Origin of the sequence: Pseudactinotalea terrae (assembly GCF_009733845.1) — a bacterium.
Taxonomy (GTDB): domain Bacteria; phylum Actinomycetota; class Actinomycetes; order Actinomycetales; family Beutenbergiaceae; genus Pseudactinotalea; species Pseudactinotalea terrae.
Window position 1 is genome coordinate 685,499 of the sequence record NZ_WNXZ01000001.1, and the last position, 53,670, is coordinate 739,168.

Genomic DNA, 53,670 nt, shown 5'->3' on the forward strand with positions numbered 1-53,670 from the left:
AGGCTCACGCGCTCCCAGTCGATGAGTACGGGCGCTCCTGTGGAGTCGATCCGCCAGTTCTTCGGATTCGGATCGGCCGAGACGACGTTCACGGGATCGAACAGGTACTGGCATCGGTGGGACAGGGCTCTCAGGGCGTGCGCCAACGAGGCCGAGGCGTGGAGGTTCTTCACTGCAGCGGCAGTGAGCGTCTCGTCCCAGCTCGGGACATAACGATCCACGATCTGGGCAATCGGCCCAGGAGGGAACCCGTGCAACCTCCGCAGCACATCGATGACGCTGGGATCGGCGCCCCATCTCTCTCGCGGTAGCGCCGACGGCAGGTAGGTGAAGAGCAGCCACTGGTTCTCGTCGTCCAGCCTGACGAGGATGGCGTCGAGCGTCGGCACGCCGTGCGCATCGAGGTCGGCGTGCAGCGTGGTGGCCACCGCGATCTCACCGGCGGCGACCGGACCCTTCGCGACGAGGGTACGGCGGGGGCCACGGGCAGCGACGACCGTTCGACCCGAGAGCCCTCCCAGCACGGAGAGCTCCTCCACCCGGCCGACGTCGGCCTCGATCGCCGCGCGGACCTCGTGTGGGAGTTGTCGGGCGTGATGGTCGACGTCCATGCCTGTCATCTCCCCATTCTGCTGACGCCATGACCGGTTGGGTTCTCTGCGAAGCTGACTGAGCTGTGCTCGGGCCCCTCAGGGCCGGCGTTCCGATCGCGGACCGACCGCGCGCAGCGCCCCGAGGATGGCGACGAGGTCGACGACCTCCTGCAACCAGGCGCCCACCAGGGCAGGCAGGAAGCCGAAGGCAGCGACGAGCATCAGACCGACGCTGATGATGATGCCCAGCCAGATGCTCTGCAGCGCGATCCGCACCGTGTCCTTCCCCACGAGGACAGCGCGGGGGAGGGAGGACAGGCTGTCGTAGCGGTTCACGATGTCGGCAGACTCGCTCGCGGCGGTGGCACCCCGAGCACCCATCGCGAAACCGATATCGGCGGCGGCGAGCACCGGGGCGTCGTTGAGGCCGTCGCCGACCATGATGAGCGGGCGCGGCTGGACCTCGCTGACGATGCGCACCTTGTCCGAGGGGCGGCACTCGGCGTGCACCTCACCGATGCCGAGGCGGGCCGCGATCGGACTGGCCGTGGCCTCCACGTCTCCGGTGACCATCAGGGTGCGCTCGATCCCGAGCCCGCGCAGGTCCGCAAGCGCCTGCGCAGCGTCGGCACGCACCTGATCGCGCATCACGACAGCGCCGGCGAAGCGGTCGTCGACGGCCACGTAGATCGCCAGCTCGCCAGGCTCGAGGCTCGCGGGAGTCAGGGCGGGTGCGTACTCGCGGAGCCAGGACGGCTTGCCCACCCGGACCGTCGTCGTCGTACCGTCGGTCCCGACGGCCAGGGAAGCGGCGACGCCGTTGGTGGCTACCTCCTCGGCATGCATCGCCTCGAGCAGCGAGCAACCGCGCTCCTTGGCCGCCGCGACGACCGAGCTGGCGAGCACGTGCGAGGAGTACACCTCGGCGGAAGCAGCGAGCTGCAGCACCCGGTCCTCGCTGATGCCGCCCTCGGCCACGACCCGTTCGAGCACGGGTCGCCCGCTCGTGATCGTGCCGGTCTTGTCGAAGGCAGCGGAGCGTGCACGCGAGAGCTGCTCCAGGGTGCCCCCGCCCTTGACGATCAGCCCGAAGCGCGCTGCTCGGCTCATACCGCCGAGGAAGGCGACCGGTGCAGCGATCAGCAGCGGGCACGGGGTCGCGACCACCAGCACCTCGGCGAACCTGACCGCATCGCCGCTGACCGCCCATGCGATCCCGGCGATCGTGAGCGACAGCAGCGTGAACGGCACCGCGTAGCGGTCGGCGAGCCGCACGACCTTCGCCTTGCTGCCGGCTGCCTGCTCGACCAGCTGCACGATCTGCTGGTACTCGCTGTCCGACGCGAGCGCAGCAGCACGCATGGTCACGGCGGTGGCACCGTTGACAGCGCCGCTGGCCACCCGCTCGCCCGCCACGCGTTCGACCGGGAGGCTCTCACCGGTGAGCGAAGACTCGTCCAGCACGGCCTGGTCCGACACCAGGATCGCGTCCACAGGCACGAGTGCGCCGGGTCGCACGAGCAGCAGGTCGCCCACCTCGACCGCATCGACGGGCACCTCGGTGGTCACGGCTTCGAGGGTGGTACCGCTCGCGGCGCTGCCGAGCAGCAGGGTGGCCTGCTGCGGTGCCTTCCGCAGCAGCGCCGTGAGCTCACGCTTGGAACGGTTCTCCGCGTAGTCCTCGAGCGCCGCGCCGCCGGTGAGCATCAGGACCACCACGAGCGCGGCCCACGGCTCGCCGACCAGGACCGCCGCCGTGATCGCGGTGACGGCGAGGATGTCGAGGCCCGCACGGCCGTTGAGCAGCTGCCGGATCATGCCGACCGCCTCCCACGCGGCGATCGCGAGCGCGTACCCGCCGACGATCCACGGGGCCGTGCTCCTCGCCCCGGTGGCCAGCAGCAGGAGACCGAGTGCCGCGACCGCCACGGTCGCGAAGACCAGCGGATACGCCTGGAGAGCGGTGCGCACTCGTGCCATGTCTCAGACGATGACAGAACAAGGTCGACGGCGCACCGCAGGACAGCCTTGCCTGCCCGCCGTGCGCCGGCTCCGGCGACTACCTCGATGCCGCGCAGGATCGGGCTCAGTGAGCGGGTACGTGCCCAGGAGCGCGGTCGATGAACGTGGTGACCGATGCGATCCTGCCGTCGCCAGCGACGATGAGCACGTCCGTTCCCTCCGCGAACGGTTCGTCGCCCACCACCAGCTCCCACGAGACCCGAGCGCGGTCGTGGTGCAGGTCGGGCGCGCGGCTCGTGCGGAACGTGTACGAGCCGACGTTGCTCGTGAACTGCTCCGTGAAGTCGGCCAGCGCGTCGACGCCTGTCAGGACTCCTGCCGGCGCGACGTAGACGACGTCGGCGGCGAACGTCTCTGCGCCGTTGCGTCGCTGCGCGTCGGGAGTCGCGTTCCAGAACTCGACGTAGCGTGCGACGGACTCGTCCATCCGCACGTCGGTGGCTTCGGTCATGATGTCCTCCGATCCGCTGGGGCGGGGACGGTCCCGCCTCGACGAGCATGGCTCTGGCGCTCGGGGCTTGTCGATGACCTGCGAGGTCATGGGGGGCGGGAACAAACATGACAAGCCGCCCGTTGTACACGATGTCTGAGCCGCATGCTCTGGTTCCCTCTGGCAGAGGAGGTGCGGCGGCGAGTCCGGGCAGAAGCCGGAACAGGTCGACCAGTCACAAGGGTCGACGGCGCACGCGGGGCGCCCCACGAGACCACTCCCGCGCCGGTCGGCCGTGGTGAGCGATCCGCTCACCCGGTACCGAGGCGGCTCCCGAGGACCATGCCGATCCCGCCGGCGGCGAGGCCGAGCAGGAGCATCCCGACGGCGTGACTCACGGCCCGTCCGACCCGCCCTGCGAGCAGCAGCCGGGCCGCCTCGACGCTCGCCGTGCTGAAGGTCGAGTACCCGCCGAGGAAGCCGACACCGATCACGCCGACGGCTGCGCTGTCCGCCCGGCCGGTGACCCAGCCCGCCAGCATCCCGATCAGCAGGCAGGCGGTCGTGTTGACGACGAGCGTGCCCAGGGGAGTGGCGCTGCGGGTGCGGCGTTGCACGGCACCGTCGACGAGGAACCGCATCGCCGCCCCGAGCCCGCCGGCAAGCGCCACGAGGATCATCGTGAACCGCGCCGGCCCAGCGACCGGGAGGCCAGGATCCCGGCGACCGCGGCCGCGACCCCGATCACGACGCTGACCACCGCGTAGCCCAGGCCGAGCAGCGTCGCGCCCCCCGTCAGCAGCTGTGCGGTCTCGTGGATGAACGTGCTGTAGGTCGTGAACCCGCCGAGCACGCCCGTGCCGCAGAGCAGCCGGATCGCCCGTCGGCGGCCTTCGTCCGGGCCACCGCGCGCGAGCACCTCGAGCAGCGCACCCAGCACGAACGACCCGACGACGTTGATCGTCAAGGTTGTCCATGGCAGCGCACCGGGCGCGGCGGGCGCGGCCGCCTCCAGTGCCGCGCGGGCGGCGCTGCCGAGTGCACCGCCGACCGCGACCATCCCGGCGTGCCGCAGCATGACCGCTGGGCCGGGGCGGTGGCTCACCGAGCCCATGGAGCGCCGATGTCCTTCCAGTCCACCACGCTCAGCGGCACGGTCAGGACCGGGCGGTGCTGGTGGTGCGCCAGGTGGGCGGCCACCGATCCCTCGACGAACTCCTTCAGGCGCGCGCCGGCACCTGGTGCGCGCGTGCCGACGACGATCGCGGCGGCGTCGACCGCGCGGGCAAGGTGGGTCAGGGCACGGTCCGGCCGACCCGCGAGATAGACGAGGCGCCACGGCACGGAGCCGTCCACGAGCTCGCCGGCCCATCGGGTCAGCGCATCCGAGACGTCGCGCCACGTCTCGTCGTCGGAGTCCGGGTCGAGGGGTGCATGGCGGACGCTGCCGTCGGCGCTCTCGTCCACCACGTACCGCGAGGGGTCCGCGTAGCCGAGATGAAGCTCCGCGCCGGTCGCGACGGCGAGCAGCACGGCCGTGCGGACAACCAACGGATCCTGGCCAGGGATCACGCCGACGACCACCGGACGCCCGACGAACGGGACCAGCCGTTCCAGCGCCGGCTGCGGCACCGAGTGGCTCATGGTGCGCCATGCTATGCCCATGCATCACCAGGAGGAGACCCTCGCCGCGTACGTGCGCACGGTGGCCGCCGACGAGGAGAGCATCGCCGTCGTCGTCGTGGGCTCGCTCGCGAGGGGCACCGAGCGCCGGGACTCCGACGTCGACGTCTACCTGATCGTGACGGAGGCGGCCTTCGCTCGCGCGATCGAGCGCGAGCAGCTCAGCTATGTCGACACCGCCGTCTCGACATACGACGGCGGATACGTCGACATCAAGGTCGCCACGCTGGACTACTTGCGTCGGGCCGCGGACGAGGGTGACGACCCCGTGCGGGCGTCCTTCCTCGGCGCCCGGGTGGCATGGAGCAGGGAACCGGAGGTCGCCGACCTCGTGGCCGCGATCCCGGTCCTGCCCGATGCTGTCTGGGAGGACCGGTCGGCCTCCTTCATCGCCCAGATGCGGCTGTACGGCGGCTACTTCCTCAAGCAGGGAGAGCAGCTCGGCGACGAGTACCTGCTCCGCTGGGCCGCACTCCACACGGCCAGCTCCGCCGGCAGGGCGCTGCTCGCCCGTGCGCACGTGCTCTTCCCGGGCAACAAGTACCTCAGCGACCTGCTCGCCGGGCTGCCCGATCTTCCGAGCGGGTACCTGCAGCTCGCGGACCAGCTTCTCGCCGCACCCACGGCGGAGATCGGCGCGACGTTCCTCGCGCTGGTCGAGGCGCACCACCACTGGCCGATCAGTCGCGAGCAGACGCTCTCGCGGTTCGTCCGGGAGAACGAGCTCGCGTGGCTGACGCGCGTGCCGCCGCCCGAGTTCCGCTGAGCGTCACTGGAGCCGCGGGTCCTCGGTGGGGTCGAGGTACGGCCGAGGGCAGCTGCTCCCGACCGCCTCCGGCCGCAGCTCGAAGTGCCAGGGTTCGTTGACGTAGATCTGGCAGAGCCCGTACTCGGCTCCGAAGCGGGAGAGCCAGTCGACCGCGTCGTAGGGGCCGATGTCGACGGCGTTCCCCGTCACGTGCGGCGATGTCGCCGGCGTGGCCACCCAGCGGGCTGCTTCCTCCTCGGAGCCGTACGTGGCCACGGCGTCGGCCAGCAGCTGTTGCTGGTACTCCGGTGAGCGCCAGCCGCTCGTGACGGTGAGGGTGACGCCGCGCGCTCCCGCGGCCTCAGCGGCGTCCTGGAGCGCGTGCAGCAGCGCGGTCTCCAGGTTCGCGACCCCCGGGTACGCGGTCTCGGTGACCCCCACGCCCTCGGGAAGGACGCCGTCAGCGGCATCGATCACGCCATCGGAACTCGTGGTGCTGGCGGCGGTCGGCGGCTGCGGCGCCGCAGGCGAGCGCTCGTAGAGCACGAGGCCGACAGTGGCCGCGACGATGACCACCAGACCGATCGCGGTGCTCAGCAGGGGGCCTCGGGTCCGGGTGGGGGCGTTCACCCCACCAGGCTGGCCGCGGGCCGTCCTTCTGTCATCGGCCCGCGGTGCGATGCTGCTGGCGTGGTCTCCCACCGGGGGATCAGGTCGGGGTCAGACCAACGACCTACCGCAGCACCCTGCGTGCCGCCTCGCGAAGGGTGTCACCGACCTCCCGGAGCAGGGCGGAGGAACGCCGCCACTGCTGCCAGTAGAGCGGGACATCGACGACGGCGCGCTCACCCAGGCGGACCAGCTCACCGACGCGGACCTCTTCGCGGCACTCGATCTCGGGGATCATCCCCCAGCCCATGCCGAGCCTGATGGCTTCGGCGTACTCCGCCGAGGCCGGGATGTAGTGGCTCGGCGGATCGATGCGCGCGCGGGTGAGCTGCGTGAGACAGCGCCGCTGCAGACCGTCCTTGCGGTCGTACGTGACGGTGGGCGCCACCGACAGGGACGTGGCCTCGACCCCGCCCTCGAACCAGCGCCGGGCGTACCCGGGCGCACAGACCGCGAGGTAGCGCATCACGCCCAGCCGTTCCACCGAGCATCCGGGTACCGGTTCGGCCTCCGCCGTCACCGCTCCCGCGGCCGCGCCCTCCCGCAGGAGCGCGAGCGAGTGCGCCTCGTCCTCACGCAGCACCTCGAGGTGGACCAGGTCCACCAGTCCGGCGAGAGGCGGCAGCGCCCAGGTGTGCAGCGAGTCCGAGTTGACGACGATCGTCAGCGGCGCCGGCCCGATGGCCTCCGGCGCCAGCTCGGCTCGCAGGTCCGCGCTGAGCTGCTCGAGCTGCCGCGCGAACCGCAGCACCGCGAGCCCGGCGGCGGTCAGCTCCACGGGCCGGGTCCGGTGCAGCACCGGCCGCCCGAGCTCGGCCTCCAGGGCGCGCACCCGCTGGCTCACCGCCGACGGTGTGACCTGCAGCCGGCCGGCCGCAGCCTCGAACGTGCCGGACTCGGCGATCGCGGCGATCGTGCGTGCGGCAGCCACGTCGACGAGGGTCATGAAGATGATCTTATGGTGGATCAGGAACATGAGCTGGGTTGCAGACTCTGGTGGACGTACGGTGCGCGCGTGCTCCCTCTCCTGTCCGGCCTGGCTGCCGGCCTGTCGCTCATCGTCGCGATCGGCGCGCAGAACACGTTCGTGCTCCGGCAGGGCTTGGCGCGCAGCAACGTGGGCCTGGTGGTCCTCGTGTGCGCCGCCTCGGACGCGGTGCTGATCGCCGCGGGTGTGGCTGGGCTCGGAGCCCTCGTGACCCACGCTCCGGTCGCCCTCGAGATCGTCCGCTGGGGCGGCGCCGCCTTCCTCCTCGGCTACGGCGCGCGAGCGGCGATCAAGGCCTGGCGCGGCGAGTCGATGCCGGATCCGACCGAGCGCCGCGGCACGGCCGGCGCGGCCGTTCTGGCGACCGCGCTCGCACTCACGTGGCTCAACCCGCACGTGTACCTGGACACCGTGGTGCTGCTCGGTTCGATGGCTGCCACCCATGGAGCCGATCGCTGGTGGTTCGCGCTGGGGGCGATGACCGGATCCGTGCTCTGGTTCACCGCACTCGGCCTGGGCGCGCGGCTCCTCGTCCCCGTGTTCCGACGGCGGAGCTCGTGGCGCGTGCTCGACGGCGCCATCGCCGTGGTCATGGTCGTGCTCGCCGCGCAGCTGTTGCTGCGTCACTCCACGTAGACGTAGATCGTGTGGAGCCCGGTCGACCCGTCCGGGACCGGAGCGCTGGGTGCCGCGACCTGGTGCTCGCCGTTCGCGTCGGTGGCCCTCACGGTGAGGGTGTGCTTGCCGACGGGCGCCTCCCAGTGCCAGTACCACTGCCGCCACGAGTCGATCGAGGGTTCAGCCGCGAGCTCGGCACGCTGCCACGCGCCGTCGGCACCCACGCGTACCTCGACCCGCTCGATGCCGGTGCGCTGGGCCCAGGCGACCCCGGCAACCACGACCCGGCCCGCAGCGACGCGCGCAGAGGGTGCCGGCACGTCGATCCGTGAGGACATCTTGATCGGCCCCCGTGCCGACCAGCCGCGCGAGGTCCAGTAGCCGGCGTCGGCGGCGAACGTCGTCACCTTCAGCTCGACCAGCCACTTGGTCGCTGACACATATCCGTACAGGCCAGGCACCACCATCCGCACCGGGTAGCCGTGCTCGAGGGGGAGCGGCTCACCGTTCATGCCGACGGCGAGAAGCGCGGCCCGGTCGTCGGTCAGCGCCGCCAGCGGAGTGGAGGCGGTGAACCCGTCGCTGCTGGCCGAGAGCACCATGTCCGCCTCGGGCAGCGGCGCCGCGCGTGCCAACAGCTCCCGGATCGGCCATCCGGTCCAGACCGCGTTCCCGATCAGGTCGCCGCCGACGGTGTTGGACACGCAGGCGAGCGTCGTCAGCGACTCGACCATCGGCTGGGCGAGAAGCTCGGCGAAGTCGATCTCGATCTCGTTCTCGACCAGCCCGTGCACCCGGAGCCGCCACTGCGACGCGTCGAGCGCAGGCGGCACGAGCGCCGTGTCGATGCGATAGAAGTCCGTGCTCGGCGTGATGTACGGCGGCATGTCCTCGACATCGACCTCGGCATCAGCGGGCACCGTGACGGGGTCGTCGATCTCGGGCAGCACCACGTCGGAGCGCTCCGCCTCGCTCCGGTCCCGCCCTGTCAGCACCGAGCCCACCACGGCCACCAACGCCGCGATCACGGTCGTCGCACCGGCCCACCGCAGCACGGCCCGCCGGTCCGCGTCACTCTCGCTCGGCGCGTTCCGCCATCGGTGCAGGAGCACGCCCGCACCTGCCGCGACGCCGAGCACGCTGGGCAGCGCGTCGAGCGCGATCGCGCCCGGACGTAGCGCCACCACGGTCACCACAGCCGCCCCGAGCGCCGCGAAGGTCCCGATCGCCAGCCCGCGACGGCCGGAGCCGCCCTGGTGCTTCGGAGCGCCCAGCACCCCGATCACCCCGCACACGAGGGTGATCACGACGACCATGCCCGCGATCAGCACCTGCTTGTCACGCTGCCCGAACGCCGCGATCGCCCAGTCCTTCAGCCATGCGGGCGTGGCGTCGATGAACGCCGCGCCGATCGCGAGCAGCGGGGAGGGCACCGCACCGGCGAGCCCCGCACCGGTGAGGACCGCCGCGAGCAGGGTCGCCACCGCGACCGTGACCGCGCCTGCCGCGATCCCGGTGAGCGCTGCCGCGCCGCGTGACATCTGCTCAGTGTTCGGTGTGCACGCGCTCACCGCAACCATCGCGGCCACGTCGGACCGCACTGCGCCGACGTCGGGCCACGTCAGTGGGCGACCGGTGCGTCCTCGACCGCGTCGACGGACTCGGCGGGCTTGCGGATCAGCGCACCGATGGGCACCGCCAGCGCCGCGAGCACAGCACCGGCCAGGAACGCACCGGTGACACCCGTGGCCAGCGCCGTGGCCTCGGGAACGCCCTGCTCCTCGAGCGCCACCTGGCGGCTGACCATCAGCACCACGAACATCGCCGTGCCCGCGGCGCCCGCGAGCTGCTGCACGGTGCCGATCGTCGCTGAGCCGTGCGAGTACAGGTGCGGCTTCAAGGATCCGAGCGCCGAGGTGAACAGCGGCGTGAAGGTGAACGCCAGACCCACCGAGAGCAGCACGTGCCAGGCGAGCACGGTCCCCGAGGACGAGTTCTCGTCGAGCCGGGACATCAGGAACAGCGCTATCGCCACCGCGGTGCAGCCGGGCATGATCAGCGGCCGCGGCCCCCAGGCGTCGAACAGGCGGCCCACGAGAGGTCCGAGCAGACCCATGGTCAGGCCGCCTGGGACCAGCAGGAGCCCGGTCGCGAGACTCTCGAGGCCCAGAGCGTCCTGGAGGTACAGGGGCAGCAGGATGATCGTCCCGAACAAGGCCCCCATCAGCACCAGCATCAGCAGCACCGACAACGTGAAGGAGCGCGTGGTGAACGTGCGCAGGTCGAGCAGCGCGGCGTCGCGCCTCTGCAGCGAGCGCTGGCGGAGCACGAAGAACACGAGCGCCGCGACGCCGATCACGATCGGGACCCCGGGCGAGACCGCCGGCGGGTGGTAGACCGACTCACCGATCGAGGACAGCCCGAAGATCAGACCGCCGAACCCGAAGCCGGAGAGCGCGACCGATGGGAGGTCGAGCGCAAGGCGCCGCGGCTCCGAGACGTTGGGTACGCGCAGGATCCCGATCACCAGCATGGCCACGACCAAGGGCAGCACCACCCAGAACAACCCGCGCCAGTCCAGCACCGACAGGATCAGCCCGGAGACGGCGGGCCCGATCGCCGGTGCCACGGACATCACGATTGAGATGTTGCCCATCACGCGGCCACGACGCATCGGCGGGACCAGCTGCATCACGGTCGTCATCAGCAGCGGCATCATGATCGCTGTCCCGACCGCCTGCACCACCCGGCCGGCCACGAGCACGCTGAAGCTGGGGGCGAGCGCGCAGATCAGCGTGCCGATCGAGAACGAGATCATCGACGTGCAGTACACGGTGCGGGTCGAGAGCCGCTGCAGGAGGAAGCCCGTGACCGGGATCACCACGGCCATGGTGAGCATGAACGCCGTCGTGACCCACTGGGCGGTGGCGGCCTCGATACCGAGGCCGGTCATGATGTGACTGAGTGCCACCCCCATGATCGTCTCGTTGAGGATCAGGACGAAGGCGCTGGCGAGCAGGAGCGTGATCACCAGGCGGGTGCGAGGATCGAGACGCTGAGGGGCTGATGTTGCATCGGTAGGGGCAGGCGCAGTCACGAGGGACGAGCCTAGATCGGGATGCGCCGTCGTCCACCATGTAATACGCCCAGGGCGGAACGGGTCAGACGCCGGCTCGGGATCTACCGTCGAGGCGTGGATCTCGAGTGGCGTGTCACGGTGCTGCTGGCGGCGTTGGCCGTGGGCGGCATCGGCTGGCTGCTCCTGCAGCGCGGCCGTGGGGTGCTCAGGACTGCGACCGTCCGGGCCGCGCTGCCGACGGCGGTCGCACCCCATGCAGGGGAGCGGCTCACCATCGTCCAGGTCTCCAGCGAGCACTGCTCCTCGTGCGGGCTCGGGGCCCGCGTGTGGCGCAAGGCGGTCGCGGAACAGCCTGGCGTCACCTTCGCCGAGATCGACGCCGTCGATCACATGGACCTGGTCCGCGATCTCGGCATCCTGACCACCCCGACCGCGCTGCTCTACGACGGCGCGGGCGTGCTCCGCGGGCGCGTCACCGGCGCCCCGACCCCGAAGGCGGCTGCCGACGCCGTCGCCACTGCTGAGGTTGGAGTCTCGTCATGAGCGTCGACGACGCACGTCAGATCAACAAGGCTGGCATCGACCCACGCGGTCCTCGGATGGGTGCGGCGATCACCGCGGTCCTGCTGATCGCGGCGATCCTGCTCGGCCCAGGCGCCGGCACGATCGTGCTCGCCGTCGTCGTCGCGTCGTTCCTGCTCGGTGCCCTGCGAGGAGCGCAGGGGACCTGGCAGGGCCTGGTGTTCGCAGCGTTGATCAAGCCGCGCTTGTCACCGCCGGAGGAGCTCGAAGCGCCCGAGCCGCCCCAGTTCGCGCAGGTGGTCGGACTGGTGATCACCGGCCTCGGGCTCGGGCTGACGCTGCTGGGCGCGACCTGGGCGCTGACCGTGTTCGGCGTGCTGGCCCTGGTTGCTGCCACGCTCAACGCCCTCACCGGCTTCTGCCTCGGCTGCGAGATCTACCTGCTGCTGCGGCGGTGGGCGACCGCGCGGGCCTGACCGGCCTGCGCGATCACCGTGCCGACGATGCTCAGGCGAGCGCGGGCATGACCTCGCGCTCGAACAGCTCGATGCCGCCGCGGTCGAAAGCTGCCTCGGGGAAGTAGCAGATCGCGTAGGCGAGGCCCGCGTCCTTGACCTCGGACAGCCGCTCGACCACCTGCTCCGGCGTGCCGTACCCGACGTTGTTGCGCAGGCCCGCGACGATCTCGGCCGCGCGGTCGGCCCCCAGCACCGAGGCGACGCGCGCTTCGTGAGCGGCCAACCGGTCGGCCGCCTCGGCCTCGGTCGCCCCGATGACGATGTTGTAGTCGCTGGTCCGGGTGATCTCCTCGAACGGCCGCCCGACCCTCTCGCAATGGCCCCGCAGGATCTCGCTCTTGTGCGTGAAGCCCTCGATCGAGCCGTCGAAGTTCGTGTAGTCCGCGTACTGCGCGGCGATCCGCAGCGTCACCTTCTCACCGCCGCCGGCGATCCACAGCGGGATGCCACCCTGCTGGAGCGGCAGCGGCCGGACGATCGCGCCGTCGACCTGGTAGTGCCTGCCCTCGAGAGTGGCGACGCCCTCCGTCCAGGCCTGCCGCATGATCTGGACGCCCTCGTCCAGTCGGGCGAGACGCTCACCGGCGCGCGGGAAGCCGTAGCCGTACGCGCGCCACTCGTGCTCGTACCAGCCGCCACCGATGCCCATCTGGGTGCGACCGCCCGAGATCACGTCGACGGTGGCTGCCACCTTGGCGAGGTAGGCGGGGTTGCGGTAGCTCATGCAGGAGCACATCTGACCGAGCTTGACCCGCGAGGTCGTCGCCGCGAACGCGGCCATCAAGGTCCATGCCTCGTGCGTGGCCTCGTCGGTGGGTTCGGGGGTGGTGTGGAAGTGGTCGTAGACCCAGATGGAGTCCCAGTCGCCGCCGTCGGCGTGCCTGGCGATCTCCAGCATGCGGTTCCACTGCTCGGCGGGGTCGATGCCGACCAGGTCGAGGCGCCATCCCTGCGGTACGAAGAGTCCGAATCTCATGCGCACATCTTGCCGCCTGCGGCCCACGCCGGGAACCGCTGTCCACCCGGAGAGGTCTGCTGCGCCGTCAACCCGTCGTCAGTTCTCGCCGTCGTCTGGCCAGGCGCTGCCGGATCCAGAACGCCATCGCCACCAGCAGGAGCAGGAACACGATCACCAGGATGGGGACCAGGATCGCGAGCGCGGTCATCGTCAGGGCACCCACATCCTCGACCGTCGAGACCACCGGGGCTCCGAGACCTCCCGTGGACATATTGACGACGGCGCGCCCGCTCGCCTTGGTGAGGTGCGTCGACAGGGCGAGGACCAGGCCGATGATGAACGGCACCACCGCGGAGCTGGTGAAGAACGCGCCCGGATCGGTGATCGCCGGGGTCTCGGAGGAGGACCCGGCAGCGAACACGATGCCGCCGGCGGTGGGGCGCACGAGCGTCTGCACCACGTCGTTGACGTGGTCGACCGCGGGAACCTTGTCGGCGACCACGTCGAGCACCAGCAGCACGGCAAGGACGCCGATCACCCAGCCGTTCTCGAGCCACTGCCACTGTGCGGGCAGGTCCACCAGGTCGGTGTAGCGAGCGAGCAGGCCGACCGAGAGCATCGGGATGAAGGCGTTGAGTCCGGCGGACAGCGCCAGACCGGATCCCGTGAGAAGCTCGAGCATCGGACCTCCCCTGTTCGCCAGGCCGACCGGCCCTGACCTCGGGTCACATTCTGGCACCCGCGAGGGCAAGCACCGAGGAGATCACCTAGTCTTGCGCCGTGGGCGAGGCGCGGAGCGACGAGGTCGAGACCGCGCCCGACCGCGTCTGGACCATCCCGAACGCGATCTCGTTCCTGCGGCTGCTCATGGTCCCCGTGGTGCTCATCCTCATCCTCACGGGCAAAGACGTCGCGGCCGTCGTCGTGCTGGTCTGCTCGGGCGCGAGCGACTGGGTCGACGGCGTGATCGCCCGCAAGTTCAACCAGACCTCCCGCCTCGGACGCTTCCTGGACCCCTCGGCCGATCGCCTGTTCATCGCGGTGACGTTGATCGGGATGGCCGTCCGCGAGCTGATCCCGTGGTGGCTCGTGGTCGTGGTGTTCGCACGTGACGCCGTGGTCGGTGCGCTGCTGCCGTTCATGATGCGCCGCGGCTATCCGGGCTTCCCCGTGCACCTGGCCGGCAAGGCCGGCACCTTCGCCCTCATGTACGCGTTCCCGCTGCTGCTGCTGGCCAACGTCGACGGCGTTCTCGGCGACGTGGCGTGGGTGGTCGGTTGGGCCGCCGCCTTCTGGGGCGTGTTCCTGTACTGGTGCGCCTGCGCGCTGTACGTCGATCAGTTCCGGAAGGTCGTGTCGAACGACCTGGTCGCCTCAGGGTTGCGACGGTGACCGAGGCGGCCAACGCTTCGCGGGCGTCCGAGCCCCGCCCCGATGCCTCGATGACCCTCCTGCGGGAGGTGATGGAGCGACCGCTGGACGCGGGCTATGCCGAGGCTGCGGCGCGACGGGCAGCGGGGGAGGACCAGCCCACGAGCCGGGTGCAGCACGCTGCCCGCACCGCGCTCGTGCTGGTGCTCGCGGTGGCGATCGGGCTGGGCGGGGTGTGGGCAGCACGGGAGCTGCGCAGCCCGGCCCCGGGAATCAGCGCCAGGCAGGTGCTGATCGGGCAGATCCACGAGCGGTCGGAGACCACCGCCGAGCTCGTGGCCCAGAACACCGCGCTCCGCACAGAGATCCAAGACCTCCAGGAGCAGGCGTTCGGCGATGCCGCGGCTGCCGCGAACGACGCGGCGTCCGAGCTCGGGGTCTGGGCCGGTACCACGCCGGTGACCGGGCCCGGCGTCGTCCTGACGATGGAGGACTCCGACGCAGCACAGGCCGGCGAGCCCGACAGCGAACCGGGTCGCGTGCAGGACTTCGACCTGCAGGTCGTGGTCAACGCGTTGTGGGCGAGCGGAGCCGAGTCCATCGCCATCAACGGGGTCCGACTCACCGCCGCGACGGCCATCCGCTCCGCGGGTTCGACCGTACTGGTGGATCTGCAGCCGCTGCTCTCGCCCTACACGATCGAGGCGATCGGCGACCCGGACGAACTCCGCACCGCCTTCGCCCGTACCACCGGCGCGTCCCACCTCAGCGCGCTCAGCTCGCCGGAGTACGGGATCTCGAGCCAGCTGTCGGTGGCTGCGGAGCTGACGCTCCCGGCCGGCACGGCGTCCGCCCTGGAGCTCGCCGTGCGGAGCGAGGACTGAGTGCCGTGTCGTGCGACACTGACGGCGGTCAAGGCGCAGGAGGAGGCGCACGATGATTGCAGTGATCGGCCTCGTGATCGGGGTCGTGCTCGGGCTCGTGCTTCAGCCCAGCGTCCCGGCTGAGCTCCAGCCCTACCTCCCGATCGCGGTGGTGGCGGCGCTCGACGCGCTCTTCGGAGCAGTGCGCGCACGACTCGAGAAGAAGTTCGACGATCGAGTCTTCGTGACGTCCTTCCTGTTCAACGTCCTGGTCGCGGCGTTCATCGTCTTCCTCGGCGACCAGCTCGGCGTCGGAGCTCAGCTGACCACCGCCGTCGTGGTGGTGCTGGGGATCCGGATCTTCTCCAACGCGGCCTCGATCCGCAGGCATGTGCTCAAGGCATGAGCGCGCCCACGCCCGAGAGCGCGCCCGCCGAGAACCGGGGCCGCGGTATCCGCAGCCAGCTCCTCGTGGCGGGACTGTGCCTGCTGCTCGGGTTCGCGATCGTCACGCAGGTGCGCCAGACGCAGGGCGACGAGCTGGCAGGTGTGCGGCAGGACGACCTGATCCGGCTGGCCGCGGAGATCACGCAACGCAACGAGGTGCTCGAGCAGGAGGCTGCCGAGCTCCGTGAGGACCGTGCTGCGCTGCTGAGCGGTTCGGTCGACAGCCGCTCCGCCGAGGACTATCTCGAGGTGCAGCAGATCCTGGCCGGCACGGTTCCCGTCGAGGGGCCCGGGGTGGTCATGGACGTCACCGGGACATCGGACGTGACCGCCCAGGACCTGGTCCACGTGCTGGAGGAGCTGCGGAACGCCGGCGCCGAGGCAATCTCGCTGTCCGACGTGCGAATCGTCGCCTCGAGCCACTTCGTGCACACCGACGACGGGCTCGCGGTCGACGGGGTCCAGCTGGAGGACCAGCACCAGTGGCGCATCATCGGAGATGCGGCCAAGATCGCGGTCGCGCTGGACATCCCGGGCGGTGCGCTCGACGCCTACGCGAACCAGGGGGCGACCGTCGAGGTCGAGGAACGCCCCCTGGTGCAGATCACTGCGATCCGCACGGTCGAGGAACCCGAGTACGCGACCCCCAACCCTGGGGAGAACTGACTCCCTCTCACCCTCAACCGGAGGGTAAGGTTTCAGATCAAACCCGACCCCGCCCAACCACGAAGGCCCACCGATGACCTCCGAAGATCCCGACGCCTTCTCGCAGGGGCACACGACGGCGAGCTTCGATCGCATCGTCCCCGGCGAGCCGGAGCCCGGTCGCGCCGGTACCGACGCGAGCGATCGCGCCGCCATCGAGGCGTTGCCGCCCTCGTCGGCGCTGCTGATCGTCCAGCACGGCCCCAACGCGGGCGCGCGCTTCCTGCTCGACGCCGAGACGGTGACCGCCGGCCGCGACATCAAGGCCGACATCTTCCTCGACGACGTCACGGTCTCGCGCCGGCACGCCGAGTTCAAGTTCGCCGGCGGAGAGTTCGCGGTCCGCGATGTCGGGAGCCTGAACGGCACGTACGTCAACCGGGAGCGCATCGACTCCGCCACTCTCGTCGCCGGGGACGAGGTGCAGATCGGCAAGTACCGCCTGACGTTCCATCCCAGCCCCAACCGGGCGGCGGCGACACCGCCGGCAGAGCCGACGTCGTGACCGTCGCCGACGCTCACGGCCACGACGAGGCGGAGCGCTGGCCGTTCGGGGTGCCCCGTACCCCGACGATGAGCATCGGTTCGGCGCTCAGCGTGCTGCAGCAGGAGTTCCCTGCTGTCACGATCTCGAAGATCCGGTTCCTCGAGGACCAGGACATCGTGTGCCCGCACCGGACCCCCTCCGGCTATCGCACCTACAGCCAGGCCGACATCGAGCGGCTGCGGTTCGCGCTGGCGGCGCAGCGCGACTCCTACCTGCCGTGGGCCAAGATCCGGGAGCGGCTCGACGAGCTCGACAACGGCTCCGCAGGCGTACCTGCGCCGGGCGCGCGTGTGGTCACCGAAGATGGTGAGCTCTCCGCCACGGTGACGCGGAGCAGGCTCACGGCCGCGCAGCTAGCGGAGGCCGCTGGCGCCGAGGAGGCGCTGGTGGTCGAGCTCACCGAGGTCGGCGTCATCGGTACCGACGCCGGTAGCAAGTACCCGGCCGGAACGGTAGAGGTGGTGCGTGCGGTGCTGGAGCTGGCCGAGCATGGCGTGCAGGCCCGACACCTGCGGGCCCTGCGGTCCGCCGCCGATCGTCAGATCGATCTGGTGGAGGCGATCGTGGCGCCGGTGCGTTCGCATCGCTCCGGGCCCGGTTCGGCGGGATCTCGAGCCCGGGCGCACTCGCTCGCGACCGACGTGGCCGACTCGTTCGCGCGGCTGCACTCGGCCCTGCTACGCACAGGTGTCGATCGCATCGTCTGACCCGCTGGTCACGATCGCGCAACGGCCGGAGATCCACGTTCCGTTTCGACCATCGTGCACGGGTGCCGCGGCGTAGCGTGTCCACGTGCGCAAGATGGGCGTCCTCGGAGTCAGGGTGCGCGTCGCGGACCCCGAGCACGATGTCCTGGTCGTGCTGTCGGAGGCCGACGGCGAGCTCTCGCTACCGATCGTGATCGGCCCTCACGAGGGGGTCGCGATCGCGACGGCACAGGCGGGCGTGTCGTCGCCGCGCCCGGGACCGCACGACCTGCTGCTCACGTCCTTGCGCGCAGCCGGGGTGGGCCTGACCTCCGTGAGCATCACCGAGCTTCGCGAGGGCACGTTCATCGCCGAGCTGGTGCTGAGCAACGGGGAGAGGGTCGATGCGCGAGCCTCGGACGCGATCGCGCTCGCGCTGCGCGCAGCTGTCGACGTGTACTGCGCCGAGGACGTGCTCGCGGAGGCGGCGATCGTCATCGCGCACGACGACGATGACCCCGATCCTGATGACGACGGCGCGCTCCACATCGAGATCTCCGGTGGCGCCGCGCAGGACGAGGACGCGGTCGCCGAGTTCCGTGAGTTCCTCGACCAGATCGACCCCAGCGACTTCGACGACCCGGAACGGCCGTGATCTTGCGATTCCTTGGTCAACCCTCGACCTCACCTCGAGGGTGAGACACACCATCGCGACACGCCGAACGGCTGCTTGTGGCGACGTCTTTGACCCCGGCACCCGCTACCCCTACCGTGGTGGGCAGCCGGACGGAATCCACCGGCTGGTCACCACGTGGTGACTGTGCGCGCAGGCGTAGAGTGGGTTCGTCTGCACGAGGAGAGTAGGTACGCGTGAGCGGCAGTGACAACGCGGGTGCGGCCAGCGCGGCCGAGACCGCTGCGGGCGTCCCCCAGCGCGCACAGGGTCTGCTGTTCGGCGACACGTTGCCGGACCTCGACGAGGCGACCGGCTACCGCGGCCCCACGGCGTGCCGCGCGGCCGGCATCACCTACCGTCAGCTGGACTACTGGGCGCGCACCGGCCTGGTCGAGCCGTCGATCCGCTCCGCGAGCGGCTCAGGCACCCAGCGTCTCTACAGCTTCCGGGACGTGCTCGTCCTCAAGGTCGTCAAGCGACTTCTCGACACCGGGGTCTCGCTGCAGCAGATCCGTTCCGCGGTCGAGCACCTGCGTGACCGAGGGGTCGACGACCTCGCGAACATCACGCTCATGAGCGATGGCGCCTCGGTGTACGAGTGCACCTCGGCCGACGAGGTCATCGACCTGGTGCAGGGTGGCCAGGGCGTGTTCGGCATCGCGGTCGGTCGCGTCTGGCGGGAGGTCGAGGGCAGCCTCGCCGAGTTCCCCACCGAGCGTGCGACCGACGAGAGCGATGCAGGGAACGTCGGCGAGGACGAGCTCTCTCGTCGCCGTCGCGCCCGCCAGACCGGCTGACGCACCGCCATGGCGCGGTACTTCGATGTCCACCCCGTCGATCCGCAGCCGCGGTCGATCAGCCAGGCCGTCGACATCCTGCGCAGCGGCGGCCTGCTGGCGTACCCAACGGATTCCTGCTACGCCCTGGGATCCTCGCTGGACAACCAGGCCGGGCGGGACCGCATCCTCTCGCTGCGCGGCCTCGATGACCGGCACCACTTCACCCTGGTGTGCGCCGACTTCGCGCAGCTCGGGCAGTTCGTTCACGTCGACAACTCGACGTTTCGGACCATCCGTGCGGCCACGCCCGGCTGCTACACCTTCATCCTGCCGGCCACCAAAGAGGTCCCCAGGCGCCTGCTGCACCCCAAGAAGAAGACCGTGGGCGTGCGCATCCCCGACCACCCGGTCGTGCACGCGCTGCTGGCGCAGATGGGCGAACCGATCCTCTCGAGCACGTTGCTGCTGCCTGGGGAGGAGGATCCGCTCACCGATGGCTGGGAGATCAAGGAGCGCCTCGACCACGTGCTCGACGGCGTGATCGACTCGGGGGAGTGCGGTGACGTCCCGACGACGGTCGTGGACTTCTCCAGCGGGGTGCCGGAGGTCGTGCGCGTCGGTGCGGGGGACCCTCACCGCTTCGAGTAATGCTGCCGCCACGCCTGCGGTGCCGTTGAGGTCAGTGGGACGGCGGGATCCGGAACTCGGTGATTTTGTCGCCGGCCACCGTGACGAACGCCGTGCTCTCGCCGTTGAACTTGCTGCTGCGCCACTCGAAGCCCAGCTCCGTCACCGGCCCGTCCGTCGCGGCGGTGAGCACGGTCATCGTGGCACCCGCCCCGATGGCGTCGGTCTGAGCCCAGCTCGCGACGCCCTCCGGGCCGAACAGGACTCGGCCCCAGTCGTTCACCACGCCGTCGGGTGCGAAGGCCGCGACGAACGCGGCGGTGTCACCGGTGTTGATCGCGTCGACGAGCGCATGGACGGGTGCGGGGAGGTCGGGCATGGTGGCTCCGCGGTCTCGAGGTGTGAGGGGCATCAGCGCGCGAGGAACTCCACCAGCGCGGCGTTGACGGCGTCGGCGTGGCTGACGGTCACGCCGTGCGGCCCGCCTTCGATCAGGAGCAGCTCGCTGCCCTCGACCTGCTCGTGCACCCGCTTGCCGGAGACCTCGAACGGGACGATCGCGTCACCGTCACCGTGGATCACCAGGGTAGGAACGTGGATGCGGGCGACGTCGTCGCTGAACCTGCTCGTCCACAGCGGGATGCACGCGGCCGCGGCATCGAGATCGGCCTGGGCCGCCAGTGCCAGCGCCTGCTGCCGCTGCTCCTCGGCGACCAACAGATCTCCGTCGACCGAGAAGAACGTGGTGAGGAAGTCGTCGAGGAACGACTTCCGGTCGGCTCGCAGCGCCTCTTGCATGCCACGGGCCGTGGCCATGTCGAGACCGCCGTCGGGGTTGTCGTCGCTCAGGAGCAACCAGGGTGGGATGGCGCCGATGAGGACGAGGCTGCGGAGGCGGCTCTCGCCGTGGTTCCCGACGTAGCGGACCACCTCGCCGCCACCCATCGAGAAGCCGATGAGCGTGACGTCGCTCAGGTCGAGCTCGTCGAGCAGGGCAGCCAGGTCGGCGGTCAGCAGGTCGTAGTCGTAGCCCTCGGCGCCGCTGCTGCCGGAGGAGCCGAAGCCACGACGGTCGTAGGTGATCACGCGGTGGCCGGCCTCGAGCAGTGCCGGCACGGTGCCCGCCCACGACTCGCCCGACAACGGCCAGCCATGGACCAGGACCACCGGTCGGCCTGAGCCGCCGTGGTCGGTGTAGAAGATCTCGATGCCGTCGCGAGGCAGGGTAGACATGGCGGTCCTTCCAGGAGTCGGTCGGTACCTCGACGCTATCCCTGCTGGGGCGCACCCGCCAGGGTCTCGGTCAGTTCGCCACGGTGAACCGGCTGCGCCGGTGCTGGGGGTCCGTCAGCTCGTCCCACAGAGCCACGGCGTAGTCCTCGGCCGAGATCCGCCGTCCGACCAGCTCATCGGTTCCGGTGCGGTAGGCCCCGGTCCGCTCGCCGGGGCCGATCTCGATCGCGGGGGAGAGGATCACCCAGTCGACGCCGTCGGCTGCGCCTCGGAACATCTCGAGGGCGGCCGCGGCTGACACGGCCTCGGGCTTGTAGATCTCGGGGAAGTCGGGGGACTCGAGGAGCGGGGCGCCCTCGACCAGGCTGCTGCCAGCACCGCCCACCATGGCCAGCCGGGCAGGGATCGGGCGGCTGGCAAGGCGCTGGTGGGCGTCGAGCCACGGCTGGTGGTCGCTCCCGTCGCGTGGCGGCGGCACCGAGATCACCACGGCGTCGGCTCCCTCCGCGTGCTGCGCGAGCGCATCGGTGTCGGTCAGGTCGGCCACGACATCGGCAGCACCCGGCCGCCTCGATGCCGTGACGACGTTCTGGTCGCGACGGCGACCTTCGGCGACGATCGCGGAGCCCACCATGCCGGTGGCGCCGAGGACGAGGACCTTCATGGGGATTCCTTCGATCAGGGGACGCAGACATCGAGTCCAACCCGGGTTCCGCCGTCGACATTCCTGCGCCATCCTGGGGTGATGGCCGAGATCGAGTTCACCGCCGAGGTGATCGAGTGGCGCGGCCCCGCACCCTTCTACTTCCTGACGGTCCCGGCCCGAGAGGCCGAGCGGCTGCATGCCCTCGCGCCGACGCTCACCTACGGGTGGGGCATGCTGCCGGTGACGGCCCGCATCGGTGAGGCGGAGTGGACGACGTCGCTGTGGCCGAAGGATGGCAGCTACGTGCTCCCGCTCAAGCTCAAGGCGCGTACCGCCGCCCGCTTGACGCTGGGAGACCTCGCCACCGTCACGCTGGTGACCGCCGGCGGCCCGGACACGCCGGTCGACCGTGATGCCCTGATCGCTCTGGTGGCCAGGGTGCTCGGCGAGGAGGCCGAGACCGAGGCGCAGGAGGAGTCGTGGCTGGCCGAGTTCGCACGGGCGGTCCCGCACCCGCGTGCCATCGATCTCGTGCTGTACCCCGAGGTCGAGGTGGGCGAGGGCGCCACCGCAGAGCGCATCGTGGACGTGGCGCTCTCCTACCGCGGTTGATCGCAGACGAGCCCATCCTGGAGCGCGGTCAGGTTGCTCTGCATCACCGTGAGGTAGTCCGGGTCGCTCGGCCGCTCCATCGGGTCGAGGACATCGGTGCGCAGACCGAGATCCGCGGCGAGCGTCTCGGCCACGGCCGGATCGGCCGCGGTCTCGAAGTAGATCGTGCTCACGCCGGCCTCCTCGATGATCGCCGCGAGGTCGCGCAGGCGCGCTGGTGACGGCTCGACCTCCGGATCGATCCCGGTGATGCCTTCCTGACGCAGTCCGTAGCGGGCAGCGAGGTAGCCGAACGCCTCGTGAGAGGTGACCAGGGTGGCTCCCGCACAGCCGGAGAGCGCCTCGGCGTACTCGGCGTCGAGCTGGTCGAGATCGGTCAGCAGCGCCCCGGCCCGGTCCCGGTAGTCGTCGGCGTGCTCCGGGGCGATGGTCGCGAGGGCGTCGGCGATCTGCTGGGCCGCCTCACCGAACCGGATCGGATCGAGCCAGAAGTGCGGGTCGCGACTCGGGTCGGGCGGGTTCGGCTCGCCGGAGATCGCAGCGGTGGCCGCGTCGAGGGTGTCGACGACGACCGCCGGCTCGGCCTGCTCGATCGCCTCATCGGTCGAGGGCTGCAGACCGGACACGTACACCACCAGGTCGGCGGCGGCGAGATCCGCGACCCTGGCCGGGCTGAGCTCCTGGCTGTGCGGGTCGGCACCGGGTGGGGTCAGGTTGTCCACCTGGACCTCGGGGCCGCCCACGCGTTCGACGAGGTACTCCAGCGGCGCGAACGAGACCCACACCTGCAGCCCCTCCTCGTGCGCAGGACTGCACGCGGCTGTGCCGGCAGCGAGTGCCAGCACAGCCGCGGCAGCGATCCGCCGGGAGCGAGGATCAGTGGTCATGATCCTCGTCGTCGTGACCGTCGTGATCGTGCTCGTGGTCGTCGTGACCGACCTCGCCTGCCGCCTCCGGCACGTCACCCGAGGCTCCGACCACCTCGTTGGGGACGACATCGAGGGTGGCCTCGAGCCAGATCTCCGACGTCGGGATGTCGACCGCGAGGAGCTGCTGGCCCGCCGGGTCGCTGACGTAGGCGGAACCGGCGAGCATCGTGATCGTCGGGCGTGGCTCCTGCCACTCCTGCGGCACCTGCCACTCGTCGATCACCGGGATCGTGCGCTCGACGGCCGCCTCCTCCGTGTCGATGACGTGGATGTTCCCGTCGGTCCCCAGCACCAGAGCGTGACCGTCGTCGTCACGAGCGAGCGAGCGGAAGGTGTACTCGGTGCCCAGATCGACCAGCGTGATCGCGGCGACGCGCACATCGATGAGAGCGACCTGGGTCAGCGGCCCGCCGTCCGGGTTGGCGTTGTAGTCGCCGAGCACGATGTCCGAGCCCGGCGCCGAGCGCAGGTTGCCGATGCGTCCGAAGTCGGTGGGTGCGGGCACCTTCGTGAAGCCGCCGTCGTGGTAGATCAGCGCGCCGTCCTCGCACCCGAAGACGACCGCCTCGTCCTCGGTGACGGTCTCGCCGTGGATGCCGGGGCACTCGGCCGAGCTCGCGACCTCGGCGCCGGCCGAGTCGAGGGCGACGGCGCCGGTGCGCGCGTCCGCCGTGCCCTCGGTGACGACCAGGGTGCCGTCGGTGAGCTCGATCGCGACGCCGTGGTGCGCGGTCGGGGTGGCGTGCTGGGTGCTTGACGCACCGGGGTCCGCGATGGCGGCGCTGTCGATGACCGTGATCTGGCCGGTGCCGTCGTCGAAGAGGGCCGTGCGGCCGTGATGGACCACGGCGTGCCCCGGGACCTCGGCCGGGTAGGTGAGCTCCAGGAGCGACGGCTCGGCGGCGTAGTAGTGGGCGTGGTCACCATGGGGCTCGCCCCAGCTGCCGAGGTCGAGCACCTGGAATCCGCCGGCGGTGGAGACCAGCGCATGCCGTTCGTCGCCTGCGGGGTTGAGGCGGTTGAAGCCTTCGAGCGGGATGTCGTCGATGAGCTCGAGCGAGGCTGCGTCCAGGACCTGGATCCCGCCGTCGTAGGTGAGGGCGATCCTGGGCGAGGCCGCAGCCTGCTCGGACGTGGCGCCCTCGGTCGGTGCGGGGTCGCTGGGCTCGGGCTCCTGCGCTCCTGGACTAGCGCACGCGGCGAGCGCGAGGGAGGCCGTCACCACGGAGGTGGCGGCGATCAGCGCGGGCCGGAGCCGCGCGGGGGAGTGGTTCGTCATGCGGATGTCGGCGGGCGGCGCCCGCCTGCTCCTTCCGGTGGGGATGTGGACGAGCCACACTCTAACCAGAATGAGAATCATTCGCATTACACGCCGCGCACAGCGAGACGGTCGATGGGGTAGTGGCCCGGCTCAGCCCTTGTCGTCGTGCTGAGGGGACCGCGCAGCGGCCGGTTCCGGGAGCTCAGCCTGCTCGGCGTCCTCGTCGTTCTTGTCATCGTCCTTCGCCGTGGCGGCCTGGGCGGAGGCCTCGGCATCGGGCGAGATCTCGTAGCGCTTCTTGTAGAGCTCGAAGATGGTGCTGAGGGTGGCGGCGACGGGGACGGCGAGCAGACCGCCGGCCACACCGAACAGCTGGGCGCCCAGCAGCACCGAGGCGAACGAGACGCCGGGGTGCACGTCGACGGCGCGGGAGCTGACACGGGGGTCGAGAAGCAGGTTCTCGACCTGCTGGTAGGCGATCGCGAAGGCGAGGATGAGCACGCCGTCGATCGGCTGGTCGCTCGTCAGACCCACCGCCACCGGCAGCACGACCGCGATGTAGGTACCGATCGTCGGGACGAACTGCGAGATCACACCGATCCACAGGCCCAGGGCGATCCAGTACGGCATGCCGATCGCGACCAGGAAGATGGTGTGGGCCGTGGCCGAGCAGAGCGCGAGGATGATGCGCGCGGTCACGTAGCCACCGACCTTGGTGACGAAGACGTCCCAGATGGTCAGCACCACGGACTGCCGGCTGGGGGTGAACATGCCGGCGACCCAGCTCCGAAGCGCCGGCATCGAGCCGGAGAGGTAGGACGTGAACAGCAGGACCGCGAACGCGTTGAACACGCCGCCGAAGATCGCGCCCACGGCGCTGAACACCCCGCCCGAGAACTGCGTGACGTAGCCGGCGATCTTCTCCGGCGTGAGCGAGAGCTCGTCGAGCAGGTTGCTGGTGCTGTAGTCGGTGCCGAAGGTCGAGTTGGCCCAGGCGACCGCCGCCTCGATGGCAGACGGTGCCGACTTCACGAGGTTCTGGATCTCACCGACCAGCAAACCGCCGAAGGCGGCGAGGAACCCGGCGAAGGCGAGGAACACTCCGAGCATCACGCACGCGGTCGCGAGGGGTCGCTTCATCCAGCGCGTCAGGAGCCGCACGGCGGGCTCCATGGCGACCGCGAGGAACATCGAGATGATCAGCGTGAAGATCAGGCCGCCGCCGCGGTCGACGATGAAGACGATGATGAACACGCACATCGCGACGCCGACGATCACCCACCCAGCCCGCCAGACGGACCTGGGGGAGAGCGCGACGGTCTCCGTGGGTGGCGGCGGCGGCTCAGGCTTCTGGCGCATCAGTCCGGGCATGGGGCACAGCCTGCCACCTGCACGCCCGCCCACGACGTAGGCGCGATGGCTGACTCTCCGCGCCTTCCCCTCCCGCTCTCAGCACGGGTTCGTGCAGCGGTGCACGAGATCGTGCCTACCAGCGGTGATGCACCTGCGCGCGGATGTGGGTGTCGTAGAGGTCGACGACGCCGGCGAGCGTCTCGTCGGTCAGCGGCGCCAGCTCCGCCGCCCCCGCGTTGGCGCGAGCCTGGTCCGGGTTCCGGGCGCCGGGAATCACGCTCGTGACGCCGGGTTGCTGGATGATCCAGCGCAGAGCCGTCTGGGCGGGTGTGGCGCCGGCGGGCGCGAGCTGCGCGAACTCGGTCGCAGCCTGGACACCGGTCGCGTAGTCGACGCCCGAGAACGTCTCGCCCTGGTCGAAGGCCTCGCCGTGCCGGTTGTAGGTGCGGTGGTCGTTCTCGGCGAACTGGGTCTCAGCGGTGTAGCGACCGCTGAGGAGCCCGCTCGCCAGGGGTACGCGGGCGATGATCCCGACGCCGGCCTGCTGCGCGGCGGGAAGCACCTGCTCGAGGGGCTTGAGCCGGAACGGGTTGAGGATGATCTGGACGCTGACGACGCCGGGGCGTGCGATCGCCGTCAGGGCTTCCTCGCAGGTCTCGACGCTGACGCCGTACCCAGCGACCCGGTCCTCGTCCACGAGGGTGTCGAGGGCGTCGCAGACGGCGTCGGAGGAGTAGACGGGTGTCGGCGGGCAGTGCAGCTGCACGAGATCGAGGCGGTCGACGCCGAGGTTCTCACGCGAGCGGTCGGTCCAGGAACGGAAGTTCTCGAGCGTGTACAGGCTCGGGTCGAGGGCGACACGGCGACCCATCTTGGTCGCCACCAGCACGTCGAGCTCGGGCCGGTCCCGGAGGAACGCGCCGATGAGCTGCTCGCTGCGGCCGTCGCCGTAGACGTCGGCGGTGTCGAAGAACGTGACGCCTGACTCGACGGCGGCCGTGAGCACGGCGTGCGCATCGCTCTGCGACACCTCGCCCCAGTCGGCGCCGAGCTGCCAGGTGCCCAGGCCGATCGCGGAGACATGCCCGCTGAGACGGGGGAGTGGTCGGTGGTCCATGGCTCCATCATGGTCCACCGAACGGCGACACCAGGGTGGTGCCATGCAGCTCGGGTGGCTCACGTTCACTGATGCACTTCCACCCGACACCCCCGCTGGTGATCCTCTTCCTGTGGGTCGGCGTCGCCTTCCAGGTGCTTCGTTGGCTTCACGAGTACGCACGAAAGCGCGGGTACGACCTCTGGTAGACGCCTCAGCCAACCAGCATGTCGTGGCACGCCCGCGGTCAGCAGACGAGAGGATTCGTCGATGAAGGACTGGCAGAACATCAAGCGGGCGGTGTTCGCGCGGCACAGCAACCCGTGGAGCATGTGGACGAGGTGGGCGAGCACACCGCTGATGCTCGTCCCGGTGTGGCGACGCTCCCCGCGCGACGCCGCGTTGGTCGGCCTGTGGATGGCACTCAACCCGGTGATGTTCGGCGAGCCCCCGCACGACCGGGCCTGGGCGACCCGGGCGGCGCTCGGCGAGGAGCAGTGGATTGCCGAGCGGCCGATGGACACGGCGATGGCGGTCAACGTCACCGCGACCGCCGCGTTGCTGGCCGCGATCATCGCCGCCCATCATCGCCGCGCGCTACCGGCTGCCCTGGCGACAGCAGTGCAGATGGCGCTCCTGATGGGGTACTGGGAGCTGATGGTCCGGTACTACAACAACAATGTTGACGTGGGGCCTAGATCGTGCGTCGCATGACCGTGTTCCGCAAACCCTTCGAGCGGATGAACTCGAAGCCGGCCTGCTCGTACATCGTGCGTGTTCCGTTGTAGACGAATGAGTTGCTCATCCGCTTCTCGCCTACCTCGTGGGGGTAGCCCTCGACCACGCCACCGCCCTGAGCCGCGATCAGATCGAGCGCGCCAGCCAGAGCCACCTTGGCGTAGCCCTGTCGGCGGTAGCGTTTGTCGACGAAGATGCATGTGATGCGGTAGTCGGGAATCGCATCGGCCTCGGCCAGGTACTGCTTTCCGTGATGGATGTTCGGCAGCTCGTCCGGGGTGCCGTACTCCGCCCACGCAACTGCCTCATCGCCGACCATCACGAGCGCCGCATGCGCCTGCCCGGTCTCGACCAGCTGCTTCTTCATCTTTCGACTGCCCTCGTACCCCGGCTCCCGGTCGACGCAGGAAGGGTGGAAGTAGGTGCACCAGCATCCGCCGAAGATCCCGTTGTGACGCTTCACCAGCTCGGCGAACGCCTCCCACGTGTGAGTGGTCAACGGCTGGATCGTGTGGTCATCTGTCACCATGCCTTCGCATCGTAGGCGGGAAAGCGGACGATTTGCGTCCGTATGGCGCGCGGCGAAGTACCCCAGTCGTTGAGATGCACGTCGCAACCAGTACCACCGTGGAAGCTCGTGCGGCGTACGGGTACGTCCGGCCCACGGCGCGGTGCTGTCTCGGCTGCGCCTAGAGCCCCTACGACTGCAGCGAGATGCTGATCAGCAGCGACGCGAACACAGCGATGATCGCAGTCGAGTAGGCGAACGCCAGCACGGAGTGCAGGCTCGCGAGCTTTCTGACCGAACGCTTCTCGAGCGCGACATCAGCCGAGGAGAAGGTGGTGGACAGCTGGATGGACAGGTAGAGAAAGTCGACGAAGCTGCGTGGCTCCGACCCTGGGAAGGACATCGAGTTCTCGCTCGCCCAGTTGCGCATGTACTCGAGCGACATCACGGCGAGCATGAGCACCCAGCTACCGATCACACCGACGACGCAGATCACGACGACTGCGACACCAGGCCGACCCTGCCCAGTGGCGAGCATGACGACCGAGATCACGCCGATGAGCATGACTGTGCCCGCCCAGGTGGTGGGGCTGGAGACGAAGAGCCACCGCATGAGACCGCGGTGTTCTTGCGAACGCATCAGGGACGTGCGTAGGTGCTCACCTTGGCGCGTGCGGAACGTCCACCAGCTCAGGACCAGGAACGTGGGCCCGTACAGGCCGAACATCAACGTGACCAGCAGCGGCGTCGAGGTCGCTCCCGCATCCAGCAGGTTCAGACGAACGCCCACCGAGGTGGTCGCGAAGGCAATCAGAACGGCGACGGCGGATCCGAGCGCGTGCCGCACGGTCTCACGCGTGAGCAGGGTCCGAATCCTGGCGACGGCGCGGCTCACGTGGGTTCTGAGCCGCTCGAGACGTCGGGTCACAAGAATCGCTCCTGCGGCTGAGGGGGAGGGTCGCAGCGAGTATGCCTGCTCACGGCTCGAGGCAGAGCCACGCACGAGGAGGCTCGCCGGCTCATCCGAGCGACAATCCAGGAGAGCACCTTCCCGGCGGACCTGCTCAGCCTGGTGCGATCGCTGATCCTGGCAACGGTTTCTCCGGATCGGGCACGAGGGATCGACAACCAGGGGCCGAGGCACCGACCGCAAAACCATCGTGAGTTCGGGACCGTCCTAGCCGAGCTCAGCACCTGGGCCCGCAACGCGAGCCCACGTCTGCAGAGGTCAGAGCTCGGGACGACTAGGTCGCATCTGTGCAGGTCAGAGCCTCGCTAGGGGTCGAACATGCTGGAGGTCGGCCGAGGGGCGGGTTTGACTAATCTGGAGCGATTCGCTGACCAGACTGGTGACCAGCATTATTCGGTGTGGCACTATTCGGGCGGCGGGGACGCACCAGTGGGGCATATCCCAGTCGGAGCGTCGCGGTCACATGATGATGCTGCAAGACCTCTTTGGCGTCCGCCGTGTACTGGACTCTCTGGATAGAGATGCAGTTCTACCTGCTCAGCTCTTCAGACGGCTCGGGTCAACGTCCTCGAAGCCGGAGTGGTAGCCACCGTAACCGGCGTGGCCCGGGTAGCCCGGGTAGCCAGCATAGCCCGGGTAACCCGGGTAGCCGGGATAGCCACGGTAGTTGGGGGAGGTTCGAGCGAGGAGACGATTCCCGACTACGGTTCCGAGATAGTCGCCTTCTCGGTCCACTGCGTCGTCATCGTCCCAGGGAAACCAGCCGATCCAGTTGCCGTTCTGGTCGAAGAGGAACTTGTCGTCCGCTGATCGGCGGAACGCCGCGACCTCTCCACCGCTGTTGAAATAGCAGATGCTCATCTCTACTCCTCTCCGGCCTAGCGGACCTGCGCAGACTCTCTCACATCGCACCGACACTCGACACGACAGCCTGCGTCCGGCCCTGAACGGCGGCCGGACCCAGGCTGCCGCTGGCGGTTAGCCGTTCTCGGTGACCGTGGTGCCCGGGCTGCGGCGCGCCCAGGCGGCGCTCACGTAGCGGCCGCTGATGGCGGACCGGTGCGCGGTGCCCGTGCTGCGGTTGCCACCGGCCTCGACCACTGTGGTGCGCGGGCTGCGCCGGGCCGTGGCCATCGTGACGTAGCGACCGGTGCGGGCGCTACGCGCCCGACCTCCGCTGGAGCCTCGTCGTGACATTGTCGTCGAACCTCTCGTGCGTGCGGCGACCCGGTAGGCTCCAGCGTTATCAGGGGTGGAGGGCTCTCGGGACGTACCGCGTTCTGGGGGCCCACACTCTTGTGCGGACCCATCGGCCGCGTTCGACGACCGACACCTACGGTGTAGTAGCGGAGAAGGTGTCACCCCCCAGACTTCTTGCCGCTGGTGCGCTCGATGCTCTTGGACCGTGCGACGACCCGCGCGGCGGTCTCCGCCGAGATGGTCCGGCGGGCGGCAGCCGCCTTGGGTGTGCCCAGCGAGCTGCGCTCGACCATGGTGCGGATCGATCGTCCGTTTCGGTTCATTCAGGCCTTCTTCCTGGACTTGTCTGGTGACTGACGTTGCCGGGCACGTTCGTTGGCGAGCATTCGCTCCACCGCCTTCTCGGTGACGCCGAGCTCGACCGCGATCTGCTGTTGGGTCCACTCCATGGCGGTGTAGACCATCGCCCTACGTACGTTCGGGTTCTTGATCCGGGCGAACCGGTCGTCCAGGATCAGTCGATTGATGGCTTGCCGCTCCACGTCCTGTGGACTGCCGCCGCCCAGAGCAGTCAGGAGATCTTCGTCCTCGGTGGAGGTCCAGATGCTCGAGCGACGGATCTCGCCCTCCCAGCGCTTGTAGACGTTGGCGAATCGGAACAGGCACTGCCCGATGAAGAAGGTCCGCAGCGTTGCCCCACCGTCCGGGCGCCACTTGTTGCGCATCAGCACGTCCTCGCGGAAGTGCCTCAGCGCTGCTGCGACCGTCTCGCCGCTGAGCTCGATGACCTCATCGGGACTGAACCCACGTCCGATGCTGCGCAGGCCAGCATGGAGGCCTTTCTGCTGCTTGCACTTGGCCAGGATCATGCCCTGGCGCATCCAGGCGCCGATCACTGCCAGCCCGTACCGGGACAGCTCGGTAGCGAACAGGTCGTAGTCGGCGCCCTGGTAGCCGGCAAGCGCGAGCGTGGTGACCAGGTCTGCGTCGGCGGCGAGCCGGTCCACGCGTCGCGCCTGCTCGGTCGCCTCGTCGTCGCTGGGTAACCACCACAGCGGAACGGCGCCGACCTCCCGTTGTAGGGCGCCACCGAGCCGGGCCGGGAGATCCGGCTCCGGTTCGGGCTGGAAGGCCATGGCGACTCCGTCTGGTCGGTGACGTCGGCGAGCAAGCTCTCCGACGTCTCCTCTTAAGTCGCGGCGCTGGCGCTACCCCCCAACTTTCTGCGAACTCCTTCAGCGCGACTCAAGATACGAACATGCTTACGTCTCTATGGTGCCGAACCGGCCTAGGTTCCACCAGCGCAAGCTCCCTGGAGTCGCTGTGTTAGCCGTCGTGTCGACGCCAGCGGATGGTCCGGTTCGGCGTGGTGAAGGCATGGACGGCATGACCCTCCCGCTCCTGGCGGTCGACGAGGGTGGGGCTCGGCAGGACCGCGACTTGATGGCCCAAGTCGATCGCCTGATCGCCGACAGTCACCGTGGGTGGCGAGCCCAACGTGATCGAGGCTTGCCTCCCAACTGGTGTCCTGCGGCATCGATCGAGGGTTCGACGCCGCAGGTCAGGAGGGTTGCGCTGGCCAGATCAATGGGGGAAGGGCGGAGGGTTGGAGGGGAGTCGCGATCGTGCATCCGTTGCAACGGTACGGGATTAGAATGACATAATGTCCATTATCGGCGTTGAGCCGGATCGGCCTGAAACCCGGCTCACCGGGTGGGTGGGTCGGTTCCATGCCACTCAAGACGCGGCCGGTACGTCTCGCCCGATAGTGGCGAGCACGCCGCCCAGGTTGCGTCTGCGGACGACTCCTGCGACGGGCAACGCGTTCGCGGTCGTCGGCCTCACCGTCGGGCCTGTAGACGATCTCGATGCCAAGCTCGGCACGCAGCGCTGTGGCCAGCGCTGACCCTTGCTCGACGATCTCCTTGTGCGTCTGCTCGTCGGGCCAGTGATAGGCGTGCGCCGACAGGATCTCGTCGCAGCGCGCGTTCCAGTCCCGTAAGCGCTCGCGCAGACCGTCGGACACCGGTAGCTCCGTCAGATCGAGGTTTCCCGATCTCGCTACCCGTGCGCTCCCACAGCGGCGAGGCCGTCCAACCGTGGAACAGCGCCAGACGCGTCGACCGGAACGCAGTCATGCCTGCCATCCCCCGAACATGGACGGTCGACGCCCGAAATGACATAACGCTCGCGCCAGCTCACGGCCCCGCGTCGGCGACGACTCTGCTCGTGCTCGCGGGGCGCCGCTGGCCCCGCTCACACGGTCTCTGCCAGCTCGAGGTCGACCATCAGCTCATCGGCGATCGGCTCGAGTGCGCGCCGGACCGCATCCGGGTCGGTCCCGGGAGCCAGCGTCACCACTGCTTCGGCCTCGAACAGCAAGCCGCCACCCTGGGGCGCGTTGTGCGTCCAGGAACGGAAGCTGCGGATGCTCACGTGCTGCTCGGCGAGCGCCGCGCTGACCTGTTGCACCATCCCGGGTCGGTCGAGCCCGACGAGATGGACCTGGACCTCATGACCGCCCTCTCCCCCGCTCCCGGCGGGCGTCACGTCCACCTTCCAGCCGATCTCCTCACGCAGTGCCGCGGCCGCTTCCATGAACGCCTCGACGGCCTCAGCGGGGATGTCCACCAGCACGATGCCGGCAAACTTGCCCGCCAGGCGGGCGAGCTGACTGTCGAGCCAGTTCCCGCCATGGCCCTCGACGGCTCGCGACAACGCCGACACGAGGCCTTCTCGGTCATCCCCGACAGCGGTGAGCACCAGAAGCGTCATGACGCCACGCTAGTCGAGGGCATCGACCCGTTGCCCCGCTTCCTGGGTGCACAACCCTCAAGAATGAGCAAAGCCCCGCCCCCGAGATGCTTGAGCTCACGGGTTAGTGTCGAGACCACCACGACGGCTGCACCACGAGAGAGGTCAGAGCATGAGCGACAGCAACCCCGTGACCGCCATCGATGATCTGGACCTCGACCGCTACCTGGGGCTCTGGTACGAGATCGCGCGGCTGCCGCTGCGCTACGAGGACGCCGAGGCCAGCAACGTCACCGCCCAGTACTCCCTCGACGACGGGTCCATCCGTGTGGACAACCGATGCCTCGACGCCGACGGCGAGCCCACCCAGGCGGTCGGCCGCGCCACGCCGGCGGGCGACTCCCCCGCCCAGCTCGAGGTCACGTTCCTCCCGGAGGGCCTCCGGTGGATCCCCTTCACGAAGGGCGACTACTGGGTGCTCAAGCTCGACGCCGACTACCAGCACGCCCTCGTCGGCACCCCCGACCACAAGAACCTGTGGCTCCTGGCCCGCACCCCGCACGTCGATGCCGCCGTCGAGCAGGAGTTCCTCACCGAGGCCGCGCGTCAGGGCTTCGACCTGACCGACCTGATTCGTCCGGTACAGGACGGCGGGCGCGTCACCGACGAAGCGCTCGCCTCGTCCGCGGAGAGCTGAGCCGGCCGAGGTCTAGCGCCGACCTGCCTCACGCCACGTAGTCGGCCAGGTGTTCTCCGGTCAGGGTCGCCTGCGTGGCCACCAGATCAGTTGGCGTTCCCTCGAACACCACTCGGCCGCCGTCGTGCCCAGCGCCCGGACCGAGGTCGATGATCCAGTCCGCATGGGCCATGACCGCCTGGTGGTGCTCGATCACGATCACCGACTTACCAGAATCCACCAGCCGGTCCAGCAGCCCGAGCAGCCCCTCGACATCGGCCAGGTGCAGCCCCGTGGTCGGCTCGTCGAGCACGTAGACGTCCGCGCCCTTCTCCCCCATCTGCGTCGCCAGCTTCAGCCGCTGCCGCTCACCGCCGGACAGGGTGTTGAGCGCCTGCCCGAGGGTGAGATAGCCGAGCCCGACATCCTCCAGCCGCTCCAGGATCTTCACCGCCGCCGGCGTCTTCGCATCACCGTCTGCGAAGAAGGCGTGCGCGTCGGCGACCGGGAGCTCGAGCACCTCGGCGATGTTCTTGCCACCGAATGTGTACTCGAGCACGGCAGCCTGGAACCGGCGGCCGCCGCACTCCTCGCATGTCGTCGTCACGGTCGCCATCGGACCCAGGTCGGTCTCGATGGTGCCGGCGCCGTTGCACACCGGGCACGCCCCCTCGGAGTTGGCGCTGAACAGCGCCGCCTTCACATCGTTCGCCTTCGCGAAGGCCTTCCGGATGGGCTCGAGCAGCCCGGTGTAGGTGGCGGGGTTGCTGCGCCGTGACCCCTTGATGCCGCGCTGATCGATCACGACCACGCCATCGCGATCGGCCACCGAGCCGCCGATGAGCGAGCTCTTGCCCGACCCAGCCACGCCGGTGATGGCGACCAGGACACCGAGCGGTATGTCGACGTCGACATCGCGCAGGTTGTTCGCGCTCGCTCCCCTGACCTCGATCTTCCCGACGGCGGAGCGCACCGAGTCCTTCACGCTCGCCTTGTCGTCGAGGTGCTGCCCGGTCACGGTGTCGCTGCCCCGCAGTCCTTCCAACGAGCCGGTGTACATCACCTCTCCCCCGGCGGTACCGGCGCCTGGCCCCAGGTCGATCACGTGGTCGGCGATCGCGATCGTCTCCGGTTTGTGCTCCACCACCAGCACCGTGTTGCCCTTGTCCCGCAGCTGCAGGAGCAGGTCGTTCATGCGCGCGATGTCGTGGGGGTGAAGGCCAATGGTCGGCTCGTCGAACACATACGTGACATCGGTCAGGGCCGAACCGAGGTGACGGATCATCTTCGTCCGCTGTGCCTCACCACCGGAGAGCGAACCTGAAGGGCGCTCGAGCGACAGGTAACCCAACCCGATCGACACGAACGAGTCCAGCAGGTCGCTCAATCCTTCACGTAGCGGCGCAACTGAAGGCTCATTGAGATCGCGCACCCAGTCCGCCAGATCCGTGATCTGCATCGCGCACAGGTCGGCGATGTTCTTGCCTCGGATCTTCGAGGAACGTGCCTCGGGCGCGAGCCGGGTGCCGCCGCACTCCGGGCAGGTACCGAACGTGATGGCCTTCTCTACGAACCGGCGTACGTGCGGCTGCATCGCCTCGACGTCCTTGGACAGGAACGACTTCTGGATCCGTGGGATCAGCCCCTCGAAGGTGACGTTGATGCCCTCCGCCTTGACCTTGGTGGGCTCCTTGTACAGCAGGTCGTGCAGCTGGCGCTTGGTGAACTTCTTGATCGGCTTGTCGCCAGGGAAGAACCCGGAGTTCTCGTAGATGCGCGCGTACCAGGTGCCGGGTCCATACCCGGGGATCAGGAACGCGCCCTCGGCGATCGACTTCTCCTCGTCGTACAGCGCGGTCAGGTCGAAGTCGGAGACGGAGCCGCGCCCCTCGCACTTCGGGCACATGCCGCCGAGCTGGTTGAAGCTCGCCTTCTCAGCGATCGTCTTGCCGCCGCGCTGCACCGTGATGGCACCGCTCGCGCTCACCGACGGCACGTTGAAGGAGTAGGCGTTCGGCGAGCCGATGTGAGGATCGCCCAACCTGCTGAACAGGATCCGCAGCAGCGCGTTCGCGTCCGTGACCGTGCCCACGGTCGAGCGCGGGTTCGAGCCCAGCCGTTCCTGATCCACGATGATCGCCGGCGTCAGCCCGTCCAGCACGTCCACGTCCGGACGAGCGAGCGTGGGCATGAAGCCCTGCACGAACGCGGGGTAGGTCTCGTCGATGAGCCGCTTCGACTCCGCGGCGATCGTGTCGAACACGAGCGAGCTCTTGCCCGACCCGGACACCCCGGTGAAGACCGTCAGACGACGTTTCGGGATCTCGACGTCGACATCCTTCAGGTTGTTCTCCCGGGCGCCACGGACCCGGATCAGGTCGTGGCTGTCAGCCGGCTGCCTGCTCATGCAACTCCCTCGTCGTCCCGCCAGATGCCGTCGACCATCAGGTCGCGGCCCTCGATCTCGTTCTCTTCTCGCCAAGCCTGGATCCGCTGCGGCGTGACACGGAACCACAGGTAGGGGCTCCGCAACAGCCGGGGGTCGAATCCGGCGTGCGCCGCGAACGCATCGCCCCGGGCGTCCGGTAGCTCTGCCATGGCCAGGATCTCGACGCTACCGTCGATCAGGCACACATCACGGGTATGACCCACCGCGAGGCGCACGACCGGGTTAGCCAGAAGGTTGCGCGCGGTTCGCGTGTCCGCTCCGGTCGACAGCAGCACCGTCCCGCCGTCCCAATGATGGGACAGCGGCACCAGGTACGGCAGCCCGTCGGCGCCCACTGATGCGACCCAGACGTCGACGGCGGTGCGCAGCAGATCCTCGACGGCTCGCCTGCGCTCCGCGCGAGGGCGGGCCGCCGCTGGCGTCACCTCGCCTGCTGGATACGCAGCGTGTTGCCCGCGGGGTCTCGCACCGCGCAGTCGCGCACGCCCCAGTCCTGATCGGCAGGCTCCTGCAGGATGTCGGCGCCGCCCGCTTCCAGCTTGGCGAACGTGTCCTCGAGATCCTCGCTCGCCAGCAGCATGCTCGCGAACGTCCCCTTCGCCATCATCTCGGTGATGGTGCGGCGCTCGTCGTCGGTGATCGCCGGGTCGGCGCCCGGGGGGTGCAGGACGAGGTTGACGTCGGGCTGCTCGGGCGGGCCGACCGTGATCCAGTGCATGTCGTTGTAGCCCACCTCCTGGCGGATCTCGAAGCCGAGGAGGTCCCGGTAGAACGCCTTGGCGGCGTCAGCGTCGTCGTGCGGAAGGAACGTGGTGTGCAAGGTGATAGCCATGCGCTCACGCTATGCCCGGGCCCGGAGGCCGCGCTTCTCGATTCCTGATCGGTCTGGCGACCTTCTTGACGATCATGGTCGGCAGGCCGCGCAGGTCCTCCCTGGCACGCTCGCGATACTCGCTGGGTGGCATCCCGACCAGCTCGGAGAACCGCGTGCTGAAGGTACCCAGCGAGGATCCGCCGACGGCGAAGCACACCTCGGTCACCGACAGATCGCCCCTGCGGAGCAGGGTCATCGCGCGCTCGATGCGTCTGGTCATCAGGTACGAGTACGGCGACTCGCCGAACTCCTCCTTGAACCGGCGACTCAGGTGGCCGGCGGACAGGTGCACGCCTGCTGCGAGGGCAGGCACGTCCAGCGGCTCGCGGTAGTCACGGTCGATGCGGTCGCGCACCTGGCGCAGCAGTCTCAGCTCCCGCAGGCGCGGGTCGTCCGTGCTGGCCATGAGCCGATCGTGTCATGGCCAGCACGGCACCGGGGTCAGCGGCTGCGGGTGACCTGCACCACGCTCGGGCGCGGCCCGGCGAAGTGGCCGTCGGGGACCTTCGAGCCCGCCGGCACGTAGTCCGGGAAGTACGACTGCGGTGCCTCCCAGCTGCCGTCCTCACCGGGGTGCTGCACCGCGACGAACACCGAACCATCCTTGTCGTGGATCACCGGACCGCACGTCTCGGCGCCGGCGGGCACGGCCAGGAACTGCTCGACACGGCCACGCTCCCGCCCGCTCAACGTCACCCGGTGCAGGGCGTCGTTGTAACCGATGGCTCCGGGTTGGCCGTCCGTGGAGATCCAGAGCGTCCCGGTGGAGTCGAAGGCAAGGTTGTCCGGGCAGGAGATCGGGGACACCTCACCCTGGTAGCCGCCGAAGTAGGTCCCCGCAGTGCTGGGGTCACCGCAGATGAGCAGCAGGTTCCACTCGAAGGTGGTCGCCGTGTGGTCGCCGCGGCTGGGCACGATCTCGACGATGTGGCCGTCCTTGTTGGTTGCTCGGGGGTTCGCCTCGGTCGGGCCCTCTTTGCCCTCCCTGCCCCGGTCCGAGTTGTTGGTGCATGCCACGTAGACGCGTCCGTTGACGAGGTTCGGCTCCACGTCCTCGGGCCGGTCCATCTTGGTGGGCTGGACGGCGTCCGCAGCGAGCCGTGTGTAGACGAGCACCTCCTCGAGGGTGAACCCAGGCACCATCGAGCGGCCGTCGCGCGTGAGCGGGATCCACTCCCCCGTGCCGTCGCTGACGCCGTCCTCAGCACCGTCACCAGCGAACCTCGCGACCGACAGGTCGCCGTCGCTCAGCAGTCGCAGGTTGTGCCGGCGCGCGGCACGGGACGCACCCTTGCGGTAGCGCTGCTTGGACACGAACCGGTACACGTAGTCGAACCGTTCGTCATCGCCCATGTAGGCGAACACGTGGCCGTCGCTGCTGACGACGACGTTCGCGCCCTCGTGCTTGAACCGACCCATCGCTGTGTGCTTGACCGGCGTGGAGCCGGGGTCCTCCGGGTCCACCTCGACGACCCAGCCGAACCGGTTCGGCTCGTTGACGTAGTCGGGGCTGGTGGCGTCCCACCGGGGGTCGACCGAACGCCAGTTGCGGCCGTCCGCGGCACCCAGACCATACCTGGCCTCCTCGGCCGAGCTGCCAGCGGCGAAGAAGTACTGGTTGAAGTTCTCCTCACCCGACAGGACCGTGCCCCACGGTGTTGTGCCGCCCGCGCAGTTGTTCATCGTGCCCCGCACCGTGGTCCCCGTGGGGTCCTCTGCGGTCCTCAGAAGCTCGGAGCCCGCGGCAGGGCCGTCGATCGAGAACGGTGTCTCGAGCGTGATGCGGCGGTTGAGCGGTGCTCCCAGCACGTACTCCCAGGGCTGCTGCTTGCGGCCCCGGCGCAGCTCGACGACGCTCAGCCCGTGGGCAGCCCACGCGATCCGGATAGCGGTCTCGGCGTCGAGGTCGGCAGGGAACATGATGCTCTCGTTGGTGTACTCGTGGTTGGCCACCAGCAGCGCGCGGGTCCTGGCGCCGTTGGTCGGGATGATGTCGAGGTAGTCGCAGTTGTACCCGAACTGGCCCGCCTGCGACTCGGCGCTCTGCGCCGCGCCGTCGAACGCGGGAGCACCTGTCAGGATCGGGTCACCCCATCGGATGATCGGGTTCCACGCATACCCCGACGGCACGGTGACGTCGTCGACGGTCCGGGGCACGGGGTCGATCGCCGCGAAGGCCAGCTTGCCGCCACCGCCTGCCGGCCGCGCGTGTGCCGGGTCTGCCTCCGCCACGAACGCGGTGGCGACCGCAGCCAGGCCGAGTGCGCCCGCTCCGCGCAGCAAGCTGCGACGGCTCAGGGCCGTCGAGGCGACATCACGGAAGTAGCTGGTCTCGCTGGTGTTCGGAACCGGCTTGAAGCAGGCGTCACCGCATCGCAGGTGGCACGTCACGGCACTGCGAGTGCCATGGGTGTTGCCCGCCATCGGTCGTGCACGCAACGGCAGCTGGGTGGTGGTCATGTCAGCCTCCAAGAGTCGGGAAATGCGCGAACGTGCCGACCGTAGGACTCGTCACCGCGCCGGACAGCCCGATGCGGTGAGGGGTGGATGAGGGCTTGACGAACGGTGGGCGACCGCCAGATTTCGGGATCTCCCGCTGCCCGAAATGGAGGAGGTACCCGGAAGCGGTTCGTCCGTAGCCGGTCCTACCGTGACGAGATGACTGAGACACCGCCGCCATGGGAGCCGCCGTTCAACGGCTCGGAGATCGAGCACCTTCTCGGCGCGCTCGAGCGGCAGCGCGCCACCTTCCGCTGGAAGGCCGACGGGCTCGACGAGCGCGCGCTCGCACGTACCGTCGGTGCCTCCGCTCTCACCCTCGGTGGGCTGCTCAAGCATCTTGCCTGTGTCGAGGACGAGAAGTGGGGGCAGGCACTCTCGGGCGCTCCCTACGGACCCCCGTGGGCCGGCATGGTGGCCTATCCCGGCGACCCGAAGACCTACACCTTCGACACCACCGGGCTGACGGCTGCTGAGCTGTACGCGATGTGGGACGAGTCGGTTGCCCGCGCCCGTACCCGCATCACGGACGCGATCTCGCAGGGTGGGCCGGACCAGCAGGTCGCGATGGGCGCCGACGACGGGTTCGTCGTGAGCCTGCGTCGGCTGCTCTGCGACATCATCGAGGAGTACGGCAGGCACACCGGGCACGCCGATCTGCTCCGTGAGGCGATCGACGGCCGCGTCGGGGAGGACCCACCACCGAACTGGCGACTCCCAGGCTGACCGGCCCCGGGGCTCGCGCACTACCCTGCGCCCATGGGTCTCGACGGCGACAGCCCGACCGCTCGTGCACTGCTCGCGCTCGCCCTCATCCAGGACAGCCCTGGCATCACGGCGGCCGAGCTCGGCGCGGAGCTCGGCGTCTCCGACCGCGCCGCTCGGCGCTACGCGGCGATCCTCCGGGAGGCCGACATCCCCGTGGAGTCAACGGCCGGCCGCTACGGCGGGTACCAGATCGGTCGTGGGTTCCGGCCACCGCCGCTCTCGCTCACCCTCTCCGAGGCACTGGGACTGACCCTGTCCGCCGTCGAGAGCCGGCACGGACGTGACGACGCCGCAGGCCGCGCTCTCGCCAAGCTCACCCGGGTGCTCCCGGCCTCGCTCGCGGGCGCCATCGAGGAGATCCGCTCCTCGATCCCGACTCCCCCGCCGGGGCCCGAGGTCGACGGCGGGATCGTCGCCCAGCTCGTGGATGCCGCCGCCAAGCAGCAGGTCGCGCAGATCCGCTATCGCGGCGAGCACGTGTTCGGCACCGCTATCGAGCCCTGGGGCGTCGTGCCCCGCCGCGGCTACTGGTACCTGCTGTGCTGGTCCCGGGACCGCGAGGCGCGCCGGCTCTACCGGGTCGACCGGATCGAGTCGGTCCGCGTCGCGGCCGAGACCTTCGAGCGGCCCGACGTCGACCTGCTCGACGTGGTCGAGGAGCACCTCTCCGAGGGGTGGGAGCACGCCGTCGAGGTGGTGATCCAGGCACCGACCGAGCAGGTGAGGTGGTGGATCCCCCGGCAGCTCGGCAGCCTTGAGGAGCAACCCGACGGCAGCACCCGGCTACGCGGCAGCACCAGCACTCCGGACTGGTACGCCGTCAAGCTCGCCGAGATCGCAGCGCCGTTCCGCGTGATCGCCCCAGCGGTACTGGCCGAGGAGGTACGCCGGCTCGGGCAGCGACTCATCGAGGCGGCGCAGCCCGGCGCCGAGACGCTCAACGACCGGTGATCTCGTCCAGCTCGGCGAGATCGGCGGGCGTGGGCTCCCACCCCAGAGCAGCCGCGTTGGACCGCACCTGCTCGGGCTTCGACGCACCGCTGATCACAGAGCCGACCACGTCTTGTGCCGCCAGGTAGGCGATAGCGACCGTGGCCACGGGTACCTCGCGAGCCTGCGCGAACGCCTCGATCGCCTCGATCTGGTCGAAGTCGGCCGCCGCCAGCCGCTCGGGCCGCCTGGTGAGGCGGGTGCCCTCGGGCGCGGCCTCTCCGCGGCGGTACTTTCCGGTCAGCAACCCTGAGGCCAGCGGGAAGTACGGCAGCAGGCCCGCACCCACGTGCTGAGCCGCCGGGATCACCTCGGCCTCGACGGCGCGGTCGAGCAGCGAGTAGGGGTTCTGGACCGAGATCATCGGGCTCCCGCCCGCGGTCCGCGCGATCCAGTCCGCGTCGACGATCTGCCACCCGGTGAAGTTCGAGGACCCCAGGTAGCGGACCTTGCCCTCGAGGACCAGCTCGTGGAGCGCGGCGAGGGTCTCCTCCAGCGGCGTCTGGGGGTCGTACCGGTGCATCTGATAGAGGTCGATGTGGTCGGTCCCCAACCGCCTCAGCGATGCCTCGACGGCGGTGCGGACATAGCGACGCGAGCCGCGCACCCCCCAGTCGGGACCATTGACACCGCCCATGTCCATGCCGAACTTGGTGGCGACCACCACCTCGTCACGTCGCGAACCCAACGCCTTCCCCAGCAGCTCCTCGCTCTGGCCGGGGTTCCCGCCGTAGACGTCCGCTGTGTCGAACAGCGTGATCCCCGAGTCCAGCGCAGCCCCCACGACTGCTGGGACGTCGTCGGGAACAATCGTGGCTCCGAAGGCGTTGCACCCCAGCCCGACGGCGGAGACGGTGAGTCCGGATCGGCCCAGCTGGCGATAGCTCATGTGCACCAGAGCACCCTATCCGTGAGCGCGCCGCGCACAGATCTGCGCACGTGCGCCCGCAACGCTTCACAGCACCTTCACCAGCCGGGCGGAACATCACTGGATGATGTTCCGTTGAACAAATTGTACGCCCGCAGCACACCCACGGCTGCGCGTACGCGAAGGAGGAGACATGGCCGAACGTTCCCTGCGAGGGATGAAGATCGGTGCGAACAGCCTGGAGTCGGAGGCGAACGTCGAGTTCGCGCCCCGCATCGAGGCTGTCTACGACTGCCCGGATGGTCGCGTCATCGTGATCCCGTTCGCTGCCGATGCCGATGTGCCCGCGGTCTGGGAGGCTCCCGGTGGCGGTGAGGCGTTGCTCCGCGACGCCACGCGCCCCGAGCCCAAGGCCACCAAGAAGCAGCGCACCCACTGGGACATGCTGCTCGAGCGTCGCACGGTGGGCGAGCTCGAAGAGCTGCTCGACGAGCGCCTCGCGCTGCTCCGCAGCGGTCAGGCCCGGCGCCGCAGCGCCTGAGCCAGCTTCTCGATCCGGAGCTTGATCCGGCGTCGACGGTCGTCAAGACCCCATTCGGTGAGCCGGGTGATCGCCTCCAGCGCGATCGCCCGGCTCATCTTTGATCTCCCCTGAGTCCGCTCCACGAACGTGATCGGCACCTCGATCACCCGGCCGCGGGCGCGCTGCACACGCCAGGTCATGTCGATCTGGAAGCAGTACCCCTGGGACTCCACCTCGCCCAGCGGCAGCCGGCGCAACGTACGCGCCGGGTAGACCCGGAAGCCTGCGGTGGCGTCCCGGACCGTGAGCCGCAACGCCAGGCGCGCGTACCCGGTGCCGACCTTGCTGATCAGCTGCCGGGTCCACGGCCAGTTCACGACCGAGCCGCCGGGCACCCAGCGTGAACCGATCACCAGGTCCGGTGCGGGCTCCGAACGTGCCGCCGTGAGCAGTGCCGGCAGGTCCTCGGGCCGGTGGGATCCATCGGCGTCCATCTCCACCACGGTGTCGTAGCCGCGCTCCATGGCCCACCGGAAACCGTCCAGGTACGCCCGCCCAAGACCTTCCTTGCCCGCGCGGTGCAGCACGTGCACCTGCGAGTCCGACGCGGTGGCCCGGTCCGCCCACTCCCCCGTGCCGTCGGGCGAGCTGTCGTCGACCACGAGCACATCGACCTCGGGGACGGTCTGGCGCAGGTGCGCCAGCGTCGTCGGCAGCGCCTCCCGCTCGTTGTAGGTGGGCATGATCACGAGCGTCGTCATCGGCGTCGCTTCCTGCGCGGCGCCGTCGCGATGCCGGTGAGCAGGCCCAGCATCGTGATCAGCGTGAACAGCACGATCGGGGCGTCACCGAGGCGGTCGCTGATCGTGACCTCGGTGCGCAGCGGCAGCGTGGCCACGAGCTGGTCGGGCGTGAACAGCTCGGTGGTCTGCAGCAGCACCCCGTTCGGTGCGATGACGCCGCTGACGCCCACGGTGGAGATCTGCACCGTGGCGCGGCCGTGCTCGACCGCACGGAACCGCGACATCGCCAGCTGCTGGTCCGACTCGGCCGTGAACCCGAACGAGGCGTTGTTGGTCGGCACGAACAGGATCTCGGCCCCGCCGAGGACCGACTCGCGGATCAGGGCGTCGTAGGCGACCTCGAAGCAGATGATCGTCCCGACCGGAACCTCCCTGCCGAGCGACTCGATCGGTACGGGTACGACCGCGATCTCGGTGCCGCGGGCCATGTCCACCCCGACGAGATCGACGGCGGAGGAGAAGATCCGTGCGATGTCTCGCATGGGGATGTACTCGGCGAAGGCCGCTGGGATCTGCTTGGCGTAGGAGAAGACCGGCCCCTCGTCGGGCAGCCAGAGCAGCATCTCGTTGTACCGGTACGGGATCTCGCCGCCCTCGTCGTAGCGGTCGGTGCCGAACAGCAGCGGCGCGTCGATGGCGTCGACCGCACGTTCGACCACCTCGCGAGCGTCGTCGTTGACCCGGGGGTTGTAGTCGGAGGAGTTCTCAGGCCAGACCACGAGGTCGACGCCGCCTGGACCGACCTCGGCCGCGAGCAGCTCGGTCCCGGCCGCGTGGTTGTTGAGCACCTCGAACGCATTCGCGAAGGCCCCGAGCCCCGGTTCGGCGACGTTGCCCTGCACCGCGCCGACGCGGAGCGTTCCGGCCGACGCGTTCGTTCCCAGCGGCACCAGCAGGCTGCCGACCAGGACCGCAGCGACCGCTGCGGGGGCTCCGATCAGACGCACGGTGTCAGCCTTGCGCAGGCGCGGGACGATGCTCGCGAGCAGGAAACCGAGCGCCACCACGACAGCAGAGACCAAGGGCGCGCCACCCAGCGATGCCAACCGCAGCAGCGGCGAGTCGGTCTGCGAGAACGCCAGTCGCCCCCAGGGAAACCCGCCGAACGGCCACACCTGCCGGACCTGTTCCCCGACCGCCCAGACGATCCCGAGCACCACGGCCTGGCCGAGGATCATGCGGCTCACGAGGGTGCCGCGCCGGATCCACACCCAGACGGCGCACGTCGCCGCCACCAGTCCGGCCTCCGCGACCGACAGCGCCACCCAGGGGATCACTCCGACGGCGTAGTTCGCCCACCAGATGTGCGGGAGGAAGAAGGACAGACCCCAGATGAACCCGACGGCCGCTCCCCACCGGGCCGAGTCGCGTCGAAGGGCGAGGACGAGCAGCGCGATGCCGACCATCGCCATCGGCCACCAGCTTCGCTGCGGGAAAGCGGTGTCGGTGAGGAGGCCGCCTGCTGCTGCCATCGCCGCGGTCGAGAGCCGTCGCGGCTGGAGTGGAGGCACCGGCCCAGGATACGTGGCCACGGCGGCAGGTCCGCCCGCCGGCTTGGCACCGACCGGCCCGTACGAACTTCGGTCCGCTGCCCCGTGGTCGGGGCCCCGTTTTCTAGTGAACGTACGGGCCTGGTCGGTGACTGCGCGGGTTTCCCCTGCAGCAGTACAGAGAGCGAACATACCGACGATCGCCTGTCCCGCCAAGCACACGTCCCTGCAGGTCAGAGGCGTTCGCGCAGGTCAGCGCCGTGGCACGAGTTGAGGGATTTCTGCGGGCCCCGGCGTGTCGGTCGGTGTGTCCGGGCAGGTGCTTCGCTGAGCGTCCGCGGGGTGGCCCGCTCAAGTCCCGTATGCCGAACGCGCGTGGTCGGTGCGCCGGCTCAGACCGAGCCCAGGGCGACGATCCCGCGCCGGACCGCCCGCACCGCTCGATGCGCGGTCTCGCGGAGGTCCTCCGACGGGGCCGCGTCCGTGAGCTGATCGAGCAGATCGATGACCTGCTTGGCCCAGCGCACGAAGTCACCCGCCGCGAGGTCGGCATCGATCACCTCGTCGAGATGACCACCGCGGGCCCACTTCTCGATCGCTGCGACGAGGCCTAGATCGAGCGACTGGCGCGGCTTGAGACCCGCTTCCGCCTCGACGACGGCGAGGTCACGAGCGAGCGACTCGGTCGCGTCGACCGCCTCGGCGAGCACCCGACTCTTGAGGCGCGGCCGCGGCGTGAGCTCGTCGGACCGGGACTCGTAGAGCACGGCTGCCACGACGGCGGCCAGCCCGGCCGGGTCCAGGTCGTCCCACAGGCCTTGCTGGAGCGCCTCCACCACCAGCAGGTCCTGCTCGGAGTACACCCGTCGCAGCCACTCGCCGTGCTCGGTCACCCGGGCGTCGGCGTCCGCACCGCTGAGGTAGCCCAGCTCGGCCAGGACCCCGCAGACCTTGTCGAACTCCCGCGCGATCGAGGACGTGCGGCCCTCGATCCGCTTCAGGAGCGCCTCGTGCTCGTCACGCAGCTTGAAGTAGCGGTGCGCCCATCGGGCGTGCTCCTCGCGATCGGCGCAGCCGTGGCACGGGTGGGAGCGCAGCGCGGCCTTGAGCTCGGTCAGGCGGTCCTCCCCCGCTGCCGGTGCCCTGCGCTCGCGCGCCGGCTTGCCGTCGGCGAGAGCACCGAGCGCGTTCCTCATGCGTGACACGAGGTCACGCCGGTCCTTCGGGTGCCGGCCGCTGAACTGCTTGGGGATCTTCACGCGCGTGACCGAGCGGGTCCCGTACGGGATCTCGGAGCCGACCAGGCGACGCACCTGTCCCTCCCCCGTGAGCACGGTGACGGAGCCGCCGTCCAGACCCTCCGCCGTCGGGGGCTCGAGGACGACGGCGAAGCCGGACCTGCGCCCGCTCGGGAGCTGGACGACGTCCCCGCGACGCAACGAGGCGAGCGTCTGGGCCACCGAGTCGCGCTGGGCGCGTGAGCGCACGCGTGAGAGCTCGGACTCGACCTCGGAGATCGAGCGACGCAGCTCCATGTACTCGCCGAAGTCGCCGAGGTGGCACTGCATCGCCTCGGCGTACCCGGTCAGCGCCTCGCTGTGGTTGCGCGCCTGTCGCGCCAGCCCGACGACGGCTCGGTCGGCCTGGAACTGTGCGAACGAGGTCTCGAGCACCTCGCGGGCTCGCTCCCAGCCGGCGGTGGCGATGAGGTTGACCGACATGTTGTACGTCGGCCGGAACGAGGAACGCAGCGGGTAGGTGCGTCGGGACGCGAGCCCGGCCAGGGCGACCGGATCCAGGCCAGAGGCGTAGAGCACGACGGCGTGGCCCTCGATGTCGATGCCGCGTCGCCCGGCGCGCCCGGTGAGCTGGGTGTACTCACCGGCAGTGATCGCCGCGTGGGTGCTGCCGTCCCACTTGACGAGCTTCTCCAGGACGACCGAGCGCGCGGGCATGTTGATGCCCAGCGCCAGCGTCTCGGTCGCGAACACGACCTTGACCAGGCCCTGGGTGAACAGCGCCTCGACGGTCTCTTTGAAGACCGGGAGCAAGCCCGCGTGGTGCGCGGCGACACCGGAGAGCAGGGCGTGCTCCCAGGAGTCGAACCCGAGCACGTCGAGGTCCTCGGGCGGCAGTGCGGCGGTGCGGTCGGCGATGATGTCGGCGATCGCCCGGCGTTCCTCGGGCGTGGTCAGTCGGACACCGGAGTGCACCACCTGGGCGACCGCGGCATCGCAGCCTGCCCGGGAGAAGATGAACACGATCGCGGGGAGCAGCCCTGCGCGGTCGAGCCGGTCCACGACGACGCCGCGCGGCGGTGGCCGGAAGAGCGGACCGCGCTGCTGGTAGCGGCCCCTGCTCCGGCTCCGGTTCTCCCGCGCCCCACGGCGCCGGTCGCCCGACCGCTCGACCGAGCGGATCGCCTCCACGAGGTGGTGCGAGATCGGCGGCGACACCCCCGGCCGGGTGGGATCGACGTCGGCGGAGTAGAGGTCGTGCAGGTCGGAACCGACCATGACGTGCTGCCACAGCGGGACCGGGCGGTGCTCCGAGACCACCACCTCGCACTCGCCACGGACCTCGGAGAGCCAGTCGCCGAACTCCTCGGCGTTCGAGACCGTCGCGGACAGCGAGATCACCTGGACGTCGAGCTGCAGGTGCAGGATCACCTCTTCCCAGACAGGGCCGCGGAACCGGTCGGCGAGGTAGTGCACCTCGTCCATGACCACGAAGCCGAGGCCCTCGAGCGCCGGGGAGCCGGCGTACAGCATGTTGCGGAGCACCTCGGTGGTCATCACGACCACCGGGGCGTCACCGTTGATCGACGTGTCGCCCGTGAGCAGTCCCACCGACGCCTGTCCATGGCGGCGGACGAGGTCCTGGTACTTCTGGTTGCTCAGCGCCTTGATCGGGGTGGTGTAGAACGCCTTGCGGCCCTGGGCGAGCGCGAGATGGACGGCGAACTCCCCCACCACGGTCTTGCCTGCCCCGGTGGGAGCGGCGACGAGCACGCCGCGACCGGCTTCCACGGCACGGCACGCCTCGATCTGGAACTCGTCCAGCTCGAAGTCAAAGGTGCTGGCGAAGACTGCGAGCTCGGTGCGTTCCTGCTGCTGCCGACGCATCGCCGCCGCGTACCGCTCGGCAGGTGACGACATGCTCCTCAGCGTACGTGCGGAGCGAGCAGCTGAACTGCACCCGGCTCCACGGCGATCCGCATCGGTACCGGTCCGATCCGTTCGCCGTCGCCATAGGCCTCCGGCGGGTCGGGGTGCGGTGCGAGCGGTTCGAGGACGACCTCCCGGGCGCGCACGATCTCCACGGCCTCGTGCCGCACGTGCGAGCCCTCGTACAGCCGCGGGAACAGCCGCATCGCCTCCCACGGGCTGAGCGCGCCGGCGAGCACCACGTCGGCCAGACCGTCGTCGATCTTGGCTCCAGGAGCGATCTTCATGCCGCCGCCGAAGTAGGTCCCGTTGGCGACGGCCACCAGCGTGCCGGGCATCTCCCGGCGCTCGCCGTCGATCGTGATCGTGTACCCGTACGGGCGGAACTTGCGCAGCTCGGTGAGGGCGGCGCGGATGTACTTGCCGCCGCCCGGTGGGAACCTCAGGGTGTTGGCCCGGGCGTTGACCGCGGCGTCCAGGCCGACCGAGACCACGCAGGCGGTGTAGCGGGTGCCGAACGCACCGGTCGCGCGGAGCACGTCGATCGGCCGCGGCCCGGTCTCGAGCGCGCGCTCGAGCGCGTGCAGCGCGTCGAGACCGTTGTGCGCGGGCAGCCCGACGTTGCGGGCGAAGTCGTTGCCGCTGCCGATCGCCACCAACCCCAGCGGCACGCCGGTACCGGCGACAGCGTTGATGCCGAGGTGCACCATGCCGTCGCCGCCGACGACGACCAGGGCGTCCGGGCGCCCACCCTCGGCCGCGCACGCGGCATGGGCGAGTTGCTGAGCGACGGCGGCGGTGTCTCCCGAGAGGTCGACCACCTCGTGCCCGGCTGCGGTCAGCTCACGGATCACTCCCGCGCCGGGACCACTGCCCCGGTTGCCGTTCGCGGCAGGGTTGACCACGACACCCAGCGTTGCCATCGGCCCCTCAGGCCTTCGCCACGGACGTACCGCTGGATTCAGCCTCGCGGGCCGCAAGCTCAGCGTCCTCCTGTGCGCGCCGCTTGGCGACCCGCTTGTCGTGGATGTGGCAGATGAGAACAGCGATGAAGTACAGCCCGACCATCGGCATCGCCATGAAGATCATCGCGCTGGGCTCCGGGTTGGGTGTGGCAAAGGCGCAGAACGTGAAGATGCCGACGATCGCCCACCGCCAGCCCTTGAGCCAGAGTCCGGCCTTGACCACGTTCATGAAGTTCAGCGCAACCATGACCAACGGCATCAGGAAGGCAAGGCCGAAGGCGATGACGAACTGCATGACGAACTTGAGGTAGATGGACGCCGTCAGGATGTTCGTCGTGCCGGTTGGCGTGAAGCTACCGACAAGCACCTCGAGCGCTTTCGGCAAGACGCTCCATGCAAGCAACGCTCCCGCGAGGAACAGCGGTACGGCAGCCCCGAGGAACCCGAAGGTGTACTGCTTCTCCTTGCGCGTGAGCCCCGGTGTGATGAACGCGAACACCTGATAGATCCACCACGGCGAGCTGACCAGCAATCCGACGAACAACGCGATGCGCAGCTGCATGTCGAAAGCACCACCGATGCTGTCGAAGTTCAGCGTGACGATCTCAGGGCGTGCTTCCTTGAGCACCGCTATCGGGCCCTGGAGCACGTCGAACACCCCGGGCACGTGGATCGGTCCCAGGATGCGCTCGGCGGGAAGCGCAACCGGCCCGATCGTGACCGGGTTGTAGATCAACCAGCCGAGGATCGCGCCGACCAGTATCCCTGCCGTCGCGGCGATGACCCTGCGTCGGAGCTCCCTGAGGTGCTCCGCCAGCGCCATTCGCGCTTCGGGGTTGTCCTTCCGCGACCCTGTCTCACGGGCCACGGGTACTTACCGCCCGGGGGTCGGCGGAACGTCGTGCGGCGTGCTACCCCCAGGCCGGGTGACCCCGTGCTGGGCGTCCGTCGTGGTGGTGTTGACGGTGGTCTCGGTGCCGCTGCTGATCTCCGGGTTCGGGTTCACCGCATCCTTGACGGTGTCCGTGTCGTCACGGAGGTCCTTGACCTCCTCCTTGAAGATCTTCATCGATCGACCGACGTTACGGGTGATGTCGGGAAGCCGACTGGCGCCGAACACCAGCAGGATCACGACGAGAAGCACGATCGCGTGCCAGGCCTGCAGCTTCATGATGTCTCCGCTTCGAGTGATGCTTCCTCACAGTCTAGGCGACTGAGAGCTGGACGTCGGTCTCAGGACCGCTCGGGCACCCGCAGAACGTTGTCCCAGCGCCGATAGGTCAGCCCGCGACGTACGGCGCGCCGGGCGGCCCTGGTGTCCCGGTTGGCCTGCCGTACCGCACGCCAGTGCGCACGCTGCTCCTCCGTGGCGAGCAGCGAGGGCGTCAAGGTGGGCTCCGGTCCGCGCGCCGCCTCGAGCTCCTCGATCCGGGCCTGCAGCTGGTCCATGACCTCGCCGGTCTGCGAGAGCTGCGCGAGCAGGGCCTTGCCCTGCCGCCACAACCGCAGTCCGAGCAGCAGCGCGCCGGCGAGGGTGCCGAGCACCAGCACCGCCCACACCACGAACCAGATCATCCGCTGAGCCTAGATCAGTCAACGGCCTAGGCCAGACCCATGACCGCGTAATCGTCCACGGCCGCGCGGGCGCGGGCCGCGAGCAGCTCCGCGACGTCGGGCGGCTCCACCGAGCGGACCTCGTCGCCCAGGGCCATCACGATGTTCGAGAGCCAGGCGATGTCCACGACGCCGACGGTGAGCTGCAGCCAGCCGTTCTCGAGCTCGCTGATCTGGGCGTCGGGCAGCTGTTCGGCGAACCAGCGGGCGCGGCTGGCGAGCTGGAGGCGGACCTGCTCGGCCCGCGCGGTGTCGGGCTCGGTGCGTCCGGTGAGCTCGACGTCGGGGTGGGCGTCGGCCGGCATGTCGAGCACCTGGACGTCGAGGATGCGGTCCACCCGGAAGTGCCGCACACCGCGCGCGCGGTGGCACCAGCCGACCAGGAACCAGCGCTGCCCGTCGGTCAGCAGCTGCAACGGGTCGACGTCGCGCTCGGTGGTCTGGTCGGAGGCCGACACGTACCGCAGGCGGAGCCGCTGCCCGGCGGCGAGCGCCTCTTTGATCCGGGCAGGGCGATCATCGGACTCCCGGCGCCGACCCTCGACCTCGACGGCGTCGGCTGCAGCGGCGGCCTCCCCCGCAGCGGTGCGGAGCACGGCGATCGTCTCCTCGACCAGGCTGCGCTCGTCGTTCGCCTCGAGGGTGCCCAGCAGCGACTGCAGCGCGACGAGCAGGGCGACCGCCTCACCGGGCGACAGCCGCAGCGGCCGGTCCATCTCGCGCGAGTCGAGGAGCGTGAGCATGCCGTGGTCCAGGTCGGCGCTGGAGAAGTCGATGAGGTCACCGTGCATGTAGCCGGGCGTGCCGGAGACCCAGAGGGTCTGGACGTCGGCGATGACCTGCTTCTCGGAGATCCTGAAGTGCTCGGACACCTCCTCCACCGGCACGGCAGGGTTGTCGCGCAGGTACGCGACCATCGCGAGCATCCGGGTCAGGCGGTCGGGTGCGGGCTCGATCACTGCGCACCCCCCAGTGCCGCCACGGCGCGCAAGCGCCGCAGCACGGCCTCGCGCAGCTCGGGCGGGTCCAGCACGACGACGGCGGCCCCGTAGCCGGCCACCTCGTCGGCGAGGTTCTCGACATCGCTCACGTCGAGGGTGACGACGTCCCGCACGCCCGAGGGCGTGTCCATCGACGAGTCCACCGAGCCGCGCGCCCGTAGCGCCGCGGCACTCTCCGGTCGGATCGCGAGCCTGACCGGTGTACGGAACACGCGTTCCGGCGTCGGCGGCCTGCTCTCCGGGATCGTGATCGAGCCCGGCTCACCGACCCGATGAACCTTGCCGATGATGCGGGAGGTGCGGAACGATCGCTGCGCGTCGCGGTCCCGGTCGTGGCCCACGAGGTACCAGCCGCGGTCGCGCGCGTGCACCCGCCACGGCTCGACCGTGCGCACGGTGGTCTCGCCGCTGTAGGCGGCACGGTAGGTGAACCGGACCGGGGCACGCTCGGTGATCGCCTGCAGCAGGTCGGTCATCGCCGGGTCGGGAGCCCGCATCCGCAGCGCCACCCCCGGCGCGGCGGTGCTGGTGCCGCCCGCGACCGCGCGGAGCTTCGTGAGACCACGCTGTGCCGAGGCGGCGAACGCTGAGTCCTGCCACACCTCCGCAGCGACGGACAGCACACCCATCTGGGCGGGCGTGAGGTCGATCGGGGGCAGCGTGTAGGCGGCGGTGTCGATCCGGTAGCCGATGTCGTCCTCGTGCACGGCGTCGGTGAGGGTGACGATCGGGATCCCCAGTTCGCGAAGGTGCTCCTTGTCGCGCTCGAACATCCGCTCGAACGCCTCGTGGGAGGCGCTGTCGCGGTACCCGTTCACCTTGGTGCGGATGTCGTCCTTCGTCATCCGGTGCCGCGTGTGCGACAGCGCGATCACGAGATCGAGCATCCGCTCGGAGGCATCCACGCGCTCTCTCATGCGAGCAACGCTAGCGCGGGCATCTCTCCTGCTCAGCCACCGCTCGGAGCGCGTCCCCGTCCCGCACGACCGCGGGGCCGACCATTGGGCACCGTGCGCTCGTCCCTCGCCGAGTTCGTGCCGGATCGTCGAGCTCGTGCGGTGTGCCCACCGAACCCGCCGATCTGCAGCGAACTGGGCGGCGTGGGGCGGTCCGCGCGCGCAGCCGCGGGGCCCTGCCGGTAGGTTCGGCGGGTGATCATCTGGCGGGAGGGCGTCGTCGCAGGGCTCGGTACGGCGTGGCCGGGCGCCCAGGAGCTGACCGTCACGATCGAGGGCGATCAGGTCCGCGCGCTGGCGTACGTCGAGCTCGTGGGCGAGCCGCAGGTCGGCGACCGGGTGCTCGTCACCACCGCGGCCCTGCAACGCGGGCTCGGCACGGGCGGCTACGGGTTCGTCGCAGCCCTGCCCGACCGGCTGCCCGCCGATCCCCCCACCGCCCCCGGGCACCTCGTCAAGGCGCGTTACACCCCGCTGCAGACCCTGGTCCTTGGGGCCGACGAGCAGGAGTCGGAGCATCACGAGCTGCTGCGTGAGGCCGACGACCTCGCCGGGCTCCCCGTGGTCGTCGCCGACCTGCACTCCTCGCTCCCCGCGGTCGTCGCCGGCGTGCGGACCGTTCGCCCCGATGCTCGGGTCGCGTACGTCATGACCGACGGCGGAGCGTTGCCGCTGTGGTTCTCCCGTACCGTTGCTGGGTTGCGCGACGCCGACTGGCTGGCCGCGTCCGTGACCGTCGGGCAGGCGTTCGGCGGCGATGTCGAGGCGGTCTCGCTCCATTCGGGTCTGCTGGCTGCGCGGCACGTGCTCGAGGCGGACGTGGTCGTGGTGGCCCAGGGCCCGGGGAACCTCGGGACCGGGACGAGGTGGGGCTTCTCCGGGGTGGCCGCAGGTGACGCGATCAACGCGGTCGCCACGCTCGGTGGCCGCCCGATCGCGAGCCTGCGGGTGTCGGCGGCCGATCCACGCGAGCGGCACCACGGCATCTCCCATCACAGCCTGACCGCGTACGGCCGGGTCGCGCTCGCCCCGGCAGACGTCGTCGTGCCCGAGCTGGGCGGCGAGATCGGCGCGCTGGTCGACCGGCAGGCCCGGGCCCTGGGCGAGCGGCACGCCTTGGTGCGGGTCGCCGTCCACGGGCTCCAGGCCGCGCTGCAGGATGTCCCCGTGACGCTCTCGACGATGGGACGCGGGCTCG

General features: G+C 69.8%; 62 protein-coding genes (2 of these 62 only partly in view). 20 read left to right on the forward strand and 42 right to left on the reverse strand.

The window, feature by feature from the left end:
* From GPA03_RS03095 to GPA03_RS03120, 6 genes are all read right to left on the reverse strand, one after another.
* Positions 1–620 carry the 5' portion of a phosphotransferase family protein gene (locus GPA03_RS03095; protein ID WP_156250513.1) on the reverse strand. Its footprint begins 238 nt before the window's first position, so the window shows 620 of its 858 coding nt (coding positions 1–620); it begins with the start codon at positions 618–620; its stop codon lies off the left edge, out of view.
* Positions 621–689: 69 nt separating this feature from the next.
* Positions 690–2,573, reverse strand: a complete 1,884-nt coding sequence (locus GPA03_RS03100) for a heavy metal translocating P-type ATPase (RefSeq protein WP_156250514.1) — start codon at positions 2,571–2,573, stop codon at positions 690–692.
* A 106-nt stretch (positions 2,574–2,679) separates the two neighbouring features.
* Complete coding sequence (locus GPA03_RS03105; RefSeq protein WP_156250515.1) at positions 2,680–3,066, reverse strand: nuclear transport factor 2 family protein; 387 nt, start codon at positions 3,064–3,066, stop codon at positions 2,680–2,682.
* 290 nt (positions 3,067–3,356) lie between these two features.
* Positions 3,357–3,725, reverse strand: a complete 369-nt coding sequence (locus GPA03_RS03110; RefSeq protein ID WP_156250516.1) for a fluoride efflux transporter FluC — start codon at positions 3,723–3,725, stop codon at positions 3,357–3,359.
* Positions 3,722–4,159 (reverse strand): fluoride efflux transporter FluC, encoded by a 438-nt coding sequence (locus GPA03_RS03115; protein ID WP_156250517.1) that lies wholly within the window; start codon positions 4,157–4,159, stop codon positions 3,722–3,724. Before GPA03_RS03115 ends, GPA03_RS03110 begins: the two co-directional genes overlap by 4 nt.
* Positions 4,147–4,689 carry a universal stress protein gene (locus tag GPA03_RS03120; RefSeq protein WP_156250518.1) on the reverse strand — a complete coding sequence of 181 codons (543 nt, stop codon included), beginning with the start codon at positions 4,687–4,689 and terminating at the stop codon, positions 4,147–4,149. Before GPA03_RS03120 ends, GPA03_RS03115 begins: the two co-directional genes overlap by 13 nt.
* Before the next feature lie 19 nt (positions 4,690–4,708).
* Between GPA03_RS03120 and GPA03_RS03125 the strand changes: the two genes are divergently transcribed.
* Positions 4,709–5,494 carry a nucleotidyltransferase domain-containing protein gene (locus tag GPA03_RS03125; protein ID WP_162458238.1) on the forward strand — a complete coding sequence of 262 codons (786 nt, stop codon included), beginning with the start codon at positions 4,709–4,711 and terminating at the stop codon, positions 5,492–5,494.
* A 3-nt stretch (positions 5,495–5,497) separates the two neighbouring features.
* Here the strand turns inward: GPA03_RS03125 and GPA03_RS03130 are convergent, their stop codons facing one another.
* Complete coding sequence (locus GPA03_RS03130; protein WP_206673437.1) at positions 5,498–6,106, reverse strand: M15 family metallopeptidase; 609 nt, start codon at positions 6,104–6,106, stop codon at positions 5,498–5,500.
* A 103-nt stretch (positions 6,107–6,209) separates the two neighbouring features.
* Complete coding sequence (locus GPA03_RS03135; RefSeq protein WP_156250520.1) at positions 6,210–7,091, reverse strand: ArgP/LysG family DNA-binding transcriptional regulator; 882 nt, start codon at positions 7,089–7,091, stop codon at positions 6,210–6,212.
* A gap of 69 nt (positions 7,092–7,160) precedes the next feature.
* Between GPA03_RS03135 and GPA03_RS03140 the strand changes: the two genes are divergently transcribed.
* The gene (locus tag GPA03_RS03140; protein ID WP_241681062.1) at positions 7,161–7,769 is read left to right on the forward strand and encodes a LysE/ArgO family amino acid transporter; all 609 of its coding nucleotides are present in this window, start codon (positions 7,161–7,163) and stop codon (positions 7,767–7,769) included.
* Here GPA03_RS03140 and GPA03_RS03145 read toward each other — a convergent pair.
* Together GPA03_RS03145 and GPA03_RS03150 are read right to left on the reverse strand one after the other, a co-directional pair.
* Entirely contained in the window at positions 7,757–9,292 is a 1,536-nt protein-coding gene (locus GPA03_RS03145; protein ID WP_241681063.1) for a molybdopterin-dependent oxidoreductase, read from the reverse strand. The genes GPA03_RS03140 and GPA03_RS03145 overlap by 13 nt on opposite strands.
* Positions 9,293–9,372: 80 nt before the next feature.
* Complete coding sequence (locus tag GPA03_RS03150; protein ID WP_241681064.1) at positions 9,373–10,848, reverse strand: MDR family MFS transporter; 1,476 nt, start codon at positions 10,846–10,848, stop codon at positions 9,373–9,375.
* Positions 10,849–10,944: 96 nt separating this feature from the next.
* Here GPA03_RS03150 and GPA03_RS03155 point away from each other — a divergent pair, with 96 nt between their 5' ends.
* Both GPA03_RS03155 and GPA03_RS03160 read left to right on the forward strand, forming a co-directional pair.
* Positions 10,945–11,373: a thioredoxin family protein gene (locus GPA03_RS03155; protein WP_241681065.1), complete on the forward strand. Its 429-nt coding sequence runs from the start codon at positions 10,945–10,947 to the stop codon at positions 11,371–11,373.
* Positions 11,370–11,828 (forward strand): DUF4395 domain-containing protein, encoded by a 459-nt coding sequence (locus GPA03_RS03160; RefSeq protein ID WP_156250525.1) that lies wholly within the window; start codon positions 11,370–11,372, stop codon positions 11,826–11,828. Before GPA03_RS03155 ends, GPA03_RS03160 begins: the two co-directional genes overlap by 4 nt.
* Positions 11,829–11,859: 31 nt before the next feature.
* Here GPA03_RS03160 and GPA03_RS03165 read toward each other — a convergent pair whose 3' ends face one another.
* Both GPA03_RS03165 and GPA03_RS03170 read right to left on the reverse strand, forming a co-directional pair.
* Positions 11,860–12,846, reverse strand: a complete 987-nt coding sequence (locus tag GPA03_RS03165; protein ID WP_156250526.1) for an LLM class F420-dependent oxidoreductase — start codon at positions 12,844–12,846, stop codon at positions 11,860–11,862.
* Between the two features lie 67 nt (positions 12,847–12,913).
* On the reverse strand, positions 12,914–13,510 hold the full coding sequence (locus GPA03_RS03170; RefSeq protein WP_156250527.1) for a DUF4126 domain-containing protein: 597 nt from the start codon (positions 13,508–13,510) through the stop codon (positions 12,914–12,916).
* A 98-nt stretch (positions 13,511–13,608) separates the two neighbouring features.
* On the opposite strand from GPA03_RS03170, the gene GPA03_RS03175 reads away from it, so the two are divergent.
* From GPA03_RS03175 to GPA03_RS03215, 9 genes are all read left to right on the forward strand, one after another.
* Positions 13,609–14,220 (forward strand): CDP-alcohol phosphatidyltransferase family protein, encoded by a 612-nt coding sequence (locus tag GPA03_RS03175; protein WP_241681066.1) that lies wholly within the window; start codon positions 13,609–13,611, stop codon positions 14,218–14,220.
* On the forward strand, positions 14,217–15,083 hold the full coding sequence (locus GPA03_RS03180; RefSeq protein WP_156250528.1) for a DUF881 domain-containing protein: 867 nt from the start codon (positions 14,217–14,219) through the stop codon (positions 15,081–15,083). The genes GPA03_RS03175 and GPA03_RS03180 overlap by 4 nt, the downstream gene beginning before the upstream one ends.
* A gap of 52 nt (positions 15,084–15,135) precedes the next feature.
* Positions 15,136–15,468, forward strand: a complete 333-nt coding sequence (locus GPA03_RS03185) for a small basic family protein (RefSeq protein ID WP_156250529.1) — start codon at positions 15,136–15,138, stop codon at positions 15,466–15,468.
* The gene (locus GPA03_RS03190) at positions 15,465–16,175 is read left to right on the forward strand and encodes a DUF881 domain-containing protein (protein WP_156250530.1); all 711 of its coding nucleotides are present in this window, start codon (positions 15,465–15,467) and stop codon (positions 16,173–16,175) included. The genes GPA03_RS03185 and GPA03_RS03190 overlap by 4 nt, the downstream gene beginning before the upstream one ends.
* A 73-nt stretch (positions 16,176–16,248) precedes the next feature.
* A complete protein-coding gene (locus GPA03_RS03195; protein WP_156250531.1) occupies positions 16,249–16,719 on the forward strand; it encodes an FHA domain-containing protein in 471 nt (156 codons plus the stop codon).
* On the forward strand, positions 16,716–17,468 hold the full coding sequence (ftsR, locus tag GPA03_RS03200; protein WP_156250532.1) for a transcriptional regulator FtsR: 753 nt from the start codon (positions 16,716–16,718) through the stop codon (positions 17,466–17,468). Before GPA03_RS03195 ends, ftsR begins: the two co-directional genes overlap by 4 nt.
* A gap of 94 nt (positions 17,469–17,562) precedes the next feature.
* Positions 17,563–18,102: a bifunctional nuclease family protein gene (locus tag GPA03_RS03205; RefSeq protein ID WP_241681131.1), complete on the forward strand. Its 540-nt coding sequence runs from the start codon at positions 17,563–17,565 to the stop codon at positions 18,100–18,102.
* A gap of 215 nt (positions 18,103–18,317) precedes the next feature.
* Complete coding sequence (locus tag GPA03_RS03210) at positions 18,318–18,920, forward strand: MerR family transcriptional regulator (RefSeq protein ID WP_156250534.1); 603 nt, start codon at positions 18,318–18,320, stop codon at positions 18,918–18,920.
* A 9-nt stretch (positions 18,921–18,929) separates the two neighbouring features.
* Positions 18,930–19,550 carry an L-threonylcarbamoyladenylate synthase gene (locus tag GPA03_RS03215; RefSeq protein WP_156250535.1) on the forward strand — a complete coding sequence of 207 codons (621 nt, stop codon included), beginning with the start codon at positions 18,930–18,932 and terminating at the stop codon, positions 19,548–19,550.
* A gap of 31 nt (positions 19,551–19,581) precedes the next feature.
* Here the strand turns inward: GPA03_RS03215 and GPA03_RS03220 are convergent, their stop codons facing one another.
* From GPA03_RS03220 to GPA03_RS03230, 3 genes are all read right to left on the reverse strand, one after another.
* Positions 19,582–19,908: a nuclear transport factor 2 family protein gene (locus GPA03_RS03220; RefSeq protein ID WP_156250536.1), complete on the reverse strand. Its 327-nt coding sequence runs from the start codon at positions 19,906–19,908 to the stop codon at positions 19,582–19,584.
* Between the two features lie 32 nt (positions 19,909–19,940).
* Positions 19,941–20,762 (reverse strand): alpha/beta fold hydrolase, encoded by an 822-nt coding sequence (locus GPA03_RS03225; protein ID WP_156250537.1) that lies wholly within the window; start codon positions 20,760–20,762, stop codon positions 19,941–19,943.
* 70 nt (positions 20,763–20,832) lie between these two features.
* Positions 20,833–21,426: an NAD(P)-dependent oxidoreductase gene (locus tag GPA03_RS03230; protein ID WP_156250538.1), complete on the reverse strand. Its 594-nt coding sequence runs from the start codon at positions 21,424–21,426 to the stop codon at positions 20,833–20,835.
* Positions 21,427–21,507: 81 nt separating this feature from the next.
* On the opposite strand from GPA03_RS03230, the gene GPA03_RS22425 reads away from it, so the two are divergent.
* Positions 21,508–22,020 carry a DUF1905 domain-containing protein gene (locus GPA03_RS22425; protein WP_162458240.1) on the forward strand — a complete coding sequence of 171 codons (513 nt, stop codon included), beginning with the start codon at positions 21,508–21,510 and terminating at the stop codon, positions 22,018–22,020.
* On the opposite strand, the gene GPA03_RS03240 is transcribed toward GPA03_RS22425, so the two are convergent.
* The 4 genes from GPA03_RS03240 to GPA03_RS03255 form a co-directional block, all read right to left on the reverse strand.
* Positions 22,008–22,907 (reverse strand): metal ABC transporter substrate-binding protein, encoded by a 900-nt coding sequence (locus GPA03_RS03240; protein WP_156250539.1) that lies wholly within the window; start codon positions 22,905–22,907, stop codon positions 22,008–22,010. The genes GPA03_RS22425 and GPA03_RS03240 overlap by 13 nt on opposite strands.
* A complete protein-coding gene (locus GPA03_RS03245) occupies positions 22,897–24,228 on the reverse strand; it encodes a hypothetical protein (protein ID WP_156250540.1) in 1,332 nt (443 codons plus the stop codon). Before GPA03_RS03245 ends, GPA03_RS03240 begins: the two co-directional genes overlap by 11 nt.
* 132 nt (positions 24,229–24,360) lie before the next feature.
* A complete protein-coding gene (locus tag GPA03_RS03250; protein WP_156250541.1) occupies positions 24,361–25,581 on the reverse strand; it encodes an AI-2E family transporter in 1,221 nt (406 codons plus the stop codon).
* 115 nt (positions 25,582–25,696) lie between these two features.
* Positions 25,697–26,680: an aldo/keto reductase gene (locus GPA03_RS03255; RefSeq protein WP_156250542.1), complete on the reverse strand. Its 984-nt coding sequence runs from the start codon at positions 26,678–26,680 to the stop codon at positions 25,697–25,699.
* A 249-nt stretch (positions 26,681–26,929) separates the two neighbouring features.
* Between GPA03_RS03255 and GPA03_RS03260 the strand changes: the two genes are divergently transcribed.
* On the forward strand, positions 26,930–27,373 hold the full coding sequence (locus tag GPA03_RS03260) for a DUF6653 family protein (RefSeq protein ID WP_206673438.1): 444 nt from the start codon (positions 26,930–26,932) through the stop codon (positions 27,371–27,373).
* Here GPA03_RS03260 and GPA03_RS03265 read toward each other — a convergent pair.
* From GPA03_RS03265 to GPA03_RS03300, 8 genes are all read right to left on the reverse strand, one after another.
* Positions 27,354–27,764, reverse strand: a complete 411-nt coding sequence (locus tag GPA03_RS03265; protein ID WP_338325716.1) for a GNAT family N-acetyltransferase — start codon at positions 27,762–27,764, stop codon at positions 27,354–27,356. The genes GPA03_RS03260 and GPA03_RS03265 overlap by 20 nt on opposite strands.
* A 331-nt stretch (positions 27,765–28,095) precedes the next feature.
* Positions 28,096–28,800: a DUF1345 domain-containing protein gene (locus tag GPA03_RS03270; RefSeq protein ID WP_162458241.1), complete on the reverse strand. Its 705-nt coding sequence runs from the start codon at positions 28,798–28,800 to the stop codon at positions 28,096–28,098.
* A 612-nt stretch (positions 28,801–29,412) separates the two neighbouring features.
* On the reverse strand, positions 29,413–29,736 hold the full coding sequence (locus tag GPA03_RS03275) for a hypothetical protein (protein ID WP_156250545.1): 324 nt from the start codon (positions 29,734–29,736) through the stop codon (positions 29,413–29,415).
* Between the two features lie 117 nt (positions 29,737–29,853).
* The gene (locus GPA03_RS03280) at positions 29,854–30,072 is read right to left on the reverse strand and encodes a hypothetical protein (protein ID WP_156250546.1); all 219 of its coding nucleotides are present in this window, start codon (positions 30,070–30,072) and stop codon (positions 29,854–29,856) included.
* Between the two features lie 161 nt (positions 30,073–30,233).
* The gene (locus tag GPA03_RS03285) at positions 30,234–30,398 is read right to left on the reverse strand and encodes a hypothetical protein (RefSeq protein ID WP_156250547.1); all 165 of its coding nucleotides are present in this window, start codon (positions 30,396–30,398) and stop codon (positions 30,234–30,236) included.
* The gene (locus tag GPA03_RS03290; RefSeq protein ID WP_156250548.1) at positions 30,399–31,211 is read right to left on the reverse strand and encodes a sigma-70 RNA polymerase sigma factor region 4 domain-containing protein; all 813 of its coding nucleotides are present in this window, start codon (positions 31,209–31,211) and stop codon (positions 30,399–30,401) included. It abuts the gene before it with no gap.
* Positions 31,212–31,636: 425 nt separating this feature from the next.
* Positions 31,637–32,101, reverse strand: coding sequence for a hypothetical protein (locus GPA03_RS03295; RefSeq protein ID WP_156250549.1), 465 nt, complete (start codon positions 32,099–32,101; stop codon positions 31,637–31,639).
* Between the two features lie 230 nt (positions 32,102–32,331).
* Positions 32,332–32,850, reverse strand: coding sequence for a glycine cleavage system transcriptional repressor (locus tag GPA03_RS03300; RefSeq protein WP_156250550.1), 519 nt, complete (start codon positions 32,848–32,850; stop codon positions 32,332–32,334).
* 151 nt (positions 32,851–33,001) lie between these two features.
* On the opposite strand from GPA03_RS03300, the gene GPA03_RS03305 reads away from it, so the two are divergent.
* Positions 33,002–33,526 carry a lipocalin family protein gene (locus tag GPA03_RS03305; RefSeq protein ID WP_156250551.1) on the forward strand — a complete coding sequence of 175 codons (525 nt, stop codon included), beginning with the start codon at positions 33,002–33,004 and terminating at the stop codon, positions 33,524–33,526.
* 28 nt (positions 33,527–33,554) lie between these two features.
* On the opposite strand, the gene GPA03_RS03310 is transcribed toward GPA03_RS03305, so the two are convergent.
* The 5 genes from GPA03_RS03310 to GPA03_RS03330 are packed head-to-tail and all read right to left on the reverse strand — an operon-like array spanning position 33,555 to position 39,288.
* Positions 33,555–35,912, reverse strand: a complete 2,358-nt coding sequence (locus GPA03_RS03310) for an ATP-binding cassette domain-containing protein (RefSeq protein ID WP_156250552.1) — start codon at positions 35,910–35,912, stop codon at positions 33,555–33,557.
* Positions 35,909–36,379 (reverse strand): pyridoxamine 5'-phosphate oxidase family protein, encoded by a 471-nt coding sequence (locus GPA03_RS03315; protein WP_156250553.1) that lies wholly within the window; start codon positions 36,377–36,379, stop codon positions 35,909–35,911. The genes GPA03_RS03310 and GPA03_RS03315 overlap by 4 nt, the downstream gene beginning before the upstream one ends.
* Positions 36,376–36,786, reverse strand: a complete 411-nt coding sequence (locus tag GPA03_RS03320; RefSeq protein WP_156250554.1) for a VOC family protein — start codon at positions 36,784–36,786, stop codon at positions 36,376–36,378. Before GPA03_RS03320 ends, GPA03_RS03315 begins: the two co-directional genes overlap by 4 nt.
* A gap of 4 nt (positions 36,787–36,790) precedes the next feature.
* Entirely contained in the window at positions 36,791–37,234 is a 444-nt protein-coding gene (locus GPA03_RS03325) for a helix-turn-helix transcriptional regulator (protein WP_156250555.1), read from the reverse strand.
* 35 nt (positions 37,235–37,269) lie between these two features.
* Positions 37,270–39,288 carry a PhoX family protein gene (locus GPA03_RS03330; RefSeq protein WP_156250556.1) on the reverse strand — a complete coding sequence of 673 codons (2,019 nt, stop codon included), beginning with the start codon at positions 39,286–39,288 and terminating at the stop codon, positions 37,270–37,272.
* A gap of 198 nt (positions 39,289–39,486) precedes the next feature.
* Here GPA03_RS03330 and GPA03_RS03335 point away from each other — a divergent pair, with 198 nt between their 5' ends.
* Both GPA03_RS03335 and GPA03_RS03340 read left to right on the forward strand, forming a co-directional pair.
* Positions 39,487–40,053: a mycothiol transferase gene (locus GPA03_RS03335; protein ID WP_156250557.1), complete on the forward strand. Its 567-nt coding sequence runs from the start codon at positions 39,487–39,489 to the stop codon at positions 40,051–40,053.
* A gap of 33 nt (positions 40,054–40,086) precedes the next feature.
* Positions 40,087–41,046 (forward strand): helix-turn-helix transcriptional regulator, encoded by a 960-nt coding sequence (locus tag GPA03_RS03340; protein WP_156250558.1) that lies wholly within the window; start codon positions 40,087–40,089, stop codon positions 41,044–41,046.
* On the opposite strand, the gene GPA03_RS03345 is transcribed toward GPA03_RS03340, so the two are convergent.
* A complete protein-coding gene (locus tag GPA03_RS03345; protein WP_156250559.1) occupies positions 41,033–41,974 on the reverse strand; it encodes an aldo/keto reductase in 942 nt (313 codons plus the stop codon). The genes GPA03_RS03340 and GPA03_RS03345 overlap by 14 nt on opposite strands.
* A gap of 172 nt (positions 41,975–42,146) precedes the next feature.
* On the opposite strand from GPA03_RS03345, the gene GPA03_RS03350 reads away from it, so the two are divergent.
* Positions 42,147–42,494: an RNA polymerase-binding protein RbpA gene (locus GPA03_RS03350; RefSeq protein WP_156250560.1), complete on the forward strand. Its 348-nt coding sequence runs from the start codon at positions 42,147–42,149 to the stop codon at positions 42,492–42,494.
* Here GPA03_RS03350 and GPA03_RS03355 read toward each other — a convergent pair.
* From GPA03_RS03355 to GPA03_RS03395, 9 genes are all read right to left on the reverse strand, one after another.
* Entirely contained in the window at positions 42,470–43,237 is a 768-nt protein-coding gene (locus GPA03_RS03355) for a polyprenol monophosphomannose synthase (RefSeq protein ID WP_156250561.1), read from the reverse strand. The genes GPA03_RS03350 and GPA03_RS03355 overlap by 25 nt on opposite strands.
* Complete coding sequence (lnt, locus tag GPA03_RS03360; RefSeq protein WP_241681067.1) at positions 43,234–44,790, reverse strand: apolipoprotein N-acyltransferase; 1,557 nt, start codon at positions 44,788–44,790, stop codon at positions 43,234–43,236. The genes GPA03_RS03355 and lnt overlap by 4 nt, the downstream gene beginning before the upstream one ends.
* A 371-nt stretch (positions 44,791–45,161) precedes the next feature.
* Positions 45,162–47,927, reverse strand: coding sequence for a DEAD/DEAH box helicase (locus tag GPA03_RS03365; RefSeq protein ID WP_156250562.1), 2,766 nt, complete (start codon positions 47,925–47,927; stop codon positions 45,162–45,164).
* A gap of 5 nt (positions 47,928–47,932) precedes the next feature.
* Positions 47,933–48,859 (reverse strand): diacylglycerol/lipid kinase family protein, encoded by a 927-nt coding sequence (locus GPA03_RS03370; RefSeq protein ID WP_156250563.1) that lies wholly within the window; start codon positions 48,857–48,859, stop codon positions 47,933–47,935.
* A gap of 7 nt (positions 48,860–48,866) precedes the next feature.
* Positions 48,867–49,724 (reverse strand): twin-arginine translocase subunit TatC, encoded by an 858-nt coding sequence (gene tatC / locus GPA03_RS03375; RefSeq protein WP_156250564.1) that lies wholly within the window; start codon positions 49,722–49,724, stop codon positions 48,867–48,869.
* A 51-nt stretch (positions 49,725–49,775) separates the two neighbouring features.
* Positions 49,776–50,072 (reverse strand): Sec-independent protein translocase subunit TatA, encoded by a 297-nt coding sequence (tatA, locus tag GPA03_RS03380; RefSeq protein ID WP_156250565.1) that lies wholly within the window; start codon positions 50,070–50,072, stop codon positions 49,776–49,778.
* Positions 50,073–50,134: 62 nt separating this feature from the next.
* Complete coding sequence (locus GPA03_RS03385; RefSeq protein WP_156250566.1) at positions 50,135–50,476, reverse strand: hypothetical protein; 342 nt, start codon at positions 50,474–50,476, stop codon at positions 50,135–50,137.
* A 26-nt stretch (positions 50,477–50,502) separates the two neighbouring features.
* On the reverse strand, positions 50,503–51,474 hold the full coding sequence (locus GPA03_RS03390) for a helix-turn-helix transcriptional regulator (RefSeq protein ID WP_156250567.1): 972 nt from the start codon (positions 51,472–51,474) through the stop codon (positions 50,503–50,505).
* A complete protein-coding gene (locus tag GPA03_RS03395) occupies positions 51,471–52,433 on the reverse strand; it encodes a helix-turn-helix transcriptional regulator (RefSeq protein ID WP_156250568.1) in 963 nt (320 codons plus the stop codon). The genes GPA03_RS03390 and GPA03_RS03395 overlap by 4 nt, the downstream gene beginning before the upstream one ends.
* Positions 52,434–52,667: 234 nt before the next feature.
* Between GPA03_RS03395 and GPA03_RS03400 the strand changes: the two genes are divergently transcribed.
* Positions 52,668–53,670 carry the 5' portion of a DUF3866 family protein gene (locus GPA03_RS03400; RefSeq protein ID WP_156250569.1) on the forward strand. 65 nt of this gene lie beyond the right edge of the window, so only the first 1,003 of its 1,068 coding nucleotides appear in the window; it begins with the start codon at positions 52,668–52,670; its stop codon lies beyond the right edge, outside the window.

What these genes read in the sequence shown, in the direction of transcription:
- GPA03_RS03365 (WP_156250562.1), bottom strand. Translation starts at nt 47,927, where the DNA reads ATGTCGTCACCTGCCGAGCGGTACGCGGCGGCGATGCGTCGGCAGCAG.
- GPA03_RS03185 (WP_156250529.1), top strand. Translation starts at nt 15,136, where the DNA reads ATGATTGCAGTGATCGGCCTCGTGATCGGGGTCGTGCTCGGGCTCGTG.
- GPA03_RS03215 (WP_156250535.1), top strand. Translation starts at nt 18,930, where the DNA reads ATGGCGCGGTACTTCGATGTCCACCCCGTCGATCCGCAGCCGCGGTCG.
- GPA03_RS03350 (WP_156250560.1), top strand. Translation starts at nt 42,147, where the DNA reads ATGGCCGAACGTTCCCTGCGAGGGATGAAGATCGGTGCGAACAGCCTG.
- GPA03_RS03240 (WP_156250539.1), bottom strand. Translation starts at nt 22,907, where the DNA reads ATGACCACTGATCCTCGCTCCCGGCGGATCGCTGCCGCGGCTGTGCTG.
- GPA03_RS03300 (WP_156250550.1), bottom strand. Translation starts at nt 32,850, where the DNA reads ATGACGCTTCTGGTGCTCACCGCTGTCGGGGATGACCGAGAAGGCCTC.
- GPA03_RS03115 (WP_156250517.1), bottom strand. Translation starts at nt 4,159, where the DNA reads ATGGGCTCGGTGAGCCACCGCCCCGGCCCAGCGGTCATGCTGCGGCAC.
- GPA03_RS03320 (WP_156250554.1), bottom strand. Translation starts at nt 36,786, where the DNA reads ATGGCTATCACCTTGCACACCACGTTCCTTCCGCACGACGACGCTGAC.
- tatC (WP_156250564.1), bottom strand. Translation starts at nt 49,724, where the DNA reads ATGGCGCTGGCGGAGCACCTCAGGGAGCTCCGACGCAGGGTCATCGCC.
- GPA03_RS03250 (WP_156250541.1), bottom strand. Translation starts at nt 25,581, where the DNA reads ATGCCCGGACTGATGCGCCAGAAGCCTGAGCCGCCGCCGCCACCCACG.
- GPA03_RS03255 (WP_156250542.1), bottom strand. Translation starts at nt 26,680, where the DNA reads ATGGACCACCGACCACTCCCCCGTCTCAGCGGGCATGTCTCCGCGATC.
- GPA03_RS22425 (WP_162458240.1), top strand. Translation starts at nt 21,508, where the DNA reads ATGGCCGAGATCGAGTTCACCGCCGAGGTGATCGAGTGGCGCGGCCCC.
- GPA03_RS03260 (WP_206673438.1), top strand. Translation starts at nt 26,930, where the DNA reads ATGAAGGACTGGCAGAACATCAAGCGGGCGGTGTTCGCGCGGCACAGC.
- GPA03_RS03385 (WP_156250566.1), bottom strand. Translation starts at nt 50,476, where the DNA reads ATGATCTGGTTCGTGGTGTGGGCGGTGCTGGTGCTCGGCACCCTCGCC.
- GPA03_RS03105 (WP_156250515.1), bottom strand. Translation starts at nt 3,066, where the DNA reads ATGACCGAAGCCACCGACGTGCGGATGGACGAGTCCGTCGCACGCTAC.
- GPA03_RS03370 (WP_156250563.1), bottom strand. Translation starts at nt 48,859, where the DNA reads ATGGCAACGCTGGGTGTCGTGGTCAACCCTGCCGCGAACGGCAACCGG.
- GPA03_RS03120 (WP_156250518.1), bottom strand. Translation starts at nt 4,689, where the DNA reads ATGAGCCACTCGGTGCCGCAGCCGGCGCTGGAACGGCTGGTCCCGTTC.
- GPA03_RS03265 (WP_338325716.1), bottom strand. Translation starts at nt 27,764, where the DNA reads ATGAAGAAGCAGCTGGTCGAGACCGGGCAGGCGCATGCGGCGCTCGTG.
- GPA03_RS03355 (WP_156250561.1), bottom strand. Translation starts at nt 43,237, where the DNA reads ATGACGACGCTCGTGATCATGCCCACCTACAACGAGCGGGAGGCGCTG.
- GPA03_RS03230 (WP_156250538.1), bottom strand. Translation starts at nt 21,426, where the DNA reads ATGAAGGTCCTCGTCCTCGGCGCCACCGGCATGGTGGGCTCCGCGATC.
- GPA03_RS03340 (WP_156250558.1), top strand. Translation starts at nt 40,087, where the DNA reads ATGGGTCTCGACGGCGACAGCCCGACCGCTCGTGCACTGCTCGCGCTC.
- GPA03_RS03135 (WP_156250520.1), bottom strand. Translation starts at nt 7,091, where the DNA reads ATGACCCTCGTCGACGTGGCTGCCGCACGCACGATCGCCGCGATCGCC.
- GPA03_RS03160 (WP_156250525.1), top strand. Translation starts at nt 11,370, where the DNA reads ATGAGCGTCGACGACGCACGTCAGATCAACAAGGCTGGCATCGACCCA.
- GPA03_RS03305 (WP_156250551.1), top strand. Translation starts at nt 33,002, where the DNA reads ATGAGCGACAGCAACCCCGTGACCGCCATCGATGATCTGGACCTCGAC.
- GPA03_RS03335 (WP_156250557.1), top strand. Translation starts at nt 39,487, where the DNA reads ATGACTGAGACACCGCCGCCATGGGAGCCGCCGTTCAACGGCTCGGAG.
- GPA03_RS03195 (WP_156250531.1), top strand. Translation starts at nt 16,249, where the DNA reads ATGACCTCCGAAGATCCCGACGCCTTCTCGCAGGGGCACACGACGGCG.
- GPA03_RS03205 (WP_241681131.1), top strand. Translation starts at nt 17,563, where the DNA reads ATGGGCGTCCTCGGAGTCAGGGTGCGCGTCGCGGACCCCGAGCACGAT.
- GPA03_RS03310 (WP_156250552.1), bottom strand. Translation starts at nt 35,912, where the DNA reads ATGAGCAGGCAGCCGGCTGACAGCCACGACCTGATCCGGGTCCGTGGC.
- tatA (WP_156250565.1), bottom strand. Translation starts at nt 50,072, where the DNA reads ATGAAGCTGCAGGCCTGGCACGCGATCGTGCTTCTCGTCGTGATCCTG.
- GPA03_RS03110 (WP_156250516.1), bottom strand. Translation starts at nt 3,725, where the DNA reads ATGATCCTCGTGGCGCTTGCCGGCGGGCTCGGGGCGGCGATGCGGTTC.
- GPA03_RS03170 (WP_156250527.1), bottom strand. Translation starts at nt 13,510, where the DNA reads ATGCTCGAGCTTCTCACGGGATCCGGTCTGGCGCTGTCCGCCGGACTC.
- GPA03_RS03345 (WP_156250559.1), bottom strand. Translation starts at nt 41,974, where the DNA reads ATGAGCTATCGCCAGCTGGGCCGATCCGGACTCACCGTCTCCGCCGTC.
- GPA03_RS03275 (WP_156250545.1), bottom strand. Translation starts at nt 29,736, where the DNA reads ATGAGCATCTGCTATTTCAACAGCGGTGGAGAGGTCGCGGCGTTCCGC.
- GPA03_RS03285 (WP_156250547.1), bottom strand. Translation starts at nt 30,398, where the DNA reads ATGAACCGAAACGGACGATCGATCCGCACCATGGTCGAGCGCAGCTCG.
- GPA03_RS03225 (WP_156250537.1), bottom strand. Translation starts at nt 20,762, where the DNA reads ATGTCTACCCTGCCTCGCGACGGCATCGAGATCTTCTACACCGACCAC.
- GPA03_RS03165 (WP_156250526.1), bottom strand. Translation starts at nt 12,846, where the DNA reads ATGAGATTCGGACTCTTCGTACCGCAGGGATGGCGCCTCGACCTGGTC.
- GPA03_RS03245 (WP_156250540.1), bottom strand. Translation starts at nt 24,228, where the DNA reads ATGACGAACCACTCCCCCGCGCGGCTCCGGCCCGCGCTGATCGCCGCC.
- GPA03_RS03100 (WP_156250514.1), bottom strand. Translation starts at nt 2,573, where the DNA reads ATGGCACGAGTGCGCACCGCTCTCCAGGCGTATCCGCTGGTCTTCGCG.
- GPA03_RS03395 (WP_156250568.1), bottom strand. Translation starts at nt 52,433, where the DNA reads ATGAGAGAGCGCGTGGATGCCTCCGAGCGGATGCTCGATCTCGTGATC.
- GPA03_RS03280 (WP_156250546.1), bottom strand. Translation starts at nt 30,072, where the DNA reads ATGTCACGACGAGGCTCCAGCGGAGGTCGGGCGCGTAGCGCCCGCACC.
- GPA03_RS03220 (WP_156250536.1), bottom strand. Translation starts at nt 19,908, where the DNA reads ATGCCCGACCTCCCCGCACCCGTCCATGCGCTCGTCGACGCGATCAAC.
- GPA03_RS03125 (WP_162458238.1), top strand. Translation starts at nt 4,709, where the DNA reads ATGCATCACCAGGAGGAGACCCTCGCCGCGTACGTGCGCACGGTGGCC.
- GPA03_RS03290 (WP_156250548.1), bottom strand. Translation starts at nt 31,211, where the DNA reads ATGGCCTTCCAGCCCGAACCGGAGCCGGATCTCCCGGCCCGGCTCGGT.
- GPA03_RS03190 (WP_156250530.1), top strand. Translation starts at nt 15,465, where the DNA reads ATGAGCGCGCCCACGCCCGAGAGCGCGCCCGCCGAGAACCGGGGCCGC.
- GPA03_RS03330 (WP_156250556.1), bottom strand. Translation starts at nt 39,288, where the DNA reads ATGACCACCACCCAGCTGCCGTTGCGTGCACGACCGATGGCGGGCAAC.
- GPA03_RS03325 (WP_156250555.1), bottom strand. Translation starts at nt 37,234, where the DNA reads ATGGCCAGCACGGACGACCCGCGCCTGCGGGAGCTGAGACTGCTGCGC.
- GPA03_RS03145 (WP_241681063.1), bottom strand. Translation starts at nt 9,292, where the DNA reads ATGTCACGCGGCGCGGCAGCGCTCACCGGGATCGCGGCAGGCGCGGTC.